Origin of the sequence: Streptomyces olivochromogenes, from assembly GCF_021538895.1 — a bacterium.
Lineage (GTDB): Bacteria > Actinomycetota > Actinomycetes > Streptomycetales > Streptomycetaceae > Streptomyces > Streptomyces olivochromogenes_A.
Map to the genome: position 1 here is coordinate 1 of NZ_JADDRL010000062.1, position 55,254 is coordinate 55,254.

Annotated in this window: 52 protein-coding genes and 5 pseudogenes (1 of these 57 only partly in view); 32 read left to right on the plus strand and 25 right to left on the minus strand. The window is 70.6% G+C overall.

Going from position 1 to position 55,254, the window contains the following annotated elements; all coding sequences use genetic code 11:
- A pseudogene (locus IPZ69_RS27805) lies at positions 1-437 on the minus strand (helix-turn-helix domain-containing protein); the annotation flags it as partial.
- A gap of 394 nt (positions 438-831) precedes the next feature.
- Between IPZ69_RS27805 and IPZ69_RS27810 the strand changes: the two are divergent.
- From IPZ69_RS27810 to IPZ69_RS27820, 3 genes are all read left to right on the plus strand, one after another.
- A complete protein-coding gene (locus IPZ69_RS27810; RefSeq protein WP_235457309.1) occupies positions 832-1,710 on the plus strand; it encodes a helix-turn-helix domain-containing protein in 879 nt (292 codons plus the stop codon).
- A complete protein-coding gene (locus IPZ69_RS27815) occupies positions 1,707-1,916 on the plus strand; it encodes a DUF397 domain-containing protein (protein WP_235457310.1) in 210 nt (69 codons plus the stop codon). The genes IPZ69_RS27810 and IPZ69_RS27815 overlap by 4 nt, the downstream gene beginning before the upstream one ends.
- A 115-nt stretch (positions 1,917-2,031) precedes the next feature.
- Complete coding sequence (locus IPZ69_RS27820) at positions 2,032-2,256, plus strand: hypothetical protein (RefSeq protein ID WP_235457311.1); 225 nt, start codon at positions 2,032-2,034, stop codon at positions 2,254-2,256.
- A 4-nt stretch (positions 2,257-2,260) separates the two neighbouring features.
- Here IPZ69_RS27820 and IPZ69_RS27825 read toward each other — a convergent pair whose 3' ends face one another.
- Complete coding sequence (locus IPZ69_RS27825; RefSeq protein WP_235457312.1) at positions 2,261-2,995, minus strand: DUF6082 family protein; 735 nt, start codon at positions 2,993-2,995, stop codon at positions 2,261-2,263.
- A 42-nt stretch (positions 2,996-3,037) separates the two neighbouring features.
- Positions 3,038-4,372 (minus strand): IS701 family transposase, encoded by a 1,335-nt coding sequence (locus IPZ69_RS27830; RefSeq protein ID WP_235457314.1) that lies wholly within the window; start codon positions 4,370-4,372, stop codon positions 3,038-3,040.
- Positions 4,373-4,648: 276 nt separating this feature from the next.
- On the opposite strand from IPZ69_RS27830, the gene IPZ69_RS27835 reads away from it, so the two are divergent.
- Entirely contained in the window at positions 4,649-5,173 is a 525-nt protein-coding gene (locus tag IPZ69_RS27835; RefSeq protein ID WP_235457315.1) for a GNAT family N-acetyltransferase, read from the plus strand.
- A gap of 36 nt (positions 5,174-5,209) precedes the next feature.
- On the opposite strand, the pseudogene IPZ69_RS27840 reads toward IPZ69_RS27835, so the two are convergent.
- Positions 5,210-5,557: pseudogene (locus tag IPZ69_RS27840) on the minus strand (transposase family protein); the annotation flags it as partial.
- A gap of 204 nt (positions 5,558-5,761) precedes the next feature.
- On the opposite strand from IPZ69_RS27840, the gene IPZ69_RS27845 reads away from it, so the two are divergent.
- From IPZ69_RS27845 to IPZ69_RS27855, 4 genes are all read left to right on the plus strand, one after another.
- A complete protein-coding gene (locus IPZ69_RS27845) occupies positions 5,762-6,676 on the plus strand; it encodes an NAD-dependent epimerase/dehydratase family protein (protein ID WP_235457316.1) in 915 nt (304 codons plus the stop codon).
- A 175-nt stretch (positions 6,677-6,851) separates the two neighbouring features.
- On the plus strand, positions 6,852-7,256 hold the full coding sequence (locus IPZ69_RS27850) for a Dabb family protein (protein ID WP_235457317.1): 405 nt from the start codon (positions 6,852-6,854) through the stop codon (positions 7,254-7,256).
- Positions 7,257-7,439: 183 nt separating this feature from the next.
- A complete protein-coding gene (locus IPZ69_RS47885) occupies positions 7,440-7,808 on the plus strand; it encodes a nuclear transport factor 2 family protein (RefSeq protein WP_374294038.1) in 369 nt (122 codons plus the stop codon).
- 112 nt (positions 7,809-7,920) lie between these two features.
- Positions 7,921-8,070, plus strand: a complete 150-nt coding sequence (locus tag IPZ69_RS27855; protein WP_235457318.1) for a hypothetical protein — start codon at positions 7,921-7,923, stop codon at positions 8,068-8,070.
- A 126-nt stretch (positions 8,071-8,196) separates the two neighbouring features.
- Here the strand turns inward: IPZ69_RS27855 and IPZ69_RS47890 are convergent.
- Positions 8,197-8,490 (minus strand): annotated as a pseudogene (locus IPZ69_RS47890) (MerR family transcriptional regulator); the annotation flags it as partial.
- Positions 8,491-8,559: 69 nt separating this feature from the next.
- Here IPZ69_RS47890 and IPZ69_RS27860 point away from each other — a divergent pair.
- Entirely contained in the window at positions 8,560-9,258 is a 699-nt protein-coding gene (locus tag IPZ69_RS27860; protein WP_235457319.1) for a LuxR C-terminal-related transcriptional regulator, read from the plus strand.
- 100 nt (positions 9,259-9,358) lie between these two features.
- Here the strand turns inward: IPZ69_RS27860 and IPZ69_RS27865 are convergent, their stop codons facing one another.
- Positions 9,359-9,568: a hypothetical protein gene (locus tag IPZ69_RS27865; RefSeq protein ID WP_235457366.1), complete on the minus strand. Its 210-nt coding sequence runs from the start codon at positions 9,566-9,568 to the stop codon at positions 9,359-9,361.
- Positions 9,569-10,164: 596 nt separating this feature from the next.
- Positions 10,165-10,905, minus strand: coding sequence for a TetR/AcrR family transcriptional regulator (locus tag IPZ69_RS27875; RefSeq protein WP_235457363.1), 741 nt, complete (start codon positions 10,903-10,905; stop codon positions 10,165-10,167).
- A 271-nt stretch (positions 10,906-11,176) separates the two neighbouring features.
- On the opposite strand from IPZ69_RS27875, the gene IPZ69_RS27880 reads away from it, so the two are divergent.
- Complete coding sequence (locus tag IPZ69_RS27880) at positions 11,177-13,402, plus strand: MMPL family transporter (RefSeq protein ID WP_235457320.1); 2,226 nt, start codon at positions 11,177-11,179, stop codon at positions 13,400-13,402.
- A gap of 200 nt (positions 13,403-13,602) precedes the next feature.
- On the opposite strand, the gene IPZ69_RS27885 is transcribed toward IPZ69_RS27880, so the two are convergent.
- Positions 13,603-14,184 (minus strand): TIGR03086 family metal-binding protein, encoded by a 582-nt coding sequence (locus IPZ69_RS27885; protein WP_235457321.1) that lies wholly within the window; start codon positions 14,182-14,184, stop codon positions 13,603-13,605.
- 85 nt (positions 14,185-14,269) lie between these two features.
- Between IPZ69_RS27885 and IPZ69_RS27890 the strand changes: the two genes are divergently transcribed.
- On the plus strand, positions 14,270-14,881 hold the full coding sequence (locus IPZ69_RS27890) for a TetR/AcrR family transcriptional regulator (RefSeq protein WP_235457322.1): 612 nt from the start codon (positions 14,270-14,272) through the stop codon (positions 14,879-14,881).
- A gap of 289 nt (positions 14,882-15,170) precedes the next feature.
- On the opposite strand, the gene IPZ69_RS27895 is transcribed toward IPZ69_RS27890, so the two are convergent.
- On the minus strand, positions 15,171-15,782 hold the full coding sequence (locus IPZ69_RS27895; protein ID WP_235457323.1) for a TetR/AcrR family transcriptional regulator: 612 nt from the start codon (positions 15,780-15,782) through the stop codon (positions 15,171-15,173).
- Positions 15,783-16,062: 280 nt separating this feature from the next.
- On the opposite strand from IPZ69_RS27895, the pseudogene IPZ69_RS47895 reads away from it, so the two are divergent.
- The 4 genes and pseudogenes from IPZ69_RS47895 to IPZ69_RS27910 all read left to right on the plus strand — a co-directional run.
- A pseudogene (locus IPZ69_RS47895) lies at positions 16,063-16,428 on the plus strand (MFS transporter); the annotation flags it as partial.
- A 113-nt stretch (positions 16,429-16,541) separates the two neighbouring features.
- On the plus strand, positions 16,542-16,736 hold the full coding sequence (locus tag IPZ69_RS27900) for a hypothetical protein (protein WP_235457324.1): 195 nt from the start codon (positions 16,542-16,544) through the stop codon (positions 16,734-16,736).
- 8 nt (positions 16,737-16,744) lie between these two features.
- Complete coding sequence (locus tag IPZ69_RS27905) at positions 16,745-17,098, plus strand: hypothetical protein (protein ID WP_235457325.1); 354 nt, start codon at positions 16,745-16,747, stop codon at positions 17,096-17,098.
- The gene (locus tag IPZ69_RS27910) at positions 17,095-18,063 is read left to right on the plus strand and encodes an alpha/beta fold hydrolase (RefSeq protein ID WP_235457327.1); all 969 of its coding nucleotides are present in this window, start codon (positions 17,095-17,097) and stop codon (positions 18,061-18,063) included. The genes IPZ69_RS27905 and IPZ69_RS27910 overlap by 4 nt, the downstream gene beginning before the upstream one ends.
- A 344-nt stretch (positions 18,064-18,407) precedes the next feature.
- Here the strand turns inward: IPZ69_RS27910 and metG are convergent, their stop codons facing one another.
- Positions 18,408-20,117 carry a methionine--tRNA ligase gene (gene metG / locus IPZ69_RS27915; RefSeq protein WP_235457328.1) on the minus strand — a complete coding sequence of 570 codons (1,710 nt, stop codon included), beginning with the start codon at positions 20,115-20,117 and terminating at the stop codon, positions 18,408-18,410.
- Positions 20,118-20,263: 146 nt separating this feature from the next.
- Positions 20,264-22,000, minus strand: coding sequence for a VWA domain-containing protein (locus tag IPZ69_RS27920; RefSeq protein ID WP_235457329.1), 1,737 nt, complete (start codon positions 21,998-22,000; stop codon positions 20,264-20,266).
- A gap of 220 nt (positions 22,001-22,220) precedes the next feature.
- Between IPZ69_RS27920 and IPZ69_RS27925 the strand changes: the two genes are divergently transcribed.
- A complete protein-coding gene (locus tag IPZ69_RS27925; protein ID WP_235457330.1) occupies positions 22,221-24,299 on the plus strand; it encodes a PhoX family protein in 2,079 nt (692 codons plus the stop codon).
- 12 nt (positions 24,300-24,311) lie between these two features.
- Here IPZ69_RS27925 and IPZ69_RS27930 read toward each other — a convergent pair whose 3' ends face one another.
- Genes IPZ69_RS27930 through IPZ69_RS27940 form a run of 3 tightly spaced genes read right to left on the minus strand, consistent with a single transcriptional unit; the run spans position 24,312 to position 28,183 of the window.
- On the minus strand, positions 24,312-26,249 hold the full coding sequence (locus tag IPZ69_RS27930) for an FUSC family protein (protein WP_235457331.1): 1,938 nt from the start codon (positions 26,247-26,249) through the stop codon (positions 24,312-24,314).
- A gap of 37 nt (positions 26,250-26,286) precedes the next feature.
- A complete protein-coding gene (locus tag IPZ69_RS27935; protein WP_235457332.1) occupies positions 26,287-27,312 on the minus strand; it encodes an endonuclease/exonuclease/phosphatase family protein in 1,026 nt (341 codons plus the stop codon).
- Complete coding sequence (locus IPZ69_RS27940) at positions 27,242-28,183, minus strand: hypothetical protein (RefSeq protein ID WP_235457333.1); 942 nt, start codon at positions 28,181-28,183, stop codon at positions 27,242-27,244. Before IPZ69_RS27940 ends, IPZ69_RS27935 begins: the two co-directional genes overlap by 71 nt.
- Before the next feature lie 197 nt (positions 28,184-28,380).
- Between IPZ69_RS27940 and IPZ69_RS27945 the strand changes: the two genes are divergently transcribed.
- The gene (locus IPZ69_RS27945; protein ID WP_235457334.1) at positions 28,381-28,779 is read left to right on the plus strand and encodes an SH3 domain-containing protein; all 399 of its coding nucleotides are present in this window, start codon (positions 28,381-28,383) and stop codon (positions 28,777-28,779) included.
- A 76-nt stretch (positions 28,780-28,855) separates the two neighbouring features.
- On the opposite strand, the gene IPZ69_RS27950 is transcribed toward IPZ69_RS27945, so the two are convergent.
- Positions 28,856-29,302 carry a hypothetical protein gene (locus IPZ69_RS27950; RefSeq protein ID WP_235457335.1) on the minus strand — a complete coding sequence of 149 codons (447 nt, stop codon included), beginning with the start codon at positions 29,300-29,302 and terminating at the stop codon, positions 28,856-28,858.
- Positions 29,303-29,406: 104 nt separating this feature from the next.
- Between IPZ69_RS27950 and IPZ69_RS27955 the strand changes: the two genes are divergently transcribed.
- Complete coding sequence (locus IPZ69_RS27955; protein WP_374294052.1) at positions 29,407-30,600, plus strand: PP2C family protein-serine/threonine phosphatase; 1,194 nt, start codon at positions 29,407-29,409, stop codon at positions 30,598-30,600.
- Between the two features lie 87 nt (positions 30,601-30,687).
- Positions 30,688-31,746, plus strand: a complete 1,059-nt coding sequence (locus tag IPZ69_RS27960; RefSeq protein WP_235457339.1) for a hypothetical protein — start codon at positions 30,688-30,690, stop codon at positions 31,744-31,746.
- A gap of 30 nt (positions 31,747-31,776) precedes the next feature.
- Here the strand turns inward: IPZ69_RS27960 and IPZ69_RS27965 are convergent, their stop codons facing one another.
- The 3 genes from IPZ69_RS27965 to IPZ69_RS27975 all read right to left on the minus strand — a co-directional run bounded on the left by IPZ69_RS27965 (position 31,777) and on the right by IPZ69_RS27975 (position 35,375).
- Positions 31,777-33,726 carry a YncE family protein gene (locus IPZ69_RS27965; RefSeq protein WP_235457340.1) on the minus strand — a complete coding sequence of 650 codons (1,950 nt, stop codon included), beginning with the start codon at positions 33,724-33,726 and terminating at the stop codon, positions 31,777-31,779.
- A gap of 136 nt (positions 33,727-33,862) precedes the next feature.
- Positions 33,863-35,104: an amidohydrolase gene (locus tag IPZ69_RS27970; protein WP_235457341.1), complete on the minus strand. Its 1,242-nt coding sequence runs from the start codon at positions 35,102-35,104 to the stop codon at positions 33,863-33,865.
- A 67-nt stretch (positions 35,105-35,171) separates the two neighbouring features.
- The gene (locus tag IPZ69_RS27975; protein WP_235457342.1) at positions 35,172-35,375 is read right to left on the minus strand and encodes a hypothetical protein; all 204 of its coding nucleotides are present in this window, start codon (positions 35,373-35,375) and stop codon (positions 35,172-35,174) included.
- A 111-nt stretch (positions 35,376-35,486) separates the two neighbouring features.
- On the opposite strand from IPZ69_RS27975, the gene IPZ69_RS27980 reads away from it, so the two are divergent.
- Entirely contained in the window at positions 35,487-36,830 is a 1,344-nt protein-coding gene (locus IPZ69_RS27980; protein WP_235457343.1) for a helix-turn-helix transcriptional regulator, read from the plus strand.
- A 113-nt stretch (positions 36,831-36,943) separates the two neighbouring features.
- Positions 36,944-37,642: a GAF and ANTAR domain-containing protein gene (locus tag IPZ69_RS27985; protein WP_235457344.1), complete on the plus strand. Its 699-nt coding sequence runs from the start codon at positions 36,944-36,946 to the stop codon at positions 37,640-37,642.
- 12 nt (positions 37,643-37,654) lie between these two features.
- Here IPZ69_RS27985 and IPZ69_RS27990 read toward each other — a convergent pair whose 3' ends face one another.
- Positions 37,655-38,434, minus strand: a complete 780-nt coding sequence (locus IPZ69_RS27990; RefSeq protein WP_235457345.1) for a hypothetical protein — start codon at positions 38,432-38,434, stop codon at positions 37,655-37,657.
- A 267-nt stretch (positions 38,435-38,701) separates the two neighbouring features.
- Between IPZ69_RS27990 and thrS the strand changes: the two are divergent.
- Both thrS and IPZ69_RS28000 read left to right on the plus strand, forming a co-directional pair.
- Positions 38,702-39,997: pseudogene (thrS, locus tag IPZ69_RS27995) on the plus strand (threonine--tRNA ligase); the annotation flags it as partial.
- A gap of 62 nt (positions 39,998-40,059) precedes the next feature.
- Positions 40,060-41,031 carry a nucleoside hydrolase gene (locus IPZ69_RS28000; protein ID WP_235457347.1) on the plus strand — a complete coding sequence of 324 codons (972 nt, stop codon included), beginning with the start codon at positions 40,060-40,062 and terminating at the stop codon, positions 41,029-41,031.
- Between the two features lie 112 nt (positions 41,032-41,143).
- On the opposite strand, the gene IPZ69_RS28005 is transcribed toward IPZ69_RS28000, so the two are convergent.
- Entirely contained in the window at positions 41,144-42,055 is a 912-nt protein-coding gene (locus tag IPZ69_RS28005; RefSeq protein ID WP_235457349.1) for an LAETG motif-containing sortase-dependent surface protein, read from the minus strand.
- A gap of 212 nt (positions 42,056-42,267) precedes the next feature.
- Between IPZ69_RS28005 and IPZ69_RS28010 the strand changes: the two genes are divergently transcribed.
- Positions 42,268-42,930 (plus strand): alpha-amylase family glycosyl hydrolase, encoded by a 663-nt coding sequence (locus IPZ69_RS28010; protein WP_445330179.1) that lies wholly within the window; start codon positions 42,268-42,270, stop codon positions 42,928-42,930.
- 24 nt (positions 42,931-42,954) lie between these two features.
- Complete coding sequence (locus IPZ69_RS28015) at positions 42,955-43,512, plus strand: dihydrofolate reductase family protein (RefSeq protein ID WP_235457351.1); 558 nt, start codon at positions 42,955-42,957, stop codon at positions 43,510-43,512.
- Positions 43,513-43,537: 25 nt separating this feature from the next.
- Here IPZ69_RS28015 and IPZ69_RS28020 read toward each other — a convergent pair whose 3' ends face one another.
- Entirely contained in the window at positions 43,538-44,329 is a 792-nt protein-coding gene (locus tag IPZ69_RS28020) for a DUF4142 domain-containing protein (RefSeq protein ID WP_235457364.1), read from the minus strand.
- Between the two features lie 209 nt (positions 44,330-44,538).
- On the opposite strand from IPZ69_RS28020, the gene IPZ69_RS28025 reads away from it, so the two are divergent.
- A complete protein-coding gene (locus tag IPZ69_RS28025; protein WP_235457352.1) occupies positions 44,539-45,228 on the plus strand; it encodes a DUF6445 family protein in 690 nt (229 codons plus the stop codon).
- Positions 45,229-45,259: 31 nt separating this feature from the next.
- Here IPZ69_RS28025 and IPZ69_RS28030 read toward each other — a convergent pair whose 3' ends face one another.
- Positions 45,260-45,775, minus strand: a complete 516-nt coding sequence (locus IPZ69_RS28030; RefSeq protein WP_235457353.1) for an FxLYD domain-containing protein — start codon at positions 45,773-45,775, stop codon at positions 45,260-45,262.
- 167 nt (positions 45,776-45,942) lie between these two features.
- Between IPZ69_RS28030 and IPZ69_RS28035 the strand changes: the two genes are divergently transcribed.
- Positions 45,943-46,371 carry a DUF7144 family membrane protein gene (locus IPZ69_RS28035; protein WP_235457354.1) on the plus strand — a complete coding sequence of 143 codons (429 nt, stop codon included), beginning with the start codon at positions 45,943-45,945 and terminating at the stop codon, positions 46,369-46,371.
- Between the two features lie 127 nt (positions 46,372-46,498).
- On the opposite strand, the gene IPZ69_RS28040 is transcribed toward IPZ69_RS28035, so the two are convergent.
- On the minus strand, positions 46,499-46,861 hold the full coding sequence (locus IPZ69_RS28040) for a carboxymuconolactone decarboxylase (RefSeq protein ID WP_235457355.1): 363 nt from the start codon (positions 46,859-46,861) through the stop codon (positions 46,499-46,501).
- Between the two features lie 173 nt (positions 46,862-47,034).
- Between IPZ69_RS28040 and IPZ69_RS28045 the strand changes: the two genes are divergently transcribed.
- Together IPZ69_RS28045 and IPZ69_RS28050 are read left to right on the plus strand one after the other, a co-directional pair.
- Positions 47,035-47,454, plus strand: coding sequence for an SHOCT domain-containing protein (locus IPZ69_RS28045; protein ID WP_235457365.1), 420 nt, complete (start codon positions 47,035-47,037; stop codon positions 47,452-47,454).
- A 15-nt stretch (positions 47,455-47,469) separates the two neighbouring features.
- Positions 47,470-48,795, plus strand: a complete 1,326-nt coding sequence (locus tag IPZ69_RS28050) for a diacylglycerol/lipid kinase family protein (RefSeq protein WP_235457356.1) — start codon at positions 47,470-47,472, stop codon at positions 48,793-48,795.
- 284 nt (positions 48,796-49,079) lie between these two features.
- Here IPZ69_RS28050 and IPZ69_RS28055 read toward each other — a convergent pair whose 3' ends face one another.
- Positions 49,080-51,800: a cation-translocating P-type ATPase gene (locus IPZ69_RS28055; protein WP_235457357.1), complete on the minus strand. Its 2,721-nt coding sequence runs from the start codon at positions 51,798-51,800 to the stop codon at positions 49,080-49,082.
- 15 nt (positions 51,801-51,815) lie between these two features.
- Positions 51,816-52,781 carry a polyphosphate kinase 2 family protein gene (locus tag IPZ69_RS28060; RefSeq protein ID WP_235457358.1) on the minus strand — a complete coding sequence of 322 codons (966 nt, stop codon included), beginning with the start codon at positions 52,779-52,781 and terminating at the stop codon, positions 51,816-51,818.
- Between the two features lie 182 nt (positions 52,782-52,963).
- Here IPZ69_RS28060 and IPZ69_RS28065 point away from each other — a divergent pair, with 182 nt between their 5' ends.
- The 3 genes from IPZ69_RS28065 to IPZ69_RS28075 all read left to right on the plus strand — a co-directional run.
- Positions 52,964-53,683 (plus strand): DUF4328 domain-containing protein, encoded by a 720-nt coding sequence (locus IPZ69_RS28065; protein WP_235457359.1) that lies wholly within the window; start codon positions 52,964-52,966, stop codon positions 53,681-53,683.
- A 52-nt stretch (positions 53,684-53,735) separates the two neighbouring features.
- Positions 53,736-54,401, plus strand: a complete 666-nt coding sequence (locus IPZ69_RS28070) for an SDR family NAD(P)-dependent oxidoreductase (RefSeq protein WP_235457360.1) — start codon at positions 53,736-53,738, stop codon at positions 54,399-54,401.
- 104 nt (positions 54,402-54,505) lie between these two features.
- Positions 54,506-55,254, plus strand: partial view of an MIP/aquaporin family protein gene (locus IPZ69_RS28075; RefSeq protein ID WP_235457361.1) — the 5' portion only. 175 nt of this gene lie beyond the right edge of the window; only the first 749 of its 924 coding nucleotides appear in the window; the start codon lies at positions 54,506-54,508; the stop codon falls past the right edge of the window.

A 55,254-nucleotide genomic window follows, 5' to 3' on the forward strand; every position in this document is an offset into this window, starting at 1 on the left:
GCCGGCTTGTTGGGGGTGTCGGCTTCGGTGCCGCGGTGTCCTGGCATGTTGCAGGAGACCGTGCGGGTGACGATCCGGCCGACGGGAGTGCGTTCGCGGGTGCGGCGGAGGTAGCCGTGGGCTACGAGTTCGCGCAGGGCCGCGGCGATACGGGTCGGGCCCTCGGGAAAGCGGGCGGTGAGGGACTTGATGTCGATGGCGACGCCGGTCGGGAGCGACTGGATGTGGCAGGCCAGTCCGATGGCCAGCAGGGACAGCTCCCGGTGCTGGGTGAGGTGGTTGCCGATCACCGTGAAGTGGGTGGTGTGGCGGACGTTGTCGTGGATGACTCCGCCGGGGTGCGCCTGCGCCTGCGTCTGCCGGTCCCGGTGAGGGTGGTTTTTGCCCGGGATACGGGACTGGGCGTGCGGGGGCGCGCTAGGGTTTTCGTAGTCCATCGGGAAGGGCCTTACTTCCTCGGTGGTCAGGCCCTCGCACTGGGATTGCAGTCCCGGCGGGGGCCGTCGCATGTTTGCGGTTGTGTTGTGTTGCTCGCGCTGAGCGTAGGGCAGGCAACCAGGCCCAAATCCAGCTGAGTTGGGCATATTCACTCGCGGGAGTGAGTTTGCGCGGCGGGCGGGAGGGGTGGGGCTTGGTGGGGTTTCTTTCTCCGTGGGTTTCTTAAAGAAGAGGGCCGGTCGCACCGGAGCGTGGTTCTTCACGTTCCGGTGCGGCGACTCATGGTGTTCGTGTAGTGACTGTCCGGAGTCTGTCCAGTGCTGTCGGGGCTGTCGGCACGGGCGGTGCGGGTAAGGGCCGTTGCGGCGCGGACGTACGACGGAGAGGTGCGGGATGCAGCACGTGAGCGGTGACGGGGAGCGACTCAAGGGCGAGGCGGACGAGCCGGGTTGGGAGGTGGATCCGGACGACGACTGGGGTGTGGCCGTCATCGCCACCGTGGGGCGGCAGTTGAAGCTGCGGCGCGAGGCGAAGGGGATGCGGGCCGCGGAGTTCGGGGTGGCGGTGGGGTATGGGGAGGACCTCGTCTACAAGGTCGAGGGGGGTAAGCGGATTCCTCGGCCTGAGTATCTGGATCAGGCGGATGAGGTGTTGGGGGCGGGCGGGTTGCTCTCGGCGATGAAGGAGGACGTGGCGAGGGTTCGGTATCCGAAGAAGGTTCGGGAACTCGCCAAGTTGGAATCGCAGGCAGTCGAGGTGGGGCTGTACAGCAACCACAACATCCATGGCCTGTTGCAGACCGAGGAGCACATGCGGGCCCTCTTCGACGCGTGGCTTCCTGCCTATTCGGACGAGGAGACGGAGCGCATGGTGGCCGCGCGGCTGGCTCGCCGTTCGATCTTTGAGAGGGCACCCTCACCCACTCTCAGCTTCGTCCAGGAGGAGGTGACGCTCCGACGTCCGGTTGGGGGCAGAATGGTGTGGCGTCGGCAGCTCGAACGGCTGCTGGAACTGGGGCAGTTGCGGAATGTGTCGATCCAGGTGCTGCCGACCGACACTGAGGAACACTTCGGTACAGGTGGGCTGATCGAGGTGCTGAGATTTCCGGACGGCTCTGCGGTGGGGCGATCCGAGGGAGCTTTCAGCGGCCGACCCGTGTCCGATCCGAAGCAGCTCAGGATCCTTGACCTGCGCTATGGCATGATCCGCGCCCAGGCACTCACGCCCCGAGAGTCACGGGCCCTTGTCGAGCAGATGCTGGGAGAAACATGATCGGCACTCGTGCCACCCGGGACACCGCCGCACTGGCGTGGTTCAAGAGCAGCTACAGCAGCAGCGGTGACGGCAATGACTGCATCGAGGTCGCCGCCGCCTCCGGTGCGGTGCATGTCCGCGACTCCAAGAACATAGGGGGGCCGCAGCTCGCGCTCGCGCCGGAGGCGTGGGCGGACTTCGTGAGCTACGCGTCGGGAAGTTGATGCCACGGCGCGTTCGCCCGCGTGAGTGAATTGCTGGGGAGCGCGGGGCCTGCCACACCCCCTGGATGCCAGGGAATCGCGCGCGGAGCCGGTGGGGGTGTGATTGGGTGCGCGCATGAAAATCACCAGACGGCTGGACGCCCCGCAGCGGTGTGCCACCAACAGCAACTGTCCCGCCGTGTTCGCCCTCTCCTCCGGAGACGTGGCGTTCATCGGGCGCGTCGCACACGAACTCCACGACTCGCTGCCGTCCGGCTCGGGAGTGGGCGACGGTGAGCACCTCGTGGTTGTACCGCGAGACGTGCTCATCAGTGCCGGATGGACCCCGCCGGCCGGGTGACTCCTCAGCGCGGCTCGGCCAGATCGTCCGCGCCCGGCCGCGCTGTAAGGTTCAGCAACTGCCGTTGATAAGCCATTTCGGCGGCGTCGTAGAACTGCCGCATCTTTCCGCTGTGCGGTGTGGCGCAGTCGCGGGCGGCACGCGTTCGCTCCCAGAATTCCCGCATCGGGGCGCTGCTGAAGAGATAGTAGAGATTGCTCACCGACGATTCGTCGTCGAGGTAGCCCAGTTCCCAGCACATGCACTGGTGCGAGATGACGAGATTCGCGTACATGAATTGCCGGGTGCGATCCGCGGGGATGTCCGGCTCGTACGGAGGCCAGACGGCCATCAGCAGTGGATCGTCGAATGCCATCTGAAACAGTCGCCTGTGCTGTTCGCGAATCGCGGCTTCGGCGACCCGGCGTGCGGTCTCGTGCTGGTTTTCCGCGACTTCGCGCTGTAATGCCAGTTCCGCACGCTGTGCCTCCAGCACTTCGCGCTGCATCCTGGATTCCTCGCCCTGCTGGTGGAATGTGCGGGCGATATAGATGAGGACGACGACCGATGTGGCAGCGGCGGCGGCTCCGAAGGACTGTCCCGCGTTGCCGGAGGCGGTGGACTGAACTTCGGAGAAGCTCGTCAGGAAAAGTGTGAGCCCCACGGTCGCCGCACAGGAAGCGATCGTGATGGTGACCAGGATCCAAACCTCGCGAGCACGACGAGACCCTGTCATGGCACCCCCGATGGAAGACCCCATTACCAGTGGGTATGTCTTCGATTCACCGGCCTTATTCCCGCGTCATCTGCGGGGAAAACAATGCGCTGGGAGCAGGGAGGGCGCACAGAGGCACGGAGGTCGGCGGGGTGCCGGGGAGAATGATTTCGTCCGGTTTCCCTTGGGCCCGCTGTTGAACGTGGGAAAACAACGGGCCCTTTCACACCGCTTGTGATCGGTTCTGCTCGGGTTGTCGTCAGGGGCGGAGGGGGGCTGGGAGGGGGTCGCCGCGCCGGTTGTAGTGGCTGACGGTGGCCCGGGTCTGGTGCGGGGCTCGCCAGTGATGCTGCTGGAGGTGGTAGGCGTGCCGAGGCCGGTGATCTGTTTGGCGAGTTCGTTGTTCTCCTCGATCTTCCAGCGGACCCCGGCCCTCACGATCGCCTCGGTGACCGGGTCGGTGGCCGGGGCATGGACGAGGAAGTACGCGTACTCGAAGTCGTCGCGACCGCCGGCCAGTTGCTTCTTTTCGGTGCTGCGGCGGATCAGCAGCTGGTGGGCGAAGCCGTCGGCCGGTATCTGTCCGGGCAGGGTGACCTCGAACCACGTCCAGTCGTAGGCTCGCTGTCCCTTGGAGCCCTGGCTGCGGCGTTCCCACTGCTCGCGCACCGTGGCGTAGTGCAGCAGGTCACCGGCCGCTGCGACCTTCGGCAGGCACGGCTTGCCCGGCGGGCCCTGAACCGGCAGCGTGAGCGGCACCGCGAGCACGTAGCGGATCCTCTGCCCGTGCAGCCAGGACCTCAGAGCGGGGTCCTTGCCGTAGTCCGCGTCGGCAGCCACCCAGGAGAACGGCAGCCCACCGGCCACCGCGCCCTGCACCATGGCGATGCCCAGCTGCGGCTTGGTGGCGAAGGCGACCTCGTCGGGGACTCCGGCCGCCCGGCACCGCTCACGATCGCCGGCCCAGGACTGCGGCAGGTACAGACGCCGGTCGTAGAAGGTGTGGCCACTCGCGGCGGCATAGGTGAGCATCACCATGACTTGGCAGTTGCGGACGTCACCGGTCGTCCCGCAGTGCTGGTGGCCGACCCCGACGGACTTGTCACCCTTCTTGATCACCTGGGTGTCGTCCAGCACCAGCGTCGCGCTCGGATACCCCAACTCCCGTGCCGCGTAAGCCTGCACCTCGGCCAGCAGTCCGTCCGCGCTCCAGGACGCCTCGCCCAGAAACTTCTGGATCCGGTGCGGGGTGGCATGCCCGGCTCGCCCTGCCATCGTCCAGCCGTTCTTCCGGCCCAGGTCAGACAGCAGCCCCTCGATCAGCTCGGCGAACACTTCCCGCGGCTCCGGCCGGGCGCACAGATGCCCCAACCCGCCCGTCAGGGCAGCCAGTTCCTCTGCCCACCGCTCAACGTGCTCCACCCTCACATCCATCAGCATGACCGGACAACGGTCAGCACCGATCACCAGTCGCAAGGTAGTACCTGACGGTGTTAGAAAAATCTATCTCTGCCAAATCGCAGCGAGGCCCGGCTAGCGTCACGACTCGTGCGACACCACCGGTGACCAAGTACGAAGACGGACGACGAGATTGATACGAGCCCCTAGCTCAGTGAGCCTCTTTCATCCTGTCTCGGTGGGGTGAAATGGCTGCTCAGCAGGGGTGGAAGTTAGCAAGTAGCCAGACAGGACATCGCCATGGACAAAAAGATCCGCCTTATTCCCGTTTCCGAAAAAGACCTCGGGCTCCTCGACATCCTGTTCAACGCCAGCCCGGAATCCGACGAGGCATTCGACTGGTTCGGTTTTTCCGATCCCATGGCCAAGCGCAGGCGCTGGTCGGAGAATGGCCTGCTCACCGCCGATTCAGGCACACTCACGGTCGTGAGCGGCCAGGAGGCACTGGGAACAGTCTCCTGGCGGCCCGTCCCTTACGGGCCGCTCAACCGCGGCTGGAACATCGGCATAGGTCTCCGCCACGAAGTTCGCGGTCAGGGCATCGGCACACAGGCCCAGGCATTGCTCGCCCGGTACCTCTTCGCCCATACCGAGGTAAACCGCGTCGACGCGCACACGAATGTGAAAAACATTGCCGAGCAACGTGCCCTGGAGAAGGCTGGCTTTACGCGTGAAGGCGTGTTGAGGGGCGCCCAGTTCCGCAATGGTCGTTACCACGACATGGTCGTATACGGAATCCTCCGCAGCGAAGTCACTCTCGACTGAACCTCTTTCATCCTGAATAGTCGCAGGTCAGTAGTATCGGGCGAAGGCTCGTTCGCCGGGGGCTCGTAGTCGGGCATGGTCGCGGTTGAACTGCTCGTAGTGCTCGGGCTGTTCGCTGTGGTGGTAGTAGGGGGTGCGGACGGTGGCGCCGGCTCCCTGGTAGGCGCGGCCGACCAGGATGAGGATCTGCCGGGTCAGGCAGGCTTGGACGATGCCGTGGGCGCGGGCGGAGGTCAGGTCGTGGGTGCGGCCGGGCGTCGTGCGTGAGAACCACAGCGGTGTGCCGTCCGGGGCTGCGATGACCTGGACGTTCATGCCGTGCTTGCGATGCTTCATCGAGTAGTACGGCTCGTCCGACTTGATGCGGTCGGTAGGGATGAGGGTGCAGACCAGCCCATTTCACCCGCCAGCACAGGATGAAAGAGGCTCACTGACAGGCGGCCGCATACGGCAGCGTGAAGAACCGCCGATCCGAGGTCTGCCCTGCAGCCAAAGCTCAGGCCGATTAGTTTCCACAACGGCCATCGACGAACTTTGTTCTGAGTCTTTAACGAACCCGGGACTCCTATCTATATGAAAGAGCCCATCATGGCCATACATGTCGTTATCGGCGCCGGTTCCATCGGCACGAATGTCGCTCGCCTGCTCGCCGACCGCGGTGAAAGCGTCCGCATTGTCACGCGCAGCGGCTCGGGCCCGGAGTATCCGCAGGTCGAACGGGTCGCTGCGGATGCTTCCGACCCGGGCCGCTTGACCGAGCTGTCTCGCGGCGCAAAGGTAATCTACCACTGTGCGAACCCGCCTTCCTACACAATGTGGGAACGGCTGTTGCCGCCCATACAGAATGCGGTCATCGCAGCCGCGAAAGCAAACAGGGCCGTGCTGGCAATTACTGGCAGCATGTACGCTTACGGCCCGCAGCCTGGCGGTATGATGAACGAATACACCCCCATGGCCGCCACTGGGTCTAAAGGCCGTCTCCGTAAACGGCTGTGGGAGCAGGCCCTTAACGCCGGAATCCGCACTGTGGAGGTTCGCGGGTCCGACTACATCGGCAGGGACTCGAATGGCCTGTATTCCATAATCATTGAGCCGGCAATGAAGACGGGCCGCGCAGCCTGGGTGCCTGCCGATCTAGACGCGCCACATACCTTCACCTTCAACGGAGACATGGCTCAGGCCCTGGTCGCACTTGGAAATGATGAGCGTGCGTGGGGTCAGGCGTGGCATGTGCCGTCGCCACCGGCCATCAGCATCCGTGAACTGGCGCGGCGCTACGCCGCCGCTGCAGGCCGGCTACCGGTCAAGCTGATCCCGATGCCACGCGCGGCAATGCGCACAGCTGGGCTTTTCGTGCCGAAAGCCCGTGAAATGGCCGAAATGGACTATCAGTGGTACTCGCCGTTCCTCATGGACGCCTCAAAAACAGCTGACGCCTTCGGCCTCACCGCCACCGATCTAGACATCATTATCAATAATCAGGTGAGCGCGGCCGCGGCTTGATCCCGCCTCCCGATTTCGACAGCAAGCAGCGATTCCTGCCCTGCGCTTCGTCATGACACGTCCGGCGAATCGGTCCTTATCGCATTTGAGTCAATCCGGCGATGGGGCCCACCATCTGGGCTGTGTCGTGAAAGGTATCCCTCTTCGGCAGTGAGAAACAACGACAGGAGTAGCCATGATCTACCACATCAACCGCGCGAAGGCTAAGGCCGAAGTCACCCCCGAGCAAATCGAGGCCGCCTTGGAAAGTTGGCGCAACCAAGGACGGTCCAACCCGGCCGTGAAGTCTTTCATGGTTGGCCGCGATCTCGGCGGGGACTTCGACTACAGCTGTGTCTTCGTCGTTGAGGACCTCGACGGCCTCTACCAGTACCTGACCCACCCCGCGACTATCGGGACTGACCATCTGGGACTGGCGCTGCTCGAACGCCTCGACATCTTCGACATCAGCGACGACGACGACCCTGACCTGTACGCGAAAATCGAAGAACTGCACCGCCGCCGCAGCGCCCTGAACCCGGAGATTCCCGGCATGCTTTCGGACGTCCCAGACTTTCGCGGCGCCGGCGCGAACGACTAATCAGCACGTCACGACCGGCAAGTATACGCAGCAATGCACCCGGCACCTGCCGGTCGTGACGCAATCACCCCTCGATAACTTTTACGCTAGTTATGGCACCGGCTCAGTGAGGACCTGGCCAGACATTCCGATGCGGCCAGCCCAGGATCGAATGACACGCAATCCTTGAGAAGGAGTAGTTCTGTGCATCTAATTGACGCGGTAGGTCGCCTTTGTGACGCCATCAATTCGCATTCGGCGCAACGAGTCGCCGACTGCTTCACTGTCGACTACGCGGCGGAGGTGCCGCACCGTCCTGCAGAAAATTTTACTGGGCGGGAGCATGTGCTGATGAACTGGTCCTTGATATTTACCCGAGTGCCCGATCTGCAAGCAAGAGTTCTGCGGACAGCGGTTTCGGGGTCCGAGGTATGGTCCGAATGGGAAATGAGTGGAACTTCTATCGAGGGACTACCCGCTCTCTTGGTCGGACCTGTAGTAATGACCGTCCGTGACGGTCGGATAAGTTGGACTCGTTTCTATGTGAGTCCGGTCCCGCCCGTCTCATCCTAAGGTAACTAATCAGGTCAGTTGATCGTGGGTACCCACAGTCGGCCGGATGCCAATTGGACGAGCGCGTCGAGTAGATTGATGCCGTGTTTGGTGGCGGTGGCGAGGAACGCAGATGGCAGAAGTGTTCCGCGCCGGGCAGGGTCCGCATGCCACCGGGGATCTTCTGGCGGACTTTGACCTGACCGAGCGCATCGACATCCTGGCCCGCAACCGTCACGCGATCGCCGACTACCTGGCCGAGCTCCAAAAGCGCGCGGAGTGAGCCGCCGCGAGCTGTGATTTCCCCTGCGTTTGAGACGGGGGTGAAGCGGGCGATGGTGTGGTGCCGGTCCGCTCGGTCGCCATTTTCCGTTCGACAACAACGCCGCCGAACGGGAAGGATCGCGCGGATTGCCTGCGTCGACAGGCCCGCGTTGAGCAGTTCTCGGATCTGCTGGACGCGGCCCAGGGCTGCTTCGCTGTAGTCGCGGCAGTTGTTGGGCCCGCGGGTCGAGGTGATCAAGCTCTTTGCCTCGTAGAACCGCACCTGTCGCGGAGACGCGCCACGTGGTGGACCTGTGGGGTGGCCATCGCGACGCGGCACGCACACAGCCCTGGCAGCGCGGCACTCACCGCCATCCACCGAGCCCTGGGTGCCGACTGAGTGCGCGGCGGCATCCGGCGAAGATGCGACCCGGACCACAAGAGAAACGATGCAGTTTCGATCACTGCCCGCGCCGATAATCCGCTTCCCGTTGGGAGAACGCCCACCATGACCTCCGTACTCATTGTCAATGAGCAGTCATTGCAGCGCCGCGGACTGCGCATGCTCCTGGCGGAGGAGCCCGACCTGACTGTCGTCGGCGAGGCCTCGAGCGGGGCCGAGGCGGTCCGCATGAGCGCCGCACTGTGCCCCGACGTCGTGGTGATGGACAGCCACATTTCCGACTCGGACGGCACCGAGACCATCCGCCGCATCACACGGCCTCCCACCCTCCCCCGGACCCCCGAACTCTCCAGAACGCAAGGGAACCGCCCACGCGTGCTGATCCTGACCCCCGCCAGCCACGAGCAGCGCGCCTACGCCGCCCTGCGCGCCGGTGCCGGTGGATTCCTTCTCCACGACGCCACCCCCGGCGAACTGCCCGCGGCCATCCGTGTCGTGGCCGCCGGAGACGCCGTCATCACCCCCGGCCTGACCCGCGCTCTCATCGACACCGTCCGACAGTTGCAACCCGCGCTCCCTGCCGTGCGGGAAGTCGGGATCGGCACGCTCACCGAGCGGGAGCGTGTCGTGCTCACCGCCGTCGCCTCCGGCTGGTCCAACGCCGAGATCGCTGCGCGGCTGTCCATCGCCACGACCACCGTCAAGGCCCACGTCAGCAACATCCTCGCCAAGATCGGTGCCCGCGCCCGTGTCCAGGCGGTGGTCTTCGCCTACGAATCGGGCCTGGTGCGGCCGGCCGCCTGAACACCCCGAAGCCCTGCCGCGGCCTCCAGCTGGTCGACCGCTGTGGGAGACCACCTCCGACCTGAAGATCGCCGAGCAGGTGAACCGCCTGGTCCGACTGTCACGCCAGGCCGGGGACCTGGTGGTGTCGGTGCTGCACTCCGAGGCCCTGCCGCTGCTCAACGACGGCGCCTCGGTGATCGTGAACGGGGAGCCCGCCACGCGCGACGTCGTGCACGCCGACCGCCTCGCCCCGCGCATCCACGACAGAGCGCTCTTCGCCATGGACCTCATCGCCCGCCACCCACACGGACGAGCTGCTGTCCAGCATGCAGTGCATGGTGCGGACCCTCGCCGCCGTCGGCGAGGGTCCGGCCCGAGCGCTGGTCGGCCGGACCCGAAGCGAGGGCATGAAGCTGACGGGTGCGGTGGTCTGCCGCAGCAGATGACCCAGCGAGTGCTGGAGTCCGCTGTGGAGGGCGAGATCACCGGCCACCTCGGTTGTGACCAGGTGGGAGGTCCGGGAGCGCGGTGGGCACGCCATCTCATGCGAACGGATCGGTCAGGCGCTCGCAGGTCTGCGGATTGCTTGCCCGATTGCGAAGCGCCTTTCCCCGTGAAGGCAGGTGACGACAGCAGGTGCCCCCAGATACGGGGCGAGCGGCATACAGCCCTTTCCCGGCCCGCCTGTGGTCCGACCCGCTCAGCGCCCCGGTGAGTTCACTCAGTTCAAACGGCTCCGTATCGCCCGAAGCACGCCTCGACCGCCCAGCGGCGGCCGGCCCCCGGTGCTGCCGGCCGGGCCACTGCCAGGAGGCGGACTTCGGCCCTCGCCCAGTTGTGGACGCGCGGGCCGTGCGCGCCGTTGCCGCACGAGCGGCGCTTCTGACGCCACCGCCCGGACGCGCGTCACATCTGGACGGCGCCTCACACCGCCCCGGCTTCAACGGCGCCCGCGCTCCCCGGGATTCGCCGGTGGATGTCCGCGAGCATGTTGCGCATCGCAAGATGGAAGAGCTCAGCCTCGTGGTCCCCGAGGAACGAGCTGTGTCCGAACACCTCGAGGACGACCATGCCGTGCATGCGCCCCCATGCCTCCATGAGCAGGGCGATCGCGGGCGGCGGGAGGACTCCCGGCCCGTCCGGGGGCAGCTGATCCAGGTAGGCCCGGAACTGGGGCGAGAGCGGGGGCATGTCGGCCGCCGCGAGCTGCTCCAGGCTGAAGCCGCCAAAGAGCTCACGCTGGAAGATCGTGCTCATCCGGCGGGCGGCAATGGTGGAGGCGCCGTCGGCCGGGGCCGCGTAGCCCCGCAGCGGTGTCCCGAACAGGAGCTTGAACCGCTCGGGGTGGGCGATGGCCCAGCCCCGGTAGCCCTCGGCCGCGTCCAGCAGACGCGACACGAACGGCCGGTCCGCCGCCGAGTCCGCCGCAGTGCCCCCAGCGCCCGCAGCCGAGTCGGCCGTCGAGTCGACGGCGGCCTGGACGGCGGCGAACAGGTCCTCGTACCCCTTGGTGACGAGCATCGTGACGAGGGCATGTCGGTTGGGGAAGTAGTGGTAGAGCGCCTGCACGGTCATGCCGAGGCTGCGCGCGACGGCTCGCAGGGACAGCCCCTCAGGACCGTGCTCGGTGATGTGCAGTTCGGCGGCGTCCAGGATCTCCCGCATCGCTGTGGCCCGCCGCCGCTCCCGCAGCGTGGGCGGAGCAGATGACGCGGATCGAGCGGCCGGGGTGGAGGGAGCAGACGGCGCGGACGGAGCCGGCGGGGCGGCGGTCTTCGGCCGTTCGGGTACGGGCATGGGCCCACCCTACGGTGCACCTCTGGCACCTGAACATAAACCGAGCACTGTCAGGTAAATCTCGCACTGCCAACTTCCCCAGGGCCTCCCCTAGCGTCGTCGCGTCCCCGCAGACACATTGACCGCAAGGAGATTTGGCGTGTTCGAACGCATAGCCGAGCTGGCGATCCGCCGGGCCCGGCTGGTACTCATCGTCGCCGTCGTGGCGACAGCTCTCATGGGTGCCCTCGGTAGCGGCGCATTCACCAAGCTGCTGGGCGGCGGTTTCGATGACCCGGCTTCCCAGTCCACCCGGGCACGCGATCTCATCGACAAGAAATTCGGCGGCGAGACCAACCTCGTGCTGCTGGTCCGCGCCGGCGACGGCCGGGTCGACACCCCGTCTGCCGAGCAGAACGGCAAGGCACTGGTCGCGAGTCTGAAGAAGGAGAAGACGCTCGCGAACGTCGTCTCGTACTGGGACACGCGGAGCGCCCAACTCCTGTCCAAGGACGGCCGCGAGGCCATGGTCCTCGCCCACGTCAAGGGTGACCCGACCCAGCAGCAGAAGAACGCCACGAGCCTGCTCGACGATTACGACGGCACGTACAACAAAGCCCTCACGGTACGGGCCGGTGGGGTAGCCGCCGTCGGCAACGACATGTCGACGCAGGTGGTCGAGGATCTTGAACTGGCCGAGCTGATCGCGATCCCGCTGACCCTCATCCTGCTGCTGTTCGTTTTCGGCAGCGTGGTCGCCGCGCTGCTGCCGCTGGCCATCGCCGTCATCGCCATCCTGGGCTCGTTCGCCGAACTGTCCCTGCTCGCCGACGTCACCAGCGTCTCGAACACGGCGACCAACCTCACCACGGCTCTCGGCCTGGGACTGGGCATCGACTACGGCCTGTTGATGATCAGCCGGTTCAGGGAACAGCTCGCGACCGGCGCGAGCGTGGAGGACGCCGTCCGCCGGACGGTGCACACCGCCGGCCGCACCGTCGCGTTCTCCGCCTCCACCGTGGCCGCCGCACTCGCGGCGCTTCTCGTCTTCCCGCAGTATTTCCTGCGCTCGTTCGGCTTCGCCGGGGTCGGCGTCGTCGCCATCGCGGCCGTCAGCGCGCTGTTCGTCATGCCGCCGCTGCTCGTCGTCCTGGGGCACCGGGTCAACAAGGGGCAGATGCCCTGGGCGAAGACCGCGAACGTCACCACGCGCGTCTCCATATGGGCGCGGCTGGCGCGTACCGTCATGCGGCGGCCCGCGCTCACCGCGCTGCCCGTCCTCGCGGTCCTGCTGGTGGCGGCGAGCCCGCTGCTCGGCATCACCTTCGGCACCCCGGACGAACGCGTGCTGCCCAAGGACGCCGAGAGCCGCCAGGTCTCCGCGACGCTCCAGAAGAACTTCAACGGCAACGACAACGCCGCCCTCCAGATCGTCATCGGCCAGAACGTCGGCCAGAACGTGGACAAAGCCCCGTTGGAGAAGTACGCCGATCAACTGTCCCAGCTCAAGGGCGTGGTACGGGTCGAGACCAGCACCGGAACCTACACCCACGGGCAGGAATCGGCGGCCGGTCCCGGCAGCACCAACCTCAGCCGCCCCGACGGCCAACGGATCAGCGTCGTCAGCTCCTTGACACCGAAGTCCGACGCGGCACAGAGCCTGGTCGGCGACGTACGGGCGCTCACCCCGCCCCCCGGCACCCACCCGCTGGTGGGCGGCATCGACGCCGAACTGGTCGACGCCAAGCACTCCATCAGCGGTCAACTCCCGCTCGCCATCGGCCTGGTCGTCCTGACCACGTTCGTCCTGCTCTTCCTGTTCACCGGCAGTATCGTGCAGCCGCTGCGCGCCCTGGCCCTGAACGCGATCACCCTGGTGGCGACGCTCGGCATCATGACCTGGATCTTCCAGGAAGGCCATCTCTCCTCCCTGCTCGGCTTCACGGCGCAGCCGATGGAGATGTCGATGACCGTGCTGATGTTCTGCATCGTCTTCGGACTGTCGATGGACTACGAGGTGTTCGTCACCAGCCGGATCAAGGAACTCCACGACCAGGGCGACGACACCGAGTCCGCCGTCACCAACGGCCTCGGGCACACCGGGCGCATCGTCACCGCCGCCGCCTGCCTGCTCGCGGTGAGCTTCTTCGCCTTCGGTACGTCCAAGCTCAGCTTCATGCAGATGTTCGGCCTGGGCAGCGGGCTGGCCATCCTCATCGACGCCGTCGCCATCCGCGGTGTGCTCGTCCCGGCCGCGATGCGCCTGCTCGGCGGCTCGGCCTGGTACGCGCCCGGCTTCCTGCGCAGGTTCCACAGCCGGTTCGGCCTCAGCGAAAGCGCGCCCGAGCCCGCTGCCGAGCCCGAACCCGCAGTTTCACGGGGTTGACTCCGGCCCACAGCGTCCTGCCCGGCGCGGAGTCCGGCCGGGGTGACACCGCCCAGCGGGCCGCGAGCCTGCTGACGAGGCAGCGCCCCCGGCCGTTCTCGGAGTGCGGATGATCCAGGGCGCACGGCTCCGGCGGGGCGGGCGGCAGCAGCCGCCTGCCCCGCCGGTCCGTCAAGCGAGGACGACGCCGCAGGCGCTCATCAGCGCAGCTGAACGGGGGGCGCCCAAGCGGGGTCGCGGCCGGTGAAAGCGACCAGCCGGTCCAGAGGTGGTGCGCTTGCGTCGATGGCGATTTCGGGGCCGAAGGGCATGCCGGGGCCACGGTATTCCGGCTGGATCACGCCTTCGAGCACGGTGAGGGCATGCTGGCAGGTTTGCGCGTCCGGGTTCCATCGCTGGCCGGTCGCACGGGCCAGGTCCCAGCCGTGGCCGAGCGTTTCGATCAAAAGCAGGTCGATGACGACGGAGCCCGGATAGGCGCCGCCCAGCAGCGGAACGTTCACGGTAGCTGTCGCCAGGCCGTCGGCCAGGGCCGATCGGATCGTGGTGGTGAGGTGCGCGATCACGGCACTCGGGTGGTCGGGGCCCGTGAACGCGGACGGGTCGGGCCGGTCACTGCCGGACGGGTCAGTGAAGGCAGCGTCGAAGTAGGTGAGCCAGCCCAGCAGGTGGCGGCGCAACGTGCTCACGTCGAAGTCTTCGCACGGTGTGGGGAGCTTGTCCTGCTCAGGAGTGATGCCGGGGAACTGGCGAGCCAGGTCCTCGAGTACCGGAAAGATCATGGAACTACTTTCTCTGATAGGTAACTATATCGAGTATAGGTTACTGTCAACGATCAATGATCGGGCAGGGTCTACAGTCATAGGGGTGGTGACACAAGAGGCCGGACGGCGGGCCGAGTACGCGGCTGCGACCCGTCAAGCGATCCTGCTGGCGGCGCGGGCACTGTTCGTCGAACGGGGCTATTTCGACACCCGGGTGCAGGACATCGCCCGTGCAGCGCGGGTAGCGGCGCCCACCGTCTACGCAGCGGTCGGAGGCAAGAGCGGTGTGCTACGCACACTCATCGAGGACGGGGTGCGCGCCGCTGAGGCCGGCGGCATCTACGAGCGGATCGCTGCGCAAACCGACCCCGGCGCGCTGCTGCGCATGCTCGTGGACGGCACTCGAAGCGAGTTCGAGCTCTGGTCGCCGATCATGCGTCAGGCGATCGCCGCCGCACCCCAGGACGCCGGGATCCGGGAGACCGTCGGTGCGGCGCACGACAGCCTGCGCCGCGGATTGCGGGCCACTGCGGCCCGGCTCGCGGAACTGGGCGCACTGCGCGCCGGAGTCACCGTCGACGAGGCTGCGGACGTGCTCTGGTACTTCCTCGGCAACGCCTCCTACTTCACACTGACCGACGACTGCCACTGGCCGCTCGACCGCTCCGCCGACTGGCTGCACCGATGCCTCACCGCCGCGCTGCTCGGCACGTAAGGAAGTAGCCGGCCAGTTCCGCACGCTGTCGTGGACGCGGCGGCCGCGCGATGTGCAGCCGCCGAAAACGGCCGGCGCCTCGGCCGTAGATCTCCTTCGACCCGACTCGGCTGACGACCTGCGTCGAAATCCCCGACGGCCCGCTGCCGCCCCTCCGCCAGGCTGACGTACGCCCGGTCACACCGGCGCAACGCCGAGGAACGGTCGACAGGCGTACGGCGCATTCCATGCCCGACGATCGCGGTGCCGGATCACTGCGGCGGAGCACTTTGCGGGCTGGCCGGCGTCGTCAGTCACAGGCGGCATGCTCCGGTGTCGCGCGAAGGGTGTTTGCCACCGTCTGACAGGCGAGCCGCGCCACGGCCCGTAGCTCCGTGTCCGAGGCGCCGGCGCGGCTGAGGACGGCCAGCGACTGATTGACTGCGACGATGAACGTGGCCAGCTCGTCCGCCAGTTCCTCAGGGGCGGCCGAGGGACCCGTCAGGGCTGTGCGCACTCGCCGGCGCTGGGTGTCGAGCAGAGTGCGCACGTGAGCGCTGTTGTCCCCCTTGAGTATCGGCGCCTGCGCGGCGGATTGGGCGATGAGGCACCCCGCAGGGACAGACGGATCGGCGATGCGCGCGAGGACGACGTCGAAAAATGCCTCGATGGCGCGTACCGGGTCGCCGGCATGGGTGGTGAGGGCCTGCTCGTATCGAGTGCCGTAGGTCGAGGCGTAGCGGTCGAGGCACTGGCGAAAGAGCGCGTCCTTGCCGCCGAAGGTGCCGTAGAGGGAGCCGCGACCGAGACCGGTGGCAGACCCCAGGACGTCCAGCGAGGCGTCCGTGTACCCGCGTTCCCAGAACACGCGCATCGCCTGGTCCAGAGCCGTGTCAACGTCGAACTGCTTGCGGCCTGACATGTTCCCTCCTGCGTCCCCTCATGATCCTACACACCTGCTGTACCGATCGATCCAAGATTCCTTGACCGATCGTTCCAAGATGGTTAACGTGAAGGCACTCGTACCCGAAGTTGGAAGGTGCCGCCGTGATCGGTGAGAGGGCACGCGAGGTTTCGGCCAAGGCCCTCACGCCCGAAGGGAGGCTCGCGGGCGCGGACCGGATTGTGGCTCGTAGCTGCGGTGTACGCCCTGGTCTGGGTGGACGCTGCCGATTCCGCTGTACGCGCTCTGGGCGCCGCGAATGGGCTTCGGACCGTTCACCACGCCGCTGGTGTTCGCCGTCTACGCGTTGGGAACGGTGCTGGCGTTGATGATGTTCGCGTCCCTGTCCGACCATACGGGGCGTCGCCCGCTCCTGGTCGGCGCCCTGGCCGCCGCGACTGCGAGCACCGCCTTGGTTTTGATTGCATGCGACGTCGGAACGTTGCTGGTGGCGCGGTTCCTGTGCGGATTGGCCACCGGTGTGTTCGCCGCAACCGCTACCGCAGCACTCAATGAGCTGGCCGCAGAACCTCGCGCACGGCGAACGTCGATCGTGTCCACTGCCGCGAGCATGCGCGGACTGGGGCTGGGCACCGTCACGGCGGGTCTGTTCGCCCAGTACGGCGCGGACCCCACGCGCCTGGTGTTCTGGGCGTATCTGGGCACCCGGGCACTGGCGTTTCCCGCCCTCCCGTCGTCCCGGAGACCGTTGCCGTTCGGCGTCGCCCCGTCTTGTCCATGCGCCGACCGACCCTGCCCGACCGGCGGGCAGATCGGCCGGAATTTCTGGGCGCCGCCACGGCCGTCCTGGCCGCCTTCGCCGTCAGCGGATTGTTCTCCTCGCTGGTGCCCTCATTTCTGCGCGAACAACTGCACGTCCACAACCTCGCCGCGATCGGCGCAGAGCTGCGCTGCTGTTCCTCATCGCCCTGATCGCCCAAGTGGCCGCCCCCGGGCGCTGGCTGCGCGATGGCCGGCTTTCGATGGCTCTCCTTGTCGCGGGCATCGCGGTCTTCCAAACCGGGCTGTGGGTACGGCCGCTGCCGCTATTCGTGATCGACCCCCTGCTGGCGGGCACCGGCGTCGGCCTGGGCGGATCTGCTGTCGACGATTTCCTCGCCGCATATGCCAGCACGATCGTGCCCACCCTGGCCCTGGGGCTGCTTGACCAGATCCTCGGCCAGGACATCGCGACCTCGCTGCTGTCTGTCGCCGTGGCCGTCACGACGCTCGCCACGGCCCGAAGGCGACCCGCAGCACCGCACTTACTGCATCCACGAAAGGAACAATCATGAGCCGGTCCACGATCGACCTGCCCCCACCCGACGGCCCTGGCTCCGTGTCGCAGGCACCGAAGCTCGCGGCCCGATTCAGCGATACGTTCACGAGCCGTTACATCGACACCGGCGAACTGCGCCTGCACGCGGTCATCGGCGGTGAAGGACCCGCCCTGCTGCTGCTGGCCGGCTGGCCCCAGACCTGGTACGCCTGGCGCCTTCTCATGCCCGCGCTGGCCAAAGACTTCCAGGTCGTCGCGGTCGACCCACGTGGCGTCGGACTGTCCGACAAGCCCTGCGACGGGTACGACACCGGCACCCTCGCCGACGACCTCGCCGCGCTGATGACCGCGCTGGGACACCAACGATTCGCCATGGTCGGCCACGATGTCGGAATGTGGACCGGCTATGCCCTGGCCGCGGATCACCCCGACCGGCTCGATCGTCTGGCCGTCGCCGAAGCCGCGATCCCAGGCATGTCCCCGTCACCACCTCTGTTCGGAAGTGCGGATTCCAACGACCGACTCTGGCACTTCGGCTTCAACCGGCTCAGCGAGATCAATGAACGACTGGTCAAGGGGCGTGAACACCTCTACTTCGGGCACCAGTTCGCGACCAAAGCCACGAAGAAGCTGCCCGACTACGCCGTCAAGCACTACGTCGACATCCTCGCGGCTGACCCGGACGCCCTGCGTGCCAGCTTCGAGTTCTACCGCGCGCTCGACACGACCATCGCGCAGAACCAGCGGCGCAAGTCACGACCGCTCACCCTCCCCGTCCTGACGATTGCAGGAGCGGACAACTCGGGCGAAATGGTCGGCAACACCATGAGGCTCGCGGCCGACGACGTGCAAAGCCTCATCATTCCCGAGTGCGGCCACTACCCGCCGGAAGAGGCACCGGAAGCGATGCTGGCCGCCCTCACCACGTTTCTGGCCCCATACCGGGATAACCCGAACAATTCCCCGGCAATGTCGCGGTAGAAGGGCTCCACATACACAGCCACCCCGGAAGAGCAGCTTCAACCCGCGCCGTCTTGCCGTCCCTCTGCGTTCGACCGGGCGGCGTTCGGTCTGACCGTGACGCTCGCCGAACTCCTGGGCACGCAGGGGCTTCGTCGTGGACTGCGCGGAACCCCTTGGGCGCCCTTCGATACGGCGCGCACCTCGATGATCTTCCGGTGAGCTGTTCGTCAGCCCTGCACCAGACCCGGGCCACCGTCAGCCACTACAACCGGCGCGGCGACCCCCTCCCAGCCCCCCTCCGCCCCTGGGACAACCCGAGCAGAACCGATCACAACCTCAAGATCTGAGGCTGTAGTACTCGCCTACTCGCCGCCGAAGCGCTCCTTGTACGTCTCCAGGTCCTCGTCCGTGAGCTTGGCGAACAGGACCGGCGGGACCGTGAAGGGGGTGCCGGCCGGGACCGAGGAGAGGGACTTCGCCTCGTCCGCCGAGACCCATACGGCCGAGTCGTCCTTCAGGTCGAACGCCGCGCGCATCGTGGCCGCCGAGCTCGGGATGAGGGGCTCCGAGACCACCGCGTACAGGTGGATCAGGTTCATCGCCGTGCGCAGGGTGAGGGCCGCGCCGTCCTTGTCGGTCTTGATCTCCAGCCAGGGGGCCTTCTCCTCCAGGTAGGAGTTGCCGGCCGACCACAGGGCGCGCAGCGCGGCCGCGGCCTTGCGGAACTGGAGGGCCTCCATGTGCTCCTCGTACTCCGCGAGGAGACGCGCGATCTCCTCGCCGAGCTTCGCCTCCGCCTCGCCCGGCTCGCCGCCCGCGGGGACGTCGTCGCCGAAGCGCTTGCGGGAGAAGGACAGGACGCGGTTGACGAAGTTGCCGAGGGTGTCGGCGAGGTCCTTGTTGACCGTGGCGGTGAAGTGCTCCCACGTGAAGGACGAGTCGTCGGACTCCGGGGCGTTGGCGATGAGGAAGTAGCGCCAGTAGTCGGCCGGGAGGATCTCCAGGGCCTGGTCGGTGAAGACGCCCCGCTTCTGCGACGTGGAGAACTTTCCGCCGTAGTACGTCAGCCAGTTGAAGGCCTTGACGAAGTCGACCTTCTTCCACGGCTCGCGCACGCCCAGCTCGGTGGCCGGGAACATCACCGTGTGGAACGGGACGTTGTCCTTCGCCATGAACTGCGTGTAGCGGACGTCGGTGTCGACGTCGTACCACCACGACTTCCAGTCGCGGTTCTCCGGGTCCTGGTCGGACCACTCCTTCGTCGCGCCGAGGTACTCGATCGGGGCGTCGAACCAGACGTAGAAGACCTTGCCCTCGGCGGCCAGCTCCGGCCAGGTGTCGGCCGGGACCGGGACGCCCCAGTCCAGGTCACGGGTGATCGCGCGGTCGTGCAGGCCCTCGGTCAGCCACTTGTGGGCGATGGAGGACGCCAGCTGCGGCCAGTCGTTGTCGTGCCGGGCGACCCACTCCATGACCTCGTGCTGCAGCTTCGACTGGAGCAGGAAGAGGTGCTTGGTCTCGCGGACCTCCAGGTCGGTGGAGCCGGAGATCGCCGAGCGCGGGTTGATCAGGTCGGTGGGGTCGAGCACCCGGGTGCAGTTCTCGCACTGGTCGCCGCGGGCCTTGTCGTAGCCGCAGTGGGGGCAGGTGCCCTCGACGTAGCGGTCCGGGAGGAAGCGGCCGTCGGCGGGCGAGTAGACCTGGCGGATCGCGCGCTCTTCGATGAAGCCGTTCTCGTTCAGCTTGCGGGCGAAGTGCTGCGTGATGTCGCGGTTCTCGGCGCTGGAGCTGCGGCCGAAGTAGTCGAAGGCCAGCGCGAAGCCGTCGTAGACCGCCTTCTGGGCATCGTGCGCCTGGGCGCAGAACTCGGCGACCGACAGGCCCGCCTCGTTCGCGGCCAGCTCGGCGGGGGTGCCGTGCTCGTCCGTCGCGCAGATGTAGAGGACGTCGTGGCCGCGCTGGCGGAGGTACCGGGAGTACACGTCCGCCGGGAGCATGGACCCCACCATGTTGCCCAGGTGCTTGATCCCGTTGATGTACGGAAGGGCGCTGGTGATGAGGTGTCGAGCCATCGGGGGCTGCTCCCAGGTCGCGGTCGCTGTGTGTACGAACCTTGAAATCGTAGCCGACATGTGTATGCCGCCCGCCTCCCGTTTTACGGGGTGAGAAGCGGGCGGCATCGGTGTGCCTGCGGAGGATTACGGAGGGCTACGCCGGGTTACGGGCGCCAGTTCGCCAGGATGCCGTCGTAGAGCTCGATGTCCGTGAGCTCGCGCGGGGTCGGGCCCGCGTGGAAGAACGACGTGTTCTCGGTCTTCAGTTTGCGGAGGTAGTCGAAGGCCTTGTTGTCGTGCTCGCCGAAGGCGACGAACGAGAAGTGGACGGAGGGGTGGTTCTTCGCGGCGTCCGTGAGGGACTGGGTGGCCGGGGTCTTGGCGTCGGGGGCGCCGTCCGTCTGGAAGACGACGAAGGCCGGGGCCTTGGCGTCGTGCTCCTTCGTGTGGTGGGTGAGTACGGCTTCGACGGCGGCGTGGTAGCTGGTACGGCCCATGCGGCCGAGGCCGGCGTGGACCTCGTCGATCTTGTTCTCGTGGGCGGTGACGGTGAGGTCGGTGGTGCCGTCGACCTCGGTGGAGAAGAAGACGACGTGGACCGTGGCCTCGGGGTCGAGGTGGGTGGCGAGGGCGAGGGTCTGCTCGGCGAGGGCCTGGGCGGAGCCGTCCTTGTAGTACGGGCGCATGGAGGCGGAGCGGTCGAGGACCAGGTAGACGTTGGCCCGGGCGCCGGTGAGGGTGTGGTTCTCAAGGGCGGTTCGAGCGGCGTTGTGGGCGGTGGTGAGGGTCGGCGCGAGGACGGTGCCCTCGGCTTCGGCGGCCGTCGGCTCGGCTTCGCCTTCGACTGATGCCGCTTCGGCCTCGGCCTCGGCCTCGGCCTCGGCTTCGGCGACCTTCGGCTCGGCTTCGCCATCGCCCGAAGCGTTCCCACCCGCACCACCCGTGCGGGTCTCGTCGTCGAGTGCGGGTGGCCCCTGTGGGGCGTCCTCGCCATCGGCGGCCGCGGGCTCGTCCGCCTCGGCGGTCACCACGGCCTCCGGCGTGACCTCCGCCGGCTCCGCCACTGCTTCGACCTCAGCCGCCTGCTCAGGCTCCGCCTGAACCACCGCTTCGGCCTCGACCTCGGGCTCAGCCTCGGCCACCACGACAGGCTGGGGCTCCGGCTCGGCAACGGGCTCCGGCACGACCTCCGCCACCGGCGTCGGCTCGGCCTCGGCGACGACGGGCTCCGGCTCGGCCTCCGCGACGGTCTCCGCCTCCGGCTCGGCGACGGGTTCGGCCTCTGCCACCGGTTCGGGCTCGGCCACCACGACGACGGGCTCCGGCTTGGCCTCAGCCTCCGGCTCGGCCACCGGCTCCGCCTCGGCGACCGGCTCCGGGTCGGCCTCCGCGACGGTCTCCGGCTCAGCCGCCGGCTCCGTCTCGGCCACCGCGACCGGCTCCGCATCGGCCTCGGCTTCCGCCTCAGCCACGGGCTCCGTCTCGGCCACCGGCTCTGCCTCGGTGACCGGCTCTGCCTCGGCCTCAGCCACAGGCTCCGTCTCAGCCGCCGGCTCCGCCTCCGCCTCAGCGACAGGCTCCGCCTCCGCGACGGTCTCCGCCTCGGCCACAGGCTCGGCCTCGGCGTCAGCCACCGGCCCCGCCTCAGCCGCCGGCTCCGTGAGTGCGTCCCCCGGCTCCGTCGGCCTTGGGACCGTTACGTTGTTGAAAGCCGCCGAGACCAGTTCGTGCTCGTTGGACGTGGCGGAGCGGGGCTCGGGGACCGACGGGGTCGACCGGGTCGACCGGGTCGTCGGGGTGTCGTTTCCCTGCGAAGGAACTTGCTCCGCACCCTCTGCTTCGGCGGTCCGCTGCTTGCGTGACCGGCCGAATGCGTTCCGCAGGAGAGTGAGAATGCCCATGTGCGCAACCCTTCGCGTGAGTTGATGCCCGTAGATCCCTGGCCAGGACGGACACGTAAGGTTAGCGGCCCCAGGTAGCGATCTTGGGGAGGGTCCCGTACCGCGGTACGTGCCGCTCCGCTCTCGGGGGTTCACTCACCGTTCATTCGGCGGCTGTGCGCCCGCACATACGTCCCCCTACCGTCACGGTCACACCAAGTGCACGCAAGGGGAGAGTAAAGTGCGCAAGCTGCTGCCGCTCATCGGAACTCCGTCCAACTCGCATCCGGGCGGCCGCTCCGCCATGACCTGTCGTTTCCGGTGTGGTGACGCCTGCTTCCACGAGGTTCCCAACACCAGCTCCAACGAGTACGTCGGCGACGTCATCGCCGGCGCCCTCAGCCGCCGGGCCGCCCTGCGCACCGCCGCCGTGGTCACCGTGGCCGCCGCGGCCGGCGGCGTGAGCGTCGCCGGTGCCCGACCGGCCGCCGCCGCGGCTGCCGAGGGCCTCGCCTCGACCTCTTCGACGTTCGGTGGTCGTGGTGCCCGCGGGCTGCGGTTCGAACCCGTCGCGCCGAACACCACCGACGCCGTCGTCGTCCCCGAGGGCTACCGGCAGAACGTCGTCGTCCGCTGGGGCGAGCCCATCCTGCCCGGCGCGCCCGCCTTCGACCCGGAGAACCAGACCGCCGCCGCCCAGGCCGGTCAGTTCGGTTACAACAACGACTTCCTGGCGCTGCTCCCGCTGCCCGGCGAGCGCCACCGCCAGCTGCTCGTGGCCAACCACGAGTACACCGACGAGGTGCTGATGTTCCGGGGCTACGACCCCGCGAACCCCACCCGTCAGCAGGTCGAGGTCGCCTGGGCCGCCCACGGGCTGGGTGCCGTCGTGGTGGAGGAGGACCGCAAGACCGGTGCGCTGACCGCCGTGAAGCGGCACCACCTCAACCGGCGCGTCACCGCCACCACCGAGTTCCGGGTCACCGGCCCCGCCGCCGGGTCCGCGCTGCTGAAGACCTCCGCCGACCCGACCGGCACCAAGGTCCTCGGCACCCTCAACAACTGCTCCGGCGGCACCACCCCGTGGGGCACCACGCTGCACGGCGAGGAGAACTTCAACCAGTACTTCGCCTACGGCAGCAGCGCCACGGACAAGCGGTACGGCATCGGCACCGGGGCCACCGAGCGCAAGTGGGAGCGTTTCGACAAGCGCTTCGACCTGGCGCAGGAGCCCAACGAGGTGCACCGGTTCGGGTACGTCGTCGAGTTCGACCCGTACGACCCGACCTCCACGCCGCGCAAGCACACCGCTCTCGGCCGGTTCAAGCACGAGGCCGCCACGGTCCGGCTCACCGAGGACGGCCGTCCGGTCGTGTACTCCGGCGACGACGAGCGGTTCGACTACTTCTACAAATTCGTCGGCAGCAAGCGGATGCGCCACGGCAGCAGCCGCTCCGTGCGCGAGCACAACCTCTCGCTGCTCGACGAGGGCACGCTGTACGTCGCCAAGCTGACCGGTGACTCGCCGGCCGGCGAGATCGACGGCACCGGCAAGCTGCCCGCCGACGGCGAGTTCGACGGCGGCGGCACCTGGATCCCGCTGGCCACCGCCACCGCCGACGGCGCCGTCTCGCACGTGGACGGGATGAGCGCGGAGGAGGTCTTCGTGTTCACGCGCCTGGCCGGCGACAAGGTGGGCGCCACGAAGATGGACCGGCCCGAGGACATCCAGCCCTCGCCGCGCACCGGCAAGGTGTACGTCGTCCTCACCAACAACAGCAACCGCGGCAAGGCCGGGTTCGCGGCCGCCGACGAGGCCAACCCGCGCAACAGCAACAAGCACGGGCACATCCTGGAGCTCACCGAGCACTGCAACCGGGCCGACGCGAAGAGCTTCGGGTGGTCCCTGTTCCTGGTCGCCGGTGACCCGACCGACCCCGCCACCTACTTCGCCGGCTTCCCCAAGGACCGGGTCAGCCCGATCTCCTGCCCGGACAACGTGGCCTTCGACCCGCACGGCAACCTGTGGATCTCCACGGACGGCAACCAGCTCGGCTCGCACGACGGCCTGTTCGGTGTCGCCACGCGCGGCGACCGGCGCGGTGAGCTCAAGCAGTTCCTGACCGTGCCGACCGGCGCCGAGACCTGCGGCCCGATCGTCCAGGAGCGCCGCGTCCTCGTCGCGGTCCAGCACCCGGGCGAGATCGACGGCGCCTCGGTGGAGAAGCCGGCGAGCACCTGGCCGGACGGCCCGGGGAAGATCGTCCGCCCGGCCGTCGTCGCCGTGTGGCGCGCGGACGGCGAGGACATCGGGGCCTGAGGCCCCCGCGCGTCAGCGCGGTGACGCGATCGCCCTGGCCGCCGCCACCTCCTGGCGCAGCGGTTCCAGGACGCTGTCCGCCGGACCGGTCAGGTCCGTGCGGACGGCGACGAGCGTCTCCGCCTGACGCACCCCCTCGGACAACTCCCGCAGCTGCCGGGAGACTTGGGTGATCTCCGCCGAGGACGGCGGCTCGGCTCCGTGTTTCACACGGACGCGGGCCGCCGTCGTCGCGTCGACGATGCGTTCCACGGCGACGACCAGCGGCCACCAGGCCGCGGCCCGCTGGCCGGTGGGCGGCGGCTCGGTCAGCGCGCGCTGGAACTCCGTACGGACGACGGAGAGGTCGCGGTACAGACGGCGGCGCATCCGGGCGCGGGCGGCGGGATCCGCGGCGCTCCCGAAGGCGCACTCGACGTAGCGCGCGGTGTCCGCCACCGCGTCCGCGAGGCGGTCGCCGACGCGGGTGTGCCAGCTCTCCGGCCACAGCAGATAGCCCGCGATCAGCGCGATCGCGCAGCCCATGAGCGAGTCGACCAGGCGCGGCAGCAGGAGCCCGGTGCCCTGGTGGTTCAGGATGTCCGACAGCAGCAGGATCACCGGGGTGATCGCCGCCGTCTGGTAGCCGTAGCCGCGCGGGGTGAACGCCGGGATCAGGGGCGCGAGGATCATCATCGTCGGTACGTCCCACCAGCCCCGCGGTACCTCCGCGAGCACCGCCGCCGCGACCACGAGCCCGGCGACCGTGCCCAGCGAGCGCAGCAGCGCCCGGGAGAAGACCGAGCCGAAGTCGGGCTTGAGGACGAAGGTGATGGTCAGGGCGACCCAGTAGGAGCGCGGGACCGGGATGATCGAGACCAGCACCTGGGCGAGGCCGATGCACAGGGCCAGCCGCAGGCCGTAGCGCCAGGAGTTGGCGGAGAGCGTGACGTTGCGGGCGGCCCGGGCGGTGCGGATGCTCAGGGAGGCCGGGCTGCCCAGGCGGTCGTCGATGCCGCGCGGGTCGACGTCGGGGACGGCCACCACGTCGGCGGCGTGCCGCAGGGCGTGGTCGACGGCCCGGCCGGTCTCGGTGGTGGGGGCCGGCAGGGCGAGCCCTATGGGGCCGGTGTAGCCGGTGCCGACGGCGCGGGCGAGGTTCCGTACGGCCTCGGGAACCTCGGGTGCCAGTGGCTGTCCGGCGAGGTGGACCGCCGGTGCCGCCTCCACGACCGGGGTGATCGCGTTCAACTGGGCGAGCAGCCGGGTCAGTTCGGGGCTGCGGCCGTGGTGCCGGGCGCGGTGGGCCAGGATGAGGTCGTAGGACTGGTTCAGGGACTGGGTGACGTCGTAGCGGACCTCGTCGTACCGGCCCGGGTCCCCGCAGGCGGCGAGCAGGTCGGCCACCGTGCGGTAGGCGGTCGCGACCGAGGCCCGCTCCGGCACCCCGGACCGCAGCGGCCAGGCGAGCAGCGCGAGCAGCAGGACGAGCAGGGCGCCGCCGCAGGTCAGCGCCGGGGCCAGCCACCAGGGGCCGGGGAGCGGAAGTCCCGCGCCGATCACCGCGTCGAGCAGCAGCACCAGGCCCGATACGGAGGCCACCGCGCCGATCGTCGAGATCATCCCGGAGACCAGCGCGACGGCGGTGACGACGGCGACGGTGACCCAGCCGTGGCCGTAGAAGAGGGCGCCGAGGGTGATGCCGACGGCGCCGAAGAGCTGGGGGACCGCGATGTTGAGGAGCCGCATGCGGTAGGCGTCGGCGGTGTCGCTGATGACGCCGGACAGCGCGCCCATGGAGGCGAGGGCGCCGTAGGCGGGCCGTCCCGCCGCGAGTCCGACGGCCAGGGGCAGTGCCATGGAGATCGAGGCGCGGGCCATGGCGGGCCAGTTGAGCGGGGCCCGTTGGGGTCGCAGGTTCCGCACCAGCCAGTCGGGAGGGGTCAGGCCGATGGGGAACTCGCGGGACATGCGCCCATTATGACCGGGGCGGTCGCCTTGCTTCGGGTCATCTCCGCTGGTGGAGCGTGAGGTCGACGAGCAGCGCGCGATGGTCGGTCGAGGCCAGGCGCAGGAACCGGGCGTCGCCCGCGGAGAAGTCCCGGGAGACCAGGACGTGGTCGATCTGGGCGCCGATGACCCCGGCGGTGCGGGCGGGCCAGCTGGGGGTGCGGTCGTGCCCGGCGAGGCGGGCGGCGTCGTGCAGTCCGGTGTCGAGGATGCGGCGGAAGGCCGCGTGGTCCTGGGAGGCGTTGAAGTCGCCGGCCAGGACGGTCGGGGTCCGCCGGTCGGCGGCGCCGAAGTCGCGCAGCCTGCCCAGCTCCCGGCGCCAGAGGCCGACCTGTCCGGGCAGCGGGGGCATGGGGTGGGCGAGCTGCAGGCGCACGTTGTGGCCGCGTACGTCGGCCACGGCACCGGGCATGCCCATGGTGCCGGGGACGCCGTCGGTGCCGCGCAGGGGGTAGCGGCTGAGCAGCATCGAGCCCGCCGAGCCGCCCGCGACGACCTCGCGCCGGTGCGGGTAGGTGTCGCCGAAGTCCCGCTGCAGCGTGGCCTGGCAGGTGTACTCGCACTCCTCGACGAACACCACGTCCGGCTTCCACCGGCGGATCTCGGGGACCAGGGAGCCGGTCCCGTGCCCGAACTCGACGTTCGAGGTCAGTACGCGCAGTTCGGCGAGGGGCGTGCCGTCGGGCTCGGTGCTGTCGCCGTACGGCTCGATGAACCAGGCCAGCAGGGCGAGGGCCACAACCCCCCACACCAGCCCGGTCCACCAGCGTGCGAGCAGCGAGAACAGCAGGGCCGCGCCGGTGGGGACCAGCAGCCACGGCAGGAAGGCGAGCAGCTGCGGTACGGGGGTGATCCCGTCGGTGCCGGCGGTCCGGCAGCCGACGACCACGCTCACGCCGGCGAGCAGCAGTGCGGCGCACCAGGCGGCGAGTGGGCGTCCGGCCCCCCGGCGGCTACCGTCCCCCGGTTCCCCGCTCGGCCCGGACGGCCTCGTCCCCGTACCCCGGACGGGCTGGTAGGTCACGTGCACGAGCGTACAGAACCGGGATGTACCGGGTCAGCCACGCGCTCAGCGCCACCACCAGGCCGACCCCCACCAGCAGCCAGGAGACCGTGCGCAGATCGGCCGTGAGGGCGTCGTAGACGGCGCCGGCGGCCGGGTGCGGGACGTCGGCGGGGAGGTCGGCGAGGGTGAGGCTGCGGCCGACCGCCAGGGCGGCGGCGAGCAGGGCGCCGCCCAGGGCGGTGCCGAGGGCGGTCGCGGTGACGGCGCGGCGGCGGCGGACGGCGAGGGCGATCCCGGTGACGGCGAAGACGACGGCCGCGACGGGGAGCCAGAAGCCGGCGACTTCGAGCACGTGGAAACCCTTCCGGAGGGGGGCCAGTTCGCCCGCCGGGAGCAGGGCGACCGCGGTGTGCTCGACCGGGATGCGGGCGGCGAGCGGCACGTGGTCCCGCGTGAGTTGGCGTTTGACCTGGGCGGTGACGGGAGCGAGGTCGACGGTCACGGCGCTCTCGGCGCCGTCGCGTTCGTCGCGCAGGGCGCGCATCAGTGCGTCGTGGGCCGCCCGGTTGCCCTCGTCCCAGGCCAGCCGGAAGGCCCGGGTCTGGGTGAAGGACCGCACCGCGTCGCGCACGAAGGGGACGACACTGCCCCGTATCGGGCGGACGTCGTGGACCTTGTGGTCGACCTCGCGCATGATGCCGGCCCCGAGGGCGTCCGCGACGGCGTCCCGCACGTCGGGGTCGCCGGCCAGCGGCGCCATCGTCGTGACGTAGCGGCCGGTGTCGGCGAGCCCGTACGCCGCCCAGGCCGCCAGTGCGCCGAACGGCACGAGGAGGCAGGAGAGGGCGAGCAGCGCCGCCGACAGGGCGCTCCTGAGGCGTGGGGGCACTCTTCCAGGCAAGGCTCTGGGGGTGCGAGGGGCGAGCGGTACGACTCCGTCCGGGTGCAAATGTCAAGCCGAACGGGTGGTACCCGGGGCTCTCCCCCTGCGGAACTGGAGCTTCCGCTCTCCGGTGGAGCGTTCACCCGAACGGGTGTTTCCTGGTGCTGGGGTGATTCCTGGTGCTGGGGAGAAGGAGATTCATCATGCGCACCACTGTGGCCCTGCGGACCCTGGCCGCGGCCCTTCTCACCGGCGGCACCCTCGCCGCCGCCGTACCGGCGGCGGTCGCCGGCGCGCACGCCGACGTCGCGGCGCCCGTCGGTCCGGTCCCGGCCGTCGTCGTCTCCCACGACCCGGCCCCGGTGCGGGCCGCGCCCACCGGGTACTCCGCGCTCGTCGACCGGGTCTGGCCGGGGACCCATGTGAGCGTGGCGTGCGAGACCGAGGGACAGACCGTCCACGGCAGCAGGATCTGGTTCCAGCTGTCCGGCGGCCGCGGCTGGGTGAGCGCCCACTACGTCGACGCCGGCCACCAGTGGGTGCCGGCCTGCGGTGACACGACCTACTCGGTCACCTCGACGCCGCCGAGCACGAGCGGATGACTCGGCGGCCGGTGAGGGGAACAGGGGAGCGTGTGGGCCCCGGCCGTGATGCCGGGGCCCACACGCACGCTCCGGATCAGCGGATGCGGTGCCCCGTCCCGTCCTCATGCGTGTAGTAGTGGTAGAACGCCACGATGCCCACGGGGATGGCGAACGCCAGGGCCAGGACCGTGGACGCCAGCACGGAGTGGCCGCGGCCGCTCAGGCTGAACAGGAAGCCGATCGTGATGCCCGTGAAGGAGGCCCACAGCACCGCGTGCAGTTCGCGCGGCAGCCGCGGGGCCAGCGCCTGCGCTCCGAGGTACAGGGCGATGAAGACGATCGTGGTCACGAAGCCGAACAGCACGTTCATGCCGGTGATCGGCCCGCCGTAGCGGACGTTGGCGGCGGCCCAGTACCCGTAGACGAGGCCGAGCGCCACCGGCACCGCCCACCGTGCGATCGCGTGGGTCCGCTCGCTGAACAAACGAGGGGGACCGCCGTACCGGGTCACCGCACCGGTCGCGGGAGCCGCATGAGCCATGAGAGCACTCCTCTCGCCTCGCCCCCGCCTTCCAGAGCACACCTGGGGGGACGCCCTGGCAAGTCGGCGGACGAGATCGGTTCGGGAGCCGTTCGGGTGCCCGGATGCGGCCCCCGCCATGCCGTGTTTGGCTGAGGTGCGTGATCGATGACGCACTGCTGCGGCGGCAGGCTCTGCTGCGGATCCGGGGGCACAGTGTCGCGTGGGTCGCGCCGCTGCTGCTGCTCGTGCTGATCGCGGTCATCGACTTCAACACCAGCGAAAAGTTCCGGATCATCTCCTGGATCGTGCTGGTGCCCGGTATCGCCGCCGCGATCTGCGGGGTGTGGACCACGGCCCTGTTCGCGGTCGTCTCGGTCGTCTCCTACATCGTCATGGACAGCACCTGGCCCAGCGAGTACCAGGCGGGCCTGCCCGACTTCATCCTCGTCGCCCTCGGCGGCGTCCTGGCCACGCTGGCCTGCGCGATCCGGGTGCGCGGCGAGGAGCGCATGCTGCACATGCGGGACATCGCCGAGACCACCCGCCGTACCGTGCTGCGCCCGCTGCCGCCGCGCTGGGCCGGTCTGGAGCACGCGGCCGTGTACCTCTCCGCGGACACCGAGGCCCGCGTCGGCGGCGACTTCTACGACATCCAGTCGAGCCCGCACGGCACCCGGGTGCTCGTCGGCGACGTGCAGGGCAAGGGCCTGGGCGCGGTGGAGGCCGCGGCCGCGCTGCTCGGCACCTTCCGGGAGGCCGGGTACCACGAGCCGGACCTCGCGACCGTCGCCGCCCGCCTGGAGATCCGCATGCTGCGCCACCGCCGGCACACCACCGCGCTCGGCCGGGACGACGGCGACCGGTTCGCCACCGCCGTCCTGATCGGCATCCCGGGGGACGGCTCCGACACGGTCGACATCGTCAACTTCGGCCACGAACCCCCGCTCGCGGTCGGCCCCGACGGCGTACGCCCCCTGCCGCCCGGCGGCGGCCTCCCCCTCGGCATGGGCGACCTGGCCGAGGACAGCGCGCCGCCGCCCCTGACCCGGTTCCCGCTCGCCCGTGCCGAGACCCTGCTGATGACCACGGACGGCGTGACGGAGGCCCGGGACGGCAACGGGGTGTACTACGCCCTCGACGACGAGGTCGCCCGCGCCGTCGCCGCCGATCCGCGCGCCGCCGTGCCGCGCCGGCTGGTCCGCCTCGTCCGCGACGGCGTCCTGCGGCACAGCGGCGGTCATCTCGGCGACGACACAACGATCTTCGCGATCCGGCGGCTCGAAGAGGGCGCGGAAGAAGGCGGTTTGGGTTCCTGACGCCCACCTTTGCAGCCGCAGCGGTTACGGTGCTGCTCTGACCGATCAACGGGATCGACGACAGCGCAACCGACCCCAGGGGGACCGATGCCCGGAACCGTGCTGCTGCTCGCGGCCTCGCCCATGGGCCGGGGGCGCCTGGTGGACGCGGCTTCGGTGCTTCCCGTCCTCGCGGCCGTCGCGCCCGCCGTGCTGTCCGGCACGGACACCGCCAACGTGGTCGAACTCGCCGACCCCCTGGAGCCGCAGGCCGTCCTCACCCGGCTGCGCGCCGCCGCGGCCGCCCCCGGCCCGCTGACCGTCTTCGTCACCGGCCAGCTCCAGCTCGACCGCCGCCAGCACCTGCCGCACCTGGCCCTGGCCCGCACCACGCCGGCCTCCGTCCGCTACACGGGCTTCCCCTGGCACTGGTTCCGCGAGGAGCTGCGGCTGCGTCCCAGCGGCGCGACGACCCTCGTCGTCGACCTGCACGCGGACCCCGAGACCTGGGAGCAGCTGCGGTCCCAGCCGCTCGACTCCGGCCGCGGGAACGCCGTTCACGGTCGCATCGCCCCACCGCCGTCCCGCCGCGGCGTCGCCCAGCCGTCGTACATGAAGGCGGTGGCGACGCTGCTGCGCAGCGGGCACCGGCCGCCGCTGGAGCAACTGCACCAGCAGGTGCTCGCCCGGCTCGGTGCACAGGCGGCGACGAACATCCTGCTGACCGCGCAGGCACCGCAGAGCGGCGACCCGCACGCCGTGATCGCCGCCGCCGTCAAGGCCGGGCGGCACACGGAGGCCGACGCGCTGGCCGCGCAGTGGGAGCGGACCGCCGTACGGGCGCACGGGCCGGGCTCCGAGGACGCCCTGCACTGGGCCGAAGTCCGCGCGGATCTCGCGATGTTCGCGGGCGACCCGGTGCGCAGCTGCCGTACCTGGCTGACGGTCGCCACCGCCCGGCTGGCCGCCGGGCAGGCGCCTCACGCGCCCGCCGTGGAGTCGGCCGTGGACCGCGCGCACCACCAGTGGGGGCGCATCGACGACACAGCGCGGGCCCGTGAACTCGGGCCCGCGCTGGCGGAGTTGAGGCTCAGGGTGCCGGGGCGGAAGCAGGGTGCGCTGGACCATGTCCAGCAGCACCTGCGACAGCTCCAGACCCAGGGCTGAGCGAGCGGGGCCCGAGCGGCCCCGGCGGCCTCAGCCGGTGAAGGTGAAGTACTTCCACCCGCCGTGCGTCGTGGAGTTCACGGAGTCACCGGAGTTGCCCTTGAGGTACGTGGCCCGCACCCGGAAACGCCAGCCGGTGTCGTGGGTGCCGCCCAGTTCCACCCTGGAGACGCCGTCGGAGCCGAGCGGGAAGTACTGCGAGCCGCCGTCGTACCAGGTGCCCTGGTAGTAGACCTGGAACTCCAGGCGCTGCGCGCGGTTCGGGTAGTACGTCATCGTGGTCGTGAACAGCGGGTTCTTCGCCTTGTGGAAGAAGTAGTACGTGTGGCCCCACGTGCTCCGCGTCTTGTACTGCCGGCTGACCGACGTGGACACCTTCACCTGGGTGCCGACCGTGCTGGACGCCGACCGCGGCTGGTAGCGGGCGTCGCCCGCGAACTTCGCGGTGACCTTGGTGTTGCGCCTCAGGTCGACGGTGACGGACAGGTTGCCGTCGGCGTTGACCCGGCCGGACTTCACCAGCTTGTTGGGCTTGTCCGGGCCCGCCGGGTCGGCCCAGATCTCCACCGTGCGGTTCTTGTAGGTGCTCCCCAGGTGGGCCGTGAACTTCACGTCCTTGCCGTAGGAGTACACCTTGCCGTTGTTGTTGACCGACAGCCCCGGCCTGGCGCGGGAGACGTCGACGGTGTCGCTCGCGGAGCCCGCGGCGTGGGCGGCGTCACCGGCGTAGTTCACCGTGTACTTGACCTTGCCGCCGGCCGGCGGGGTGTCCGTGAAGGAGTACGTGCCGTCGGCCCGGACGGTCACCGCGGGCAGGGACTTGCCGCGCGGGGAGTCCAGGTCGGTCCGCGTGACCGTGAGCTTCATCCCGGCCGCGAGCGCGACCCTGGAGGTGACCTTGCCCTTGACGGTGAGCTTCTTGGCGCGCGGGGCCGTGGACGGGGCGTTCACCGTGACGGTGGTGACCGCCTTGGTGGGGCCGGCGAGGACGCGCAGGGAGTAAGCGCCGTCGCTGTTGTACGACACCGCGAACAGGCGCGAGGCGTCCGGCGCCCAGGCCAGGGCGGAGTCGGCGAGCCGGTCGGTGGTCCGGAAGTCGTACTCCCGCACGGAGGTGTGGGCGCCCGGCTTGAAGACGTAGATGTCCGGCTCGTACGGGCCGTCGATGCCCGCCGCGACCGAGCCGTCCGGGGCGATGTCCACCGCGTTGGCGTAGGCGTCGGAGGGGTACTCCCCGTCCGGTGCCAGGTCGGAGGTGCGGTAGGCGGTGTGGTGGGTCGGCCCCGGGCTGGCCAGGACGACGTCCTTGCCGTCGGGGGTGAGCGTCAGGTCCTTCATGCCGCCGCCGTCCGCGTCCCGCAGTGCGGTGCGGGTGGGCGTGCCCGAGGAGACGTCGTAGGCGGCCAGGTGCTGCGGGGTCCGGCCCGGCTGACCCGCGACGAGGGTGTTCCCGGAGGCGTCCACCATCGGGGCGGCGGTCCAGGCCTCGTCGGGGAAGAAGGACGCCGGCTGCCCCGGGGCGGCCAGGTCGATCGAGCCGATGCCGCCCTGGTCCGCGCCGGGCGCGTAGCCGAACCACAGCTTGCCGCCCGCCTCGGCCAGGTACTTCGGGCTGTACGGCAGGTCGATGTGCCCGACCTCGGTCGCGGAGGCCGTGGCGATGCTGACGACCGCCGGGGGGCCGCCCGCGGAGACGGCCGCGTAGACGGTGTCGGAGTCGGCCGACAGTTCGAGGTCGGTGACCCCCTTCAGCGAGGTCAGCTGCTTGACGACCTGGCCGGCGTAGTCGGTGACGACGATCTTGCCGTTGTCCGGGTCGCTGATGAAGACCCGCTGGTGCTCGCCGTCCACCACGACGTCGCCGACCGACTTGACCGGCAGGGCGGTGGTGGTGTCGGCGAACGCCGGAGTGGCGGTGAGGGCCGCCGAGCTGATGAGGACCGCCAGGGTGGTGGCAGCCGTGAGAGTGCGCTTACGCACGCTGATTCGAACCCCCCGGATCGAATGTAGGCATGGGGTGCCACGGGCACGGCTGTTGTGTGTGTCCCCTGTGTGCCGTGTGTGGCGGGTGAGTGAAGTCGGTGAAGACGATGCAGACTATGTCGCTGACACTAGGTCATGCCACTGACAAAAGAGCCAGCGCCCCCGAGACGAGGGTCCGCACTCCCGGTGCGACCGTGGACAGGTCGGGCGCGAAGCGGGGGCTGTGGTTGCTCGGTACCGACGCGAACTTCTCCGGGAAGCCGTCGCCGGGCGCCTGCTCCCACACGTCGGCGGGCGTGGTCGTCACGAACCAGTAGGAGTACGGGATCGAGCCCAGCGCCAGCACCGGGAAGTCCTCGCTGCCCATCGCAGGGCCCGGGTCGAACACCGTCGCCGCGCCGAACACCTCGCCGTGCACGGCGGCGACGAGACCGTCGGTCCCGGAGTCGTTGACCGTCACCGGGAAGGTGGTGCCGACGGTCACCTCCGGCTCGCGCGGGCAGCCGGCGGCCAGGCACTCGCCCCGCGCGACGCGCCGGATCGCGGCGAGCATCCGCTGCCGCACCTCCTCCGACTGCGTGCGCAGGTTGACGGCGATCCGGGCCTCGGACGGGATGATGTTGTGCCGGGTGCCTGCCTCGATACGGCCCACCGTGAGCACGGCGGACTCCTTGGCGGCGATCTCGCGGGAGACGACGGTCTGCAGCCGGGTGACCAGGTAGGCGGCGGTCACCACCGGGTCCACGGTCGACTCGGGACGCGAGCCGTGCCCGCCCCGCCCGTGCACGACGATGTCGACGTCCGTCGAGGCGGACATGATCAGGCCCGGGATGTGCGGGTAGAACCCGGCGGGCCCCGGAGCCGCGTGCTGTCCCAGCAGCACGTCGGGGCGCCCGAACCGCTCGTACAGTCCGTCCTCGACCATGTTCCGGGCGCCCTGCCCGGCCTCCTCCGCGGGCTGTCCGACCGCCAGCAGCGTGCCGGACCAGGTGTCCCGTCCGTCGGCCAGCGCGCGGGCCGCGCCCGCCAGCCAGGTCACGTGCAGGTCGTGCCCGCAGGCGTGCATCACGCCGTCCGTCCGGGAGGCGTACGGCAGCCCGGTCTCCTCCCGCACCGGCAGCGCGTCCATGTCGGCGCGCAGCAGCACGGTCGGGCCGTCCCCGTTGCGCAGCACCCCGGCGACACCGGTGCCGCCGATCCCCTCGGTCGTCTCGAACCCGGCGTCCCCCAGCCGGCCGGCGAGCTTCCCGGCGGTGCGGTGCTCGCGCAGCGACAGCTCGGGGTGCCGGTGCAGATCGCGGTAGAAGTCCTCCAGGTCCGGGACCGGGAGGCCGGCGGTGAGGTCCAGCGCGGTACGAGCGGCGGCAGAGGTCACGGGCCCAGCGTAGAGGCCGCCCGCCGGGCTCGGGCCGGGCCGGGCGAACTGCCCGGCACCGGGCCGCTCACCAGCGGTGCGTGGCGTGCTGGGCCGTGGGGGCGGCCGGTCTGTCCTGGACCGCGCGGGCCGGGCCCGCGTTCGCCGCCGTGATCAGGGCGGCCACGGCTATCAGGGCGGCGGTCAGGCCTCTGACCGCCGGCGTTCCGCCGATCGCGGGACGTCGGAAGTGGGAGAGTGCGGTGGGGCGTGCGGATGTGCGTCCGAGCACGGCGACCTCGCAACAACAGCGACGTATTAAGCATGCTTAATGCGCCGTTTAACCTAGGGGCAGTCGGTGCCGAACGGCAAGGGGTCCAGGGGGAGTTGGGGGCAGTCCGGAATGCAGGAGCGGGACGATCCGGAGACCGTCGGGCGACGGGTGCAGCAGCTGCGGACGCAACGGGGTCTGACCCAGCGCCAGTTGGCCGAGCCCGCCTATACGCCCGCCTACATCTCCACCCTGGAGGCGGGACGGGTACGGGCCTCCGACGACGCTTTGCGGCACATCGCCGGACGGCTCGGCGTCGCCTTCGAGGAACTGGCCGTGGGACGGCCCGCGCACCTCGCCACCGATCTGCGGCTGCGGCTGACCGAGGCCCAGCGCACCCTGGCCACCGGCGCCGCCGAGGAGGCGGCCGGGCAGTACGCCGCGCTGTTCGCGGAGGCGGAGCGGTACGGGCTGATGTGCGAGCAGGCCACCGCCCTGCTCGGGCTCGGCGAGTGCGCCCTCGACACCGGTGATCTGGTGGAGGCGCGGGGGTACTTCGAGCGGGCCGAGGAACGGACGGCCGGGGAGCCGCTGCCGATGCGGGTGCCCGCCCTGCGGGGCCGCGCCGTCTCCCACTACCTCGCCGGTGAACTCCGCTACGCCGTCTACCTGCTGGAGTCGGCCCTGGACGAGCTGAACCGGAGCGGGCTGCACGATCCCGACGCGCTGCTTCTCCTGTACGCCAGCGTCATCGGGCCCTACATGGACATGGGCGCCCCCGCGCGGGCGGCGAAGGCCGCCGAGTTCGCCCTGGCCCTCGCCCCGCAGGTCGGCGACCCGGCGCTGGTCGCCCGTATGCACCGCTCCGTCGCCCGCACCCTGCTCGCCGAGGGCCGGGTCGCCGAGGCCGACGCCTCGCTGGCCAAGGCGGCCGAGCTGTACCGCCAGCTGCAACTGCGCACCGAGCTCGCCAACTGCCACTGGATGCGCGGCTACGTCTACGCCCAGGACGGCGAACTGGAGCGCGCCGAGGCCGAGTTGCGGGAGGCGCTGGCCATGCTGTCGGCCACCCGCGCCGCCCTGTACCGCAGCCAGGCCGCCGTGGAGCTCGCCGACGTCCTGCACCGGCGGGGCAAGTCGGCGGAGGCGGCCGCGCTGCTGGAGGAGGTCCTGGCGGACCTTTCGCCCGAGCGGGGCGCCCTGCACGCGGCCGCCGCGCACCGGCTGCTCGGCATCATCGCCGAGGACGGCCGGGACACCGAGGCCGCCGAGGAGCACTACGTACGGGCGCTGAGCCTGCTGGAGCGGGCCGGCGCGGCCGGGGACCTGGCCGACCTGTGCCGGCTGCTCGGTGACCTGCTGCGCCGCACCGGCCGGGTGGAGGCCGCCCTGGACGCCTACCGCACCGGCCTCGGCCACCGCACGGCCCCGGGCACCACGACCCTGGGACCCGCGCCCGCACAACCCCCTCTGTGACGGCAGGACCGTTTCGGCGCCGGTGCGGCGGGTAGTCGGAAAGCCCCAGGGCGGGAGCCTGCGCCAGGGCTTCCACGACCACGCATGCACCGGTGCTGAAGGAGGCGGTGGACATGCAACGGGTCGCCGAAGCCATCGCCGAACGGCTGCGGGGTGTGCCGTCCCGGGACGTGCCCGCGCGGCTGTGCGGCCTCGCGGTGGAGCTGCTGCCCGTCGTCGGAGCGAGCGTCTCGCTGTGCGGCTGGGGACTGCCCCTGCGGGTCGGGGCGAGCGACGCCGTGGCGGCCGGCCTGGCGGAGACACAGGCCACGCTGGGCGACGGGCCGTGCGTGTCCGCCGTCCATCGCTGCGTGCCCGTGCTCGCCCGGGACCTCACCGCGGGCCGGGACGCGCGCCGCTGGCCGGTGTTCGCCCAGCAGGCGACCGCCGCCGGGGTACGGGCCGCCTACTCGATCCCGCTGGGCAGCGGGACGGTGTGCCTGGGCACGCTCGACCTGTACGGCGCCGAGCCCGGCGAACTGTTCGACGCCGACCTGCGCACCGCCCGGCTGCTGGCGGCCATGGTGACCCTCGCCCTGGTCGCCCTTCCCCGCGCGCCGGAGGGCACCGGCCCCCGCACGGCCTGGCTGAACGGCCTGGCCGCCGACCACGACGAGATCCCCCAGGCCGTCGGCATGATCATGGTCCAGCTGCGGGTCGCTCCGGACGAGGCGCTGGACCTGCTGCGCGCACACGCGTTCGCGTGCGGCCGTACGGCGCTGGAGGTGGCGCACGACATGGTCCGCCGCCGCACCTGTCTCGACCGGGTGTGAGGGGCCGGGGCGTCAGGCCAGCGCCCTGCCCCGTTCCCGGATCTGGGCCAGGCGCTGGGTGCCCACTTCGAGTGCCTGGCGGGTGGCGTCCGCGGGCAGCTCGCCGAGGGCGCCGTCGGTGAGGACGATCGCGTCGTCGCCGGCGAGGACGACCGCCACGTCCATGGTGAGGATCGTCGGCTGCTCGTCCTCGTTCGCCTGCCCGGTCAGCGTGACCCGCAGCCCCTGCCGGTCGTCCCCGACCTGCGGCAGCTGGGTCTCGGAGACCTGGACGGACTGCAGGCCCGCCACGGTGGTGGCCGCCGTGAACTGGGCGCACGCCCCCGGCAGCGTCCGCAGCCAGGTCAGCGTGCGCTCCGCGTCCGCGCGGCGGTGGGCGGCGACCCGGTAGCGCAGCTGTGCCTGGTCGTCGCCGTCGTCGAGGGAGGTCACGGCGGACGTCCCCGACGGCTCGCCGAGCAGTTCGTCGGCGTACAGGGCGTCGAGCAGCCGCTGGCACTCGGGGACGTTGGTGACCGCCTTCAGCAGCCCGTCCCGCCAGGTGGCGATCCCCTCGGTCGGGCCCCACGGCACCCCGAGGTCGGCCTCGGTGATCAGCGCGGCCCGGGCCTGGGCCTGGGTGAGGGCGGGCTTGGCGCCCGGGGACGCCTGGGGCGCCTGCTCGGCCGCCGGGGAGCCGGGCACGTGCCGGGCCACCCTGTCCGGGACGCTGCCCAGACAGCCGGAGACGGTGACCAGCGCGGCGACGGTGAGCGCGGAGGCGGCGAGGAGGCGGGCCGGGGGTACTGGCATGACGGGGCCCTCCTGGGCGTGCCGGTGACCTGGGTACGTGCTCTCACGGCACCACCGCCCCGCCCCGCCCACCAGCGCTCCGGTCCGTCCGGGTGAGCCCGGTGCCCCGGTCGGCGGCGCGCACGCGCGGCGCGCCCCGCCCGCGCGGCCGGAAATCCGGTCGTGGTGCCGTCCGTGGCGTTGCTACCGTCACCGTCATGCAGCGCGCCCAGTCGTACGCCGTCCGCACGACGACGCCGGAGAGTGTCCCGGCGCGCTGACAGCTGACCCAGTCCGAAGCCCCGGGGCGAGTGCCCCGGGGCTTCGTCGTGTCGCGGGGTGTTCGCCTCCCTCCCCGAGGAGACCACCATGAACGACCACCGCCGGCTCGGCCGTGAGCTCGACCTGTTCGACACCGACCCGCTGATCGGCGCCGGGCTGCCGTACTGGCTGCCCGACGGCGCCGTCGTACGCCACACCCTGGAGGAGTACGTCCGCGACGCGGAACGCGCCGCCGGATACCGGCACGTGTACTCGCCGGTGCTCGGCAAACGCGAGCTGTACGAGACCTCCGGGCACTGGGCCCACTACAGCGACGACATGTACCCGCCGATGCGGTTGGGCGCGGACGAGGTCGTGCTGCGGCCCAGCCTCTGCCCCCACCACGCCCTGATCTACCGCTCGCGCTCCCACAGCTACCGTGAACTGCCGCTGCGCATCGCCGAGCTGGGCGGCATGTACCGCTCCGAGCTGTCCGGCGTGCTCGGCGGGCTGACCCGGGTGCGGGCCATCCAGCTCAACGACGCGCACATCTTCTGCACCCTGGACCAGGCGGTCGACGAGGCCCGCGCCGCCCTGGAGTTGATCGGCCGCGCCTACGCCGACCTCGGCATCCGCGCCGCCCGCCACCGCCTCTCGCTGCCCGGCGAGGGCGGCAAGTACGTCGCCGACCCGGCGCTGTGGCGGCGGGCCACCGCACTGCTGAAGGACGTGCTCGCCGAGTCCGGCGTGGACTACGAGGAGGCGGAGGGCGAGGCCGCCTTCTATGGACCCAAGATCGACGTACAGATCGCGGACCCCGCCGGCCGCGAATCCACCCTCTCCACCGTCCAGATCGACTTCCACCAGCCCGAACGCTTCGACCTGCACTACGTGGGCGCCGACGGGGCGAAGCACCGGCCGGTGATGGTGCACCGCAGCGTCATCGGGAGCGTGGAGCGTGCCGTCGCGCACCTCGTGGAGGAGCACGGCGGGGCCTTCCCGGCCTGGCTGGCGCCCGTGCAGCTGGTCGTGCTGCCGGTCGGGCGGGAACAGGAGGCGGGGGCACGGGAGGTGGTGCGGGAAGCGGTGGCGCGGGGGCTGCGTGCCGAGTTCGCCGGACCCGACGAGGGCACCCTCGGCGCCCGGGTCCGGGCGGCGCGGCTGGTGCCGTACCAGGTGGTGATCGGCGCGCGCGAGGCCGAGGCCGGCGAGGTGGCCGTACGTCTGCGCGACGGTCGCCGGCCCGGGAGCCTGCCCGTCGGTGGGCTGCTGGACCGGATCGCCGCACGGGTCGTGGCCCGCGGCACCGTCCTGTGGGACTGAGTGCCGCATAAGGTCGGGGCGGGGACTTCAGGGTCCCGAGGGACGAGGGAAGGAGCCCCGCCGTGGCCGACCGGACGACGCGCATCCCCGTGATCATCGACTGCGACACCGGCGTCGACGACGCCTTGGCCCTGCTGTTCGCCGTCCGCCACCCGGGCCTGGACCTGCGCGCGGTCACCTGTGTCGCCGGGAACACGGACGTGGACGGCGTGGTGCGCAACACGCTGCGGGTGCTGGAGCGGGCCGGGGCCCCGGAGATCCCGGTCGCCCGGGGTGCCGAGCGGCCGCTGCTGGAACCGGCCCGCTCGGCCCGGCATGTGCACGGGGCGGACGGGATGGGCGACCTCGGGCTGCCCGATCCGGCCCGGGCGCCGGTCGACGTGGACGCGGTCACGCTGCTGCGCCGCGAGATCCTCGCCTCGCCGCGCCCGGTCACGCTCGTGCCGACCGCCCCGCTCACCAACATCGCGCTGCTGCTGCGCACCCACCCGGAGGTGACCCGCAACATCGAGCGGATCGTGTTCATGGGCGGCGCGGTGAGCACCGGGAACGCCACACCGGTCGCGGAGTTCAACGTCTGGCACGACCCGGAGGCGGCCGCGATCCTGCTCACCGCCGGGGTGCCGATCACCATGTACGGGCTCGACGTGTTCACCCGGGTCCTCGTGCCGGGCGTGGAGGTACGGCGACTGCGGGCGAGCGTGGAACCGGGCGCCCGCCTGGCCGGGGAACTGCTCGCCCACCGGCCCGCCGGCCCCGAGCCCGACGGCGACGACCCGGCCGGCGGCCTCGGTGACGCCGGCGCGGTCTGCGCGGTCGCCGACCCGGCCGGACTCACCACCCGGCTGCTGCCGGTCGAGGTCTCCCTCGCCCCGGGCCCGACCCGCGGCCAGACCGTCGTCGACCGCCGCGCCCGCCCAGGCGAGTCCGAGATCCACGAGGGCGTCCGCGAACAGGCCCTGGTGAACGTGGCGTTGGACGTGGACGTGAACCGCTACGTGAAGCTGTGGCTGGAGACGGTGGAGCGGGTCTAGGACAGGTCCTGGCGCCTGGTGACGCCGGCGGCGCCGAGAGGGTGGAGGGTGGCCGCAGAAAGGCGAACGCCCCGGAGCGGGGGATCTCCGGGGCGTTCGTATCGGGGGTGGTTCAGGACTGGTTCGTGCGGCGGCGCTTCGTCGCGAGGACGATCGCCGCGCCGCCGGCCAGCAGGACCGCGGCGCCGCCCGCGATCAGGGCGCTGTCGCTGCCGCCACCGGTCTCGGCGAGGCCGCCGCCCCCGTCGGGGGTCGGGGCCGGCGCCGGGGTGGACTCGGTCTCGGACGGGGCCGGGGTCGATGCGGAGGCGCTCGGGGTGGGCGTGCCGCCTCCCTCCGCCGGGGTCGACGGCGGGGCGGACTCGGGGGTGGAGGGGCTCGGCGACGGGGACTCGGACGGCGTGGTCGTGCAGTCCTTCGTCCCGCCGTTCCAGGCGGCGATCAGCTTGTCCTTGATGACGGGGTGGTCCGGGCCCTTGGGCAGGTCGCCGTGCTCGAAGCCGTCGCCCGCGCCCGCCTTGCCGTCGAACTTCACCGCGCCGCGGTAGAGGTCGATCTGCGCGAAGCAGCCCGCGTCCGGCACCGCGATGTCGAGGGAGTCCGTCTGCCCCGGCTTGACCGTCACGGAGTCGAAGTCGACGAAGACCTGCTCGCCGGAGGTGGCGAAGGTGGCGCCGTGGGCGAGGTAGGAGGCCAGGGAGGCGGTACAGGTGGTGGCGTCACCGGCGGTGCGCACCTTGATGTGGACCTTGCCGTCCTCGGTGGGCCTCAGGTTCTGGTCGTCGACCTTGACGGAGTCGTAGAAGTCGCTGCCGTCCAGCGAGAACTGGCAGCGGTCGGTGCCGGTCTCCGTGCCCGCGCCCGTGCCGGGCCGGTAGGTGCCGCCGGACGTCCAGCCGTCACCGCCGGGCGTGTCCGTGGCCCAGGCGCCGGACGCGGCGGCGACGGAGGCGGCGCACAGGACGAGCGACGCGGCGCCCGTCCCCAGCAGGCGGCGCGCGGTGACACGACTGGATCTGGACATGGACATCCCGTCTCAGGAGCTCGGAGCGAGCGGAGGAAGGCATCGGAACACTGGCCCCATCGGTCACATGCGGCACAGCGTGAGCACATGGTGGGTCGTGCCGTTCCGGCGTGTCAACCTGCGCTGTTTCAGGGGGAGTTCATGGATCGGCACAACTCCCTCACACAGGGAATGATCTGCTCCGCAGAGTGCGAAGGTTCACTTTCCCGGCAATGTGGACAGTGTCTGTACTGTCGTCCTTCCGCGGTCTTTCCGAAGGAGCCGGTGTGACCGACCTTTCGTCCAGGAACCCCGACTGGTGGCGGCAGGCCGTCGTCTACCAGGTCTATCCGCGCAGCTTCGCCGACGCCGACGGCGACGGACTCGGCGACCTCAAGGGCATCACCCAGCGCCTCGACCACGTGGCCGCGCTGGGCGTGGACGCCCTGTGGCTCAGCCCCTTCTACCCGTCCGAACTCGCCGACGGCGGCTACGACGTGGCCGACCACCGGGACGTCGACCCGCGCCTGGGCACCCTGGACGACTTCGACGCCCTGGTCGGCGAGGCCCACCGCCTCGGCCTCAAGGTGATCGTCGACATCGTCCCCAACCACACCTCGCGGCTGCACCCCTGGTTCCAGGAGGCCCTGCGCGCGGCCCCCGGCTCCCCGGCCCGCGACCGCTACGTGTTCCGCCCCGGCCGGGGCGAGGGGGGCGAACTCCCGCCCACCGACTGGCAGTCCGTTTTTCACCGTCGCCGGTGGGCGGGTCGCGCGCAACGTCGTGTTCTCCGATCCGCGCGTGTTCCAGGCGTTCGACCTGCCCGAGCGGATTTCCTTCGAATGATGTCGCCGGGCGCGATGAGTGGGGGCGGTGCCGCCGGTACGTACGGGTGAGCACCGATCGAAGGGACACCCATCGTGAGCGTCATCGTCATCGAGTTCATCACCCTGGACGGGATCGTGTCCGACCCGGACGGATCCGACGGAACACCGACCGGCGGCTGGGCCTTCCGGCACGGCCCGGAGGCGGTCGCCGGGGACAAGTTCCGGCTCGGCAGCACCCTCGACGACGGGGTCATGCTGCAGGGGCGTTCGACCTGGCAGCTGTTCTCGCGGATCTGGCCCGGACGGGACGACCCTTTCGCCGTGCGGCTGAACGCCGTACCGAAGCTGGTCCTGTCCCGCACGCTGACCGACACCTCGGCCTGGGCCAACTCGCGGCTCGTCGACGGCAGCCTGATCGACACCGTCAAGAACGAGAAGCGCGACGTGATCGTCACCGGCAGCCTGAGCGTCGTCCACGCGCTGATGACCGAGGACCTGGTCGACGAGTACCGGCTGCTGACCTTCCCCACGATCCTCGGCAGCGGCAGGCGGCTCTTCCCCGACCAGGGCTCGCACACCGACCTGGAGTGCCTGTCCGCGGAGCGGTCCGGCGCCGCCGTCCTCACGCGGTACCGGAGGAAGACGGGATGACGGTCCGCTCCCCGGGCCGGCCCGGCTAACCCACCGTCGGGCTCGGGCTGGGGAGGGTGGCCCCGCCCTGGCCTCCGGTGGTGTTGGCTCCGCCTCCGGTGCTCGCCCCGCCGCCCTTGCCGCCGGTGATGCCGTCGATGTCCACCGGGGTGGAGGTGGCGTTCGGCGGCGGGGTGAGGACCACCTCCGGCTGCCCGGCGGGCGGCGGCGGCGGGGTCACGTCGGTGTCGGGCAGCTTCGGCGGGGTGGTCTGCTGGAAGAGGGTCTGGTCGAAGTCGACCAGACCGGTCTTCTCCATCACCGTGATGTGGTCGAGCACGGTGTCGTTGGCCTGGTCGGCCAGGGCGCGCACGAGCGTGTTCTTGGTGGTGGACCGGATCTTCGCCACCGTGTTGAAGATCGAACCGTGGGTCATGCGCAGGATGTTGGCGAAGTCCGTGTCGAACTTCTTGCCGCTGTCCGCCTTCAGGGTGTTGACGAAGCCCTCCTGCTGCGGACTCGCGATGTTGGGCAGCGTGATGTTCAGCATGGGCGCGATCTTGCGGCAGGTGGTGTCCAGCGCGGCGTGCCCGTCGATGAGGTGCCGGCTCGCGATGAGGACCCCCTTCGAGGTGCCCTTCTGCAGGCCGATCTGCCCGACCGGGTACTCCCACAGCCCCGCCGCCCGCACCTTCACGACGAAGTCGCGGTCCCCCTCGGTCAACGGCCCCCACTGGGTCTGGGCGATGACCCGGTCCGGCGAACTGGAGACCTTGGTGACCCCGAGCATGCTCGGGTAGACGAGTGCTCCGAGGGTCAGGCTCAGGGCACCGCCCACGAAGAGAGTTCCCGTCGCGTTCCGCGAAAAGCGCACCGTAGCTCCTGCCCGGTCGGGGTCCCGTCTCAAGACGGTTCGGACGCACAGCAGTACGGACGAGGAAGCCGCGGAATTCATTTGGTTCGGTAAAAAGTCCCGGTGCGCTCGTTGGGCAAACGTTGACCGCTTCGGGGGAGAGTCCGGGTGGACCACCGCCCTACATTCGCCGCATGCCCCCACAGCCCCCTTCCCCCAGAGTCCCCGGCGTGCTCCCCGTCCTCCCCTACCGCAAGCCCACCAAGGGACGGGACTACTGGGTGCTCGACAACGTCCTGCCGGACGTGGACGCCGTACGCGAGCGGTGCCTGGCCAAGGACGACTGGGTCCAGGGATACCCGTACACGCAGGAGACCTGGCCGGGACTGCGCGCCATGCCGGGCCTGACGCCCGAGGAACTGGAGTGCGTCGAGGGGCTGGTGAGGAAGGCCACGGGCGCCAAGCAGCTGTGGGTGCAGCAGGCGCCCGGCGGCGGCACCCTCAACCACAACTGCGTGCAGGTGGTGGGGGAAGGGGAGAGCGAGCCCCGGCCGCACACCGACTCCCGCGCGCTGTGCCGGTACGCCGCCGTGCTCTACCTCAACCCCGGTGTCCCGAAGGACTGCGGGACCAGCTTCTTCCGGCAGTCGCTGCCGGGCGGCCGGCTCGGCGGCAACGTCGTCCAGGCCCCGCACAACAACCTCGTCGAGGCACTCGGGACGCGGTTCGTCGCGCCCGACGCCTTCGAGGAGGACGTACGCGTCCCCCACAGGTACAACCGCCTGCTGCTCTACAACGCCAACCTCGTGCACAGCGCCACCGGTTACTCCGGCAAGACGCTGGAGGAGAAGCGCATGACGGCGGTGTTCTTCTGGATGGCCTGAGCCCGTCCGGTCCCGCCGGGGCGCGGCGCGCTCAGTAGCGCAGCGCCCTGGCGACCTCCGCCTTCACCTGGCCCGTCAGGTTGCGGTTGCTGGTGGCCGTGGCCTTCCCGGTCTGGCCGGCCGCCACCTTGGAGACCGTGACGACGGTCGTGTCGAGCAGATTGCCGCTGGTGTCGGTGAAGTTGACCTGCACGGCGAAGGACTTGGCGGCATCGGCCGTGTTCTTCGCGGTGACGTCCACCGTCGCGCGGCCGCCGGTGGCCGTGGTCGGCGTGCCGAGCTTGACGTCGGCCTTGGCCTGGGCCCCCTTCTTCACCTCGTCGAGCCGCCGCTTGGCCTCCGCCGACGCGGACGCGAGCGCGTCGGTGCCCTTCGAGGCGAGGGACGACGCGGCCGAGGCGGCCTTGCTCACGGCGGCCGACGCCGCCTTGCTGGCGTTGGGCGCCGCGCTGCTGTCGCCCGAGCAGCCGCTCAGTCCCGCACCCGCCGCCACCGCCGCCACCGCCGCCAACACGGCCAGCGCCGCGCCCTTTTGGTAACCCGCCATCGTTCGCCTCCATCGGTGTCGCTCCGCCCGGCTGTCCCTCCCAGTCAAGATCGGGACCCGGACGCGCGCATGTCGGGTTCATCCGTTCGGCGCAAGCCCCGTGGTGGCCGGGCAGCGCGGGCCGGATCGTCGTAACCACGACGGAGTACGAGTCGGGAGGTACGGACATGACTCAACAGGCGCACCCGGGGAAGCCGACCCGTTCGGTCCCCAACCCCCTGGCCTCGGGCGGGGTGGTCTTCGCGGGCGTTCTGATGGCGGTGTACGGCTTCCTGGCGATCCTCCAGGGCATCTCCGCGATCGCCGCCGACGACGTGTGGAGCCACATCGGCTCCTACGTCTACAAGATCAACCTCACCGGGTGGGGCTGGATCCTGCTCATCGTGGGCGCCGTCGCCGCCGTCACCGGCGCGTTCATCCTGAAAGGCGCCGCGTGGGCGCGGGCCGTCGGCATCGGGCTGGCGGCACTCAGCATCATCGTCCAGTTCCTGTTCCTGCCGTACGCGCCCGTCTGGGCGATCATCATGATCGGCATCGACATCTTCGTGATCTGGGCGCTCGCGGTGTACCGGCCGGAGTGGGGCGACGCGGCCTGACCGCGTGTGCCGGCCTCCCCGGCGGGCTCCCCCGTCCGGGCGGGGCCGCCCCAGGCCAGTGGGGCAGCCCCGTCGGTTCCCCCGTGAGTCGGTCGGTTCAGGACCAGTGGGACCAGTAGGACCGGGACTAGGAGTGGGAGCGGCTCTGCGCCTCGGCCTCGGCTATGGCCTCGGCCTCGCTCTCGCCCACCGCGATGGCGGCGATGCCGAGCGCCTGGGCCAGGTGGTCGGCGGCGGACATGACCCGTGCGGTGCCCACGACGGGGGCGATCGCCACGAGCACGTCCTGCACCTGCTCGATCGTCAGGTCCGCCTTCATCGCGGGGTCCAGGTGGGCGAGGTAGGAGATCGCCGGGGCGTCCATGGCCACGAGGGCGGCGATGCGGGTGAGGATGAGCGTCCCCGTGTCCATCCCGCAGCGTTCGATGGAGTCGATGGTCATGGCGGCGAGCGTGTCGAGAACGGGAGCGTCTGATGATGCGGTGGCCATGTCGGGACCGCCTTCCGATGTGCGCCGGGCTGATTGCCCCTTCACCGTAGGAGCGAGGAGGGTACTCGCTGCTCACCCGGCGCGGGTGAGGCCGCCCGGTGCGCGCCGCGCGCACGCTGAACGCAGCGACGAAGGGGGCGAGGGGGGCAGGGAGGCACGACGTGCACACACCGATGTATCTCGCGTACGACTATCCGCTGCTGAGCGCGTTCTGGACGATGCTGTGGTTCGTCCTGCTGGTCATGTGGTTCGTGCTGCTCTTCAAGGTCATCGTCGACGTGTTCCGCGACGACTCGCTGAACGGCTGGGCGAAGGCCGGCTGGCTGATCTTCGCCATCGCGCTGCCCTTCCTCGGCGTCTTCGTCTACGTCGTCGCCCGCGGCAAGGGCATGGGACAGCGCGAACTGGCGGAGGCCCGGGAGCGGCAGGCGGCCTTCGACTCCTACGTCCGCCAGACGGCGGGCACCGCGACCCGTGCCGGCAGCGTGGACGACCTGACCAGGCTGTCCGAACTGCGCAGCCACGGCGACATCACGGACGAGGAGTTCCGCCGGGCCAAGGAGCAGATACTGGCCGGCGGCGCGCCGAAGTGACCGAAGCGACCTGACGTGAGCGGCGGTCGGAGCGCCGGGTGGGCCCGGCTGGCGCTGCTCGCGCTGGCGGGCGGCGTCCTGCTGCCCCTCCTGGCCGCCGGGCTGAAGAGCCTGCTCGCGGTGCTGGTGGGAATCGCCGGCCTGGCGCTGACCGCCGTCGGGGTGTGGTGGGCCCTCGCGTACCGGGGGGTCGCCCGGGTCGCCGGGGCGCTGCTGTCGGTGTCCGTGCCGCTCGGGGTCCTCGCCCTGTACGCCTTCTACGGACTGCTGTGGCCGGCCTTCGCCTCCCTGGCCCTGTGGGGGCTGGCGGTGGCGGCCGCGCGGACCGCCCTGACCCCGGCGGGCGCGGCCTCCGCACACCGCCACGCCAAGCGCGCCAAGGGCGCTGTCGAGGCGCCGCGGCGCCCGTGGATCGTGATGAACCCGCGCTCCGGTGGCGGCAAGGTGGCCCGCTTCCAACTGGTGGAGAAGGCGCGGGCGGCGGGCGCCCAGGTCGCCCTGCTGGACCCGGAACTGCACCAGGACGTGGCGGAGCTGGCCCGGCGGGCGGTGGCCGACGGAGCCGACCTGCTGGCCGTGGCCGGCGGCGACGGCACCCAGGCCCTGGTGGCCGAGATCGCCGCCCGGCACGACCTCCCCTTCGTGGTGATCCCCGCCGGCACGCGCAACCACTTCGCCCTGGACCTCGGCCTGGACCGGGAGGATCCGGCGGCCGCGCTGGAGGCGCTGACCGACGGCGAGGAGTTCCGGATCGACCTCGGGTTCGCCGCCGACCGGGTGTTCGTCAACAACGCCTCGTTCGGCACGTACGCGGTGGTGGTCGGCGATCCCGCCTACCGCGACCGGAAGGTGCGCACGGTCCTGCAGAACCTGCCCGATCTGCTCACCGGCGAGGAGGCGCCCCGGCTGGCGATGCGGGCCGGGCAGACCGATGCCGAGGGGCTGCAGGCGCTGCTCGTCAGCAACAACCCCTACCGGCGGTTCGGCGACCCGTCCGCTCCCGGACGCAGGGAGGGACTGGACTCCGGGCTGCTCGGCGTTCTGTGCGTACGGGTCGAGAGCGGCGCCGAGGCGGCGGGCCTGGTGACGGACCCGCGGTCCCCCGGTCTGCTGCGGCTGACCGCGGCCGAGGTGGTCGTCGAGGCGGACGGGGACACCGTCCCGGTCGGCATCGACGGGGAGCACGTGGTGCTGCCCGCACCCGTCGTGTGCCGGATCGCGCCCGGTGTCCTGCGGGTCCGGGTGCCGCGCCACCGGCCCGGTACGCCGGCGACCAGGCCGGCCCTCGACTGGCCCCGGGTGGCGCGGCTCGCGCTGGGGCGGCTGGTTCCGCCCCACTAGGGCCTGTCGTCAAATTCCCGTCTGCCCCGCGACGCCTGGCACTCCCCCAAGCTCTTCGAGCAGGGGGGACCCCCCACTCGCCGCACCGGGCGAAAGCCCAAGTACGTCCAGTACGAGGACTTCCGCCCGGCACTCCCCCAGCCTTCGGCCGGGGGGACCCCCAGAGCACGCACCAGACGCCGCAGGGCCGCCCTTCGGGCGACGACGGGAATTTGACGACAGGCCCTAGGCGCCCTCGGCCCACCCGCCGGGCTCGCCGGGCTGACGAAGCCACGGGCCGTCCGTCACGTCCGGTGTGCGGCCCGCCTGGCCACGAGCTTGCCGAGCTCCCACAGCACCAGCAGCACGAGCGGCGGCAGCAGCGCCCAGCCGAACTGGTGCACGTCGATCCGTGTCGTACCCAGCAGCCGCCGGAACCCGTCCAGCTGCGTGACCAGCACCGCGAGCGCGAACTCCACGAATATCGCCCAGTTCATCTGCTTGCTGTCGAAGCTGGCGGGGGTCAGCACGGTCGCCGTCTCGCTGCGGCATTCGAGCGCGGCCACGATCAGACAGAGCGCGAAGGAGGTGAACGCGATGGACTGGCCGACGGCGGTGCTGCCGTAGTGCGACTCGCCCAGCTTGATCAGGGCGAGCAGGCCGATCGTGATCACCAGGCCGGAGAGGCCGACCGTGACCATCACGCCCTTGGTCAGCACCGGTTCGCCGCGCGGACGCGGCCGGCGCTCCATGAGTCCGGGGCTCTGCCGGTCGAAGCCGAGCGCGAAGCCGAAGGCGGCGTTGACGAAGAAGTGGATCCACAACACCTGGGCGGGAGAGAAGGGTTCGCCCGCCGCGATGTTGAACAGGGTCGCGCCGAGGAAGGTCAGCACGAAGACCACGAGCAGGACCAGCACGAAGCGGATGTACTTGGTGAGGTTGTCGTAGATCTTGCGGCCCTGTTCGACCGCGAAGACGATCGTGGCGAAGTTGTCGTCGGCCAGCACCATCCGCCCGGCGTTCTTGGCGACCTCCGTGCCGGAGCCCATGGCGATGCCGATGTCGGACGCCTTGATGGCCGGGGCGTCGTTGACGCCGTCCCCGGTCATGGCCACCACATGGCCCTTCTTCTTCAGCGTGTCCGCGAGCAGCACCTTGTGCTCCGGCGCGACCCGGCCGACCACACCGATGTCGTCGATCCGGGCGAGCCGCTCGCTCTCCGGCAGCGCGGCGAACTCGGCGCCGAGCATCGCCTCGCCCTCGATGCCGAGCTGCCGCGCGATGGCGGCGCCCGTGACGACGTCGTCCCCGGTCACCATCCGCACCCGGATGTGCGCGGCCTGCGCGTCGGCGACGGCGGCCCGCGACTCCTCGCGGGGCGGGTCGACCATGCCGATCAGGCTGGTCATCTGCAGGTCGGTGACATGTACGAGCAGGTCCCCCTCGGGGTCGAAGTCGGCGGGGTCGAGGTCGCGCCGCGCGGCCGCCATCACCCGCAGTCCCTCGCCGCCCATCCGCTCGATGTGCTCCTGGGCGCGCCGCTGAGCCTCCGCGTCCCACGGGACGTCCGTGCCGTGCGCGAGCGCGCTGCTCGCCCGGGCCGTCACCGCGGGCGCGGCCCCCTTCACGAAGCACCGCACGACCGGCCGGCCCGCCGCGTCGGTGGCCGAGTTGAAGGTGGCCATCAGCTTGTACGAGGGGTCGAAGGGCAGCGTGGCCAGCCGGGGCAGCCGCTCACGGGTGGCGTCGAGGTCCAGCCCGGCCTTGTGCCCGAGCACCAGCAGGGCGCCCTCGGTGGGGTCGCCGACCACCACGCCGTCCACCAGCTTGCCGTCGTTGGCGATCAGGTACGGCAGGATCGCGTCCTCGATGCCGGGTGCCGTGCCGACGGCGTGGTGGACCTTGCCCGCCAGGCCGTACCCGGTGCCGGAGACGGTGTAGCGGTCACCGGGATCGAGCACCTCCACGACCGTCATCTGGTTCATGGTGAGCGTGCCGGTCTTGTCGGAGTTGATCGCCGAGGTGAAGCCGAGCGACTGCACCGACGGCAGGTCCTTCACGATCGCCTGACGCCGGGCCAGGTCGACCCCGCCGATCGACAGGATGGTCTGGGTCACCGTGGGCAGGGCCTCCGGGATGGCGGCGATCGCCAGCGAGACGGCGCTGACGAACAGCGCGTCCCACGCCTGGCCGCGGCTGCGCCCGAGCACGAACATCACGATCATCGTGAGTCCGGCCGCGCCCGTGATCCACAGGGTGAGCCTGTTCAGCTCCCGGTCCAGCGGGGAGGTCTCGCGGGGCGTCGCCGACAGCATCCCGGAGATGCGGCCGAGCTCGGTGTCGGCCCCGGTGGCCGTGACGATCACCGTCGCGCTGCCGTGGGTGACCGGCGTGTTCATGAACGCCATGTTCGTGCGGTCCCCGGGCCCCAGGTCGGCGCCGGTCAGGGTGGTCGCGTCCTTGGCGGCGGGCACGCTCTCGCCGGTCAGCGCGGACTCGTCGATCTGCAGGGCGCTGGCCGCGACGATCCGCCCGTCGGCCGGGACCTCGTCGCCGGCGGAGAGCAGCACGACATCCCCGACGACGACCTGCTCGGCCGGGATCTCGGACTCCGTCCCGTCCCTGCGCACCCGGGCGGTCGCCTTCAGCATCGACTTGAGCGCGTTCATGGCGCTCTCGGCCTTGCCCTCCTGACGCATGCCGATGACCGCGTTCAGGATCGTCAGCACGACCAGGAGGATGCCGGTGTTCCACTCCGCGATGAGGAACGACACCACGGCGGCGGCGACCAGGACGAGCTGCATGTAACTGCGGTATTGGGCCAGGTAGCGGCGCCAGCCGGGCAGGGCCTTCTCCTCCGGCAGCGCGTTCGGTCCGTTCGTCCGCAGGAGTTCGTCCGCCCGCTGCGCGGACAGTCCCACGGCCGGGAGCACCCCGAACGCGGCGGCGACCTCGTCCGCGGGCCGCGCGTACCACGCCGGGCCGTCCGCCGCCCGCTCGTGCGGTGCGTGTGTCTGCGCGGTCATGGCACGTACCTCATCTCAGCCCTTTCCGCCCGAGCGCTTGCCCTTCTTGCCGGCCTTCGCGTAGGGGTCCGGTGCGGCGCCCTCGGGGGCCTCACGTTCCAGATCCCGCTTCACCTCGGCGAGCTCGCGCCGCGTCTCGTCGCCGACCCGCGGATACTGGGGATCGATGCCGATCAGGGTGTGCGCCAGCACCGCGGCGGCGCAGATGCGCGCGAACCACTTGTGGTCGGCCGGCACCACGTACCAGGGCGCCCACTCCGTACTGGTGGCGGACAGCATCCGGGAGAACGCCCGCTGGTAGTCGTCCCACCGGGCCCGCTCCCGGACGTCGGCCGGCGAGAACTTCCAGTTCCGCTCGGGCACGTCGATGCGCTTGAGGAAGCGGATGCGCTGTTCCTCCTTGGACAGGTTCAGGAACAGCTTCACGATCTTGAACCCGTTGTCGCTCAGGTAGCGCTCCCAGTCGTTGATCTCCCGGTACCGCCGCTCCCACACCTCGTCGTCGCGGGCCGCCGGCGGCAGTTTCTGTCTGCGCAGGTTCTCGGGGTGCACCCGCACCACCAGGACCTCTTCGTAGTGCGACCGGTTGAAGATCCCGATCTCGCCGCGGGCCGGCAGGTGGCGGGCGTAGCGCCACAGGTAGTCGTGGTCGAGTTCCTCGGCCGAGGGCACCTTGAAGCCGGTCACGCGCACACCCTGGGGATTGACGCCGCTCATGACGTGCCGGATCGTGCCGTCCTTGCCGCCCGCGTCCAGCGCCTGGAGGCAGACGAGCACCCCGTAGGTGTCCTGGGCGGCCAGCCGCCGCTGGTAGTCGGCGAGCAGCTCGATGCCGCTGCTGAGCAGCTCGACGCCGTCCTTCTTGCGGATCCGAGCCTTGTACCCGGGGTCGAAGTCCCTCGCCAGGCGCACCGTGCTGCCCGGCCTGACCCTCAGCGGTTCGATGAGGTCCGCGATGCGCTCGGCTCTCTCGTCGGACATCGTCCACCGTCCTTACGGCCCCCCGGCACGGACCCCCGCGCACCGGCAGCGTCCCTCCCCGGCGCGGGGGCGGCCTCACCCTTCGCGGGTGGTTCGGGGCCGGCCGGACCCGACGTCCGGCCCCGGACCGAGGCCCGGCGTGGTGTTTGGCCCTGACATGTCCAGTGCGACAAGATGCCGGGATGAACAACCACGACGGCATAGGCCCCTCGCCGCAACACCCTGTGCAGCACATCCCGGCCCTGCGGCCGGTTCGCGGCGCGGCCCGATGCGCTGTCGGCGCTCTCCTGCTCGCCGCACTCGCCTGGGTGGCCCGGGCGGTGTGGGAGATCCGGCTCGCGATGGCCGGAGAGCCGGCCTCGGGACCGCCGGACCAGGGCGAGGGCGTGCACCGCCCGCTGACGGCGCTCGAAGACTCGTACCACCAGGTCACCACCCTGGGCGGGGTGGCCGCGCTGGTCTGCGCCTTCGCCTTCCTGTCGTGGCTGTGGCGGGTGCGGGACAACGGGACGGACCTGTCGGGCGCGGCACCCCGGTACGCGGGCTACTGGGTCTACCTGGGCTGGATCGTGCCGTTCATGAACCTGTGGGTGCCCCGGGGACTCGTCGCGGACGTCTGGCAGGCCACCGCCCCGGGCAGGCGCGCGCCGCTCTCCCTGAACGTGTGGTGGGGCCTGTGGCTGGTCGGGCTGCTGAGCGGGGTCGGGCTGCTGTACACCGACTCGAAGGACGAGGTCATCGAGCGGGCCTACACGGAACCCTGGCCGCTGCTGGCGTCCGACGCGGCGATCGTGGGCGCGGCCGTGGCGGCCGTGTTCCTCGTACGCGCCGTCACCGCGGCACAGTCGGAGCGGGCACGGCAGGATCCGGACGGCCGTATTCCGGTGGCAGCCACCTCCTGAACACCGCGACCGGACGTTCGCCGCGTCGTGCGTCGGCGCTTACGGTCGGAGCATGACGACCATCGCCATCGTGGGGGCGGGCCCCGGGCTGGGCGCCGCCGTGGCGCGCCGGTTCGGGCGTGAGGGGTACGACGTGGCGCTCGTCGCCCGTGACCGGGACCGGCTGGAGGCGCTGGCCGGGGAACTGGCCGCCGCGGGCGTGACCGCGCGCGGCTTCGCCGCCGACGTGCGCGACCCGTCGTCGCTGGCGGCGGCGCTGGGCGCGGCGGCGAAGGAGCTCGGCCCGGTCGAGGTGCTGCAGTACAGCCCGGTACCGCAGCGGGACTTCATGCTTCCGGTGCTGGAGACCACCCATACGGATCTGCTCGGCCCCGTCGAGTTCTCGGTGTACGGCCCCGTCGCCGCCGTACAGCAGGTCCTGCCCGGTATGCGCGCCCTGGGCCGGGGCACGATCCTGCTGGTCAACGGCGGCACCGCCGTCGTCCCGCACCCGGAGCGCGCGGGCACCTCGATCGCCTTCGCCGCCGAGAGCGCGTACGGCCATCTGCTGCACGACCGGCTCGCCCCCGAGGGCATCCACGTGGCCCAGCTCGTCATCCCCGGCGCGATCGTCCCCGGTCACCCCAGGAAGGATCCGGCCGTGCTCGCGGACACCCTGTGGACCCTGCACCGCGACCGGCACGGCTTCCGGCACTACGCCGACGACCTCTACGGCTGACCGCTCCCGCTCCGCAGTGTCGGATTTCGATTCGTGGGCAACGATGGTGCTACGACCGGAACGCACAGGAATGCACCGGAACGCACCCTCTGAAGGGGGTCGAGATGGCTGTGGAGATCCCTCCCCTCATCAAGCCCTCGCGGCTCAGACGCCGCGGGGGCCTGCTGGGCGAGTGCCTGGCGGAGTTCCTGGGGACGTTCGTCCTCATCTGCTTCGGATGCGGCGTCACGGCGATGGCCGTCGCGGCACTGCCCGGCTCGGGACGTGCGGCCACTCCGACGACGATCTTCCTGGCCGCGGGCGACTGGCTGCTGATCACCTGGGGCTGGGGCATGGCCGTGGTCTTCGGCATCTATGTGGCCGGCGGTGTCAGCGGCGCGCACCTGAACCCGGCCGTGACGCTGGCGTTCGCCGTACGCCGCAAGTTCCCCTGGGTCAAGGTGTTCCCGTACTGGTTCTCGCAGGTCGTCGGGGCCTTCACCGGGGCGGCCCTGGTCTTCGCGGTCTACCACGACGCGATCAACGCGTACGACGCGGCCTCGAAGGACCCGCACGTGGGCGGGAAGACACTCGCCACGTTCTCGATCTTCGCCACGTTCCCGGCGCCGTACTTCAACGGCGGTGTCTGGGGTCCGCTGATCGACCAGATCGTCGGCACCGCCTTCCTGGTCATGTTCGTCGTGGCGGTCGTCGACCTGCGCAACACGGCGGTCCAGGCGAACCTCGGCCCGCTGGTGATCGGCTTCGCCGTGGCCGCCATCGGCATGTCCTACGGGGCGAACGCCGGCTACGCCATCAACCCGGCGCGTGACTTCGGCCCGCGCCTGCTCACCTGGTTGGCGGGATGGGACGG

Bases quoted from the DNA above. Each gene is read 5' to 3' on its own strand.
- IPZ69_RS27810 (WP_235457309.1), top strand. From the start codon at position 832: ATGCAGCACGTGAGCGGTGACGGGGAGCGACTCAAGGGCGAGGCGGAC.
- IPZ69_RS27815 (WP_235457310.1), top strand. From the start codon at position 1,707: ATGATCGGCACTCGTGCCACCCGGGACACCGCCGCACTGGCGTGGTTC.
- IPZ69_RS27820 (WP_235457311.1), top strand. From the start codon at position 2,032: ATGAAAATCACCAGACGGCTGGACGCCCCGCAGCGGTGTGCCACCAAC.
- IPZ69_RS27825 (WP_235457312.1), bottom strand. From the start codon at position 2,995: ATGGGGTCTTCCATCGGGGGTGCCATGACAGGGTCTCGTCGTGCTCGC.
- IPZ69_RS27835 (WP_235457315.1), top strand. From the start codon at position 4,649: ATGGACAAAAAGATCCGCCTTATTCCCGTTTCCGAAAAAGACCTCGGG.
- IPZ69_RS27845 (WP_235457316.1), top strand. From the start codon at position 5,762: ATGGCCATACATGTCGTTATCGGCGCCGGTTCCATCGGCACGAATGTC.
- IPZ69_RS27850 (WP_235457317.1), top strand. From the start codon at position 6,852: ATGATCTACCACATCAACCGCGCGAAGGCTAAGGCCGAAGTCACCCCC.
- IPZ69_RS27855 (WP_235457318.1), top strand. From the start codon at position 7,921: ATGGCAGAAGTGTTCCGCGCCGGGCAGGGTCCGCATGCCACCGGGGAT.
- IPZ69_RS27860 (WP_235457319.1), top strand. From the start codon at position 8,560: ATGACCTCCGTACTCATTGTCAATGAGCAGTCATTGCAGCGCCGCGGA.
- IPZ69_RS27865 (WP_235457366.1), bottom strand. From the start codon at position 9,568: ATGCTGGACAGCAGCTCGTCCGTGTGGGTGGCGGGCGATGAGGTCCAT.
- IPZ69_RS27875 (WP_235457363.1), bottom strand. From the start codon at position 10,905: ATGCGGGAGATCCTGGACGCCGCCGAACTGCACATCACCGAGCACGGT.
- IPZ69_RS27885 (WP_235457321.1), bottom strand. From the start codon at position 14,184: ATGATCTTTCCGGTACTCGAGGACCTGGCTCGCCAGTTCCCCGGCATC.
- IPZ69_RS27895 (WP_235457323.1), bottom strand. From the start codon at position 15,782: ATGTCAGGCCGCAAGCAGTTCGACGTTGACACGGCTCTGGACCAGGCG.
- IPZ69_RS27900 (WP_235457324.1), top strand. From the start codon at position 16,542: ATGCGCCGACCGACCCTGCCCGACCGGCGGGCAGATCGGCCGGAATTT.
- IPZ69_RS27910 (WP_235457327.1), top strand. From the start codon at position 17,095: ATGAGCCGGTCCACGATCGACCTGCCCCCACCCGACGGCCCTGGCTCC.
- metG (WP_235457328.1), bottom strand. From the start codon at position 20,117: ATGGCTCGACACCTCATCACCAGCGCCCTTCCGTACATCAACGGGATC.
- IPZ69_RS27920 (WP_235457329.1), bottom strand. From the start codon at position 22,000: ATGGGCATTCTCACTCTCCTGCGGAACGCATTCGGCCGGTCACGCAAG.
- IPZ69_RS27930 (WP_235457331.1), bottom strand. From the start codon at position 26,249: ATGTCCCGCGAGTTCCCCATCGGCCTGACCCCTCCCGACTGGCTGGTG.
- IPZ69_RS27945 (WP_235457334.1), top strand. From the start codon at position 28,381: ATGCGCACCACTGTGGCCCTGCGGACCCTGGCCGCGGCCCTTCTCACC.
- IPZ69_RS27950 (WP_235457335.1), bottom strand. From the start codon at position 29,302: ATGGCTCATGCGGCTCCCGCGACCGGTGCGGTGACCCGGTACGGCGGT.
- IPZ69_RS27955 (WP_374294052.1), top strand. From the start codon at position 29,407: ATGCGGCCCCCGCCATGCCGTGTTTGGCTGAGGTGCGTGATCGATGAC.
- IPZ69_RS27960 (WP_235457339.1), top strand. From the start codon at position 30,688: ATGCCCGGAACCGTGCTGCTGCTCGCGGCCTCGCCCATGGGCCGGGGG.
- IPZ69_RS27980 (WP_235457343.1), top strand. From the start codon at position 35,487: ATGCAGGAGCGGGACGATCCGGAGACCGTCGGGCGACGGGTGCAGCAG.
- IPZ69_RS27985 (WP_235457344.1), top strand. From the start codon at position 36,944: ATGCAACGGGTCGCCGAAGCCATCGCCGAACGGCTGCGGGGTGTGCCG.
- IPZ69_RS27990 (WP_235457345.1), bottom strand. From the start codon at position 38,434: ATGCCAGTACCCCCGGCCCGCCTCCTCGCCGCCTCCGCGCTCACCGTC.
- IPZ69_RS28005 (WP_235457349.1), bottom strand. From the start codon at position 42,055: ATGTCCAGATCCAGTCGTGTCACCGCGCGCCGCCTGCTGGGGACGGGC.
- IPZ69_RS28010 (WP_445330179.1), top strand. From the start codon at position 42,268: ATGTGGACAGTGTCTGTACTGTCGTCCTTCCGCGGTCTTTCCGAAGGA.
- IPZ69_RS28025 (WP_235457352.1), top strand. From the start codon at position 44,539: ATGCCCCCACAGCCCCCTTCCCCCAGAGTCCCCGGCGTGCTCCCCGTC.
- IPZ69_RS28030 (WP_235457353.1), bottom strand. From the start codon at position 45,775: ATGGCGGGTTACCAAAAGGGCGCGGCGCTGGCCGTGTTGGCGGCGGTG.
- IPZ69_RS28035 (WP_235457354.1), top strand. From the start codon at position 45,943: ATGACTCAACAGGCGCACCCGGGGAAGCCGACCCGTTCGGTCCCCAAC.
- IPZ69_RS28040 (WP_235457355.1), bottom strand. From the start codon at position 46,861: ATGGCCACCGCATCATCAGACGCTCCCGTTCTCGACACGCTCGCCGCC.
- IPZ69_RS28045 (WP_235457365.1), top strand. From the start codon at position 47,035: ATGTATCTCGCGTACGACTATCCGCTGCTGAGCGCGTTCTGGACGATG.
- IPZ69_RS28055 (WP_235457357.1), bottom strand. From the start codon at position 51,800: ATGACCGCGCAGACACACGCACCGCACGAGCGGGCGGCGGACGGCCCG.
- IPZ69_RS28060 (WP_235457358.1), bottom strand. From the start codon at position 52,781: ATGTCCGACGAGAGAGCCGAGCGCATCGCGGACCTCATCGAACCGCTG.
- IPZ69_RS28065 (WP_235457359.1), top strand. From the start codon at position 52,964: ATGAACAACCACGACGGCATAGGCCCCTCGCCGCAACACCCTGTGCAG.
- IPZ69_RS28070 (WP_235457360.1), top strand. From the start codon at position 53,736: ATGACGACCATCGCCATCGTGGGGGCGGGCCCCGGGCTGGGCGCCGCC.